This window comes from Streptococcus penaeicida (assembly GCF_002887775.1).
Lineage (GTDB): Bacteria > Bacillota > Bacilli > Lactobacillales > Streptococcaceae > Streptococcus > Streptococcus penaeicida.
This window is the reverse complement of record NZ_LOCM01000015.1, coordinates 1-57,671: the sequence shown is the minus strand read 5'-3', so window position 1 is coordinate 57,671 and position 57,671 is coordinate 1. Positions and strand designations below refer to the sequence as shown.

Sequence of the window (57,671 nt, the reverse complement as noted above, 5' to 3'; positions counted from 1 at the left end):
TCATGGCTACCTCTTTCAAAAATAAAAAAAGCCTGCTGCAAAATAAGAAGACACTACCCCTCCTATTTTGCAAGGTATAAATACCAAGCAAGCTTTCGCTTACTTATTGTTAGACATTACGGTGTCTTGTAGAAACACTGCGCCAATTCACAGTATAAATAAGTAGTTTATTAAATTTTTTATAAAAACTAGTTTATCACTAATTTTTTATATTTCAAGACTCTTTTAGATGGAATCACCATTCCAAATAGAATTTTTAACAATAACATAGTCAACACGACGTAATCCATCTAAATCTTTGCCACCTGCATAAGAAATTGACGATTGTAAGTCTTGTCTCATCTCTGTTAGTGTATCAGCCAAATGTCCTTTTGTCGGTAAAAGAATTTTCTTACCTTCAACATTTTTGTGCTCACCTTTTTGGTATTCAGAGGCAGAACCATAATACTCTTTGAAAGTTTTGCCATCGATTTCGACCAATTTACCAGGACTTTCCAAGTGACCTGCAAATAAAGAACCAATCATAACCATGCTTGCACCAAATCGAATGGATTTAGCAATGTCACCGTGGGTACGAATACCACCATCAGCAATTATTGGTTTACGAGCTGCTTTAGCACACCAGCGTAAGGCAGCTAATTGCCATCCACCTGTACCAAAACCAGTTTTTACTTTTGTAATACATACTTTACCTGGACCAATGCCAACTTTCGTAGCATCTGCACCAGCGTTTTCTAATTCACGAACAGCTTCTGGTGTCCCAACATTACCAGCAATAACAAATGTTTCTGGTAATTCTTTTTTGATGTGCTTAATCATATCAATAACACTATTAGCATGGCCATGAGCGATATCTATAGTGATAAATTCTGGCGCATCTTCTTTTAAAGATGTGACAAAATCATATTCATAATCTTTAACACCAACAGAAATCGAAGCTATTAAGTTTTGCTCATGCATCCGTTTGATAAATGGCTTACGGCTTGCTTCATCAAAACGATGCATGATGTAGAAATAACCATCTTTTGCTAATTGCTCAGCAATATCTTCATCAATAATAGTTTGCATATTAGCAGGGATAACTGGTAATTTAAAGCTATAGTTACCAAGTTTGACACTAGTATCTGCTTCTGACCGGCTATTAATAATACACTTATTAGGAATTAATTGAATATCTTCGTAATCAAAAACAGGCATGTCATTAAACATAGGGATTCTCCTTTTAAAAGACCATGGAATATGCTTCCATTCTTTAGTTAAAATGACCTTCCTATAATCTCTAGATAGAGACATCGCTAGGTAAAAAACTTACCCTTCCTTATAATATTCTAAAACAATGTCTTTTTTTTGTCAAATATATCTAAATCATATAAGAAAATGTTCGGAATTAACAAAAAAACATCCTTCCCTTATAGCAGAAAGGATGTTTTTTGATGAGCTTAGTCTGTTAAATCTTGACCATTGCTAGCAATGACTTTTTTATACCAATGGAAGGAATCCTTGCGATAGCGTTTTAAGGTTTTTAAATCAAATTCATCGCGATCAACATAAATGAAACCATAACGTTTCTTAATACCTTCATGCGTTGAAATTAAATCGATAGCTGACCAAGGATTGTAACCTAACATTTCAACACCATCGCTGATAGCTAATTGAATTTGTTCAATATGAGCCCGTAAGTAATTGATACGGTATTGGTCATGTACTTTACCATCTTCGGTTAAGGTATCGTAAGCACCAAGTCCATTTTCAGTAACTAACATTGGTAAACGGTAACGGCTGTACATTTCACGCATTGTTGCTCGGAAGCCCATTGGGTCAATTTCCCAACCAAATTCTGTTTTAGGAAGGTTTGGATTATCGACACCACGGTAGAAACCAGCCTCTCCACGTTGTGTTTGTTGATCAGCACCTGGATCCATTGTTTCAGTGCCATCAGAAGCAGCTACTGTAGCGGTATTGTAGTAATTAAAACCAATAAAGTCAGGCTTACCAGCACGCATTGTTGCCACATCATCTGCTGTTACTTCTGGAACAGCATCTTGTTCTTCTAAGTATGCCCAAACCAATGAATTGTAAACGCCATATACTGCAGCATCTAAATACAGCCAGTTACGGATAGCGTTTAAATTTTGTGAAGCAAGAACATCTTCAGGTTTTGATGAAGCTGGATAAACTAGAGAAATATTTGGAGCCGGACCAATTTTAGCATCTGGCAAGAGTTCATGACAGATTTGCATGGCTTTGGCTTGAGCCACTAATTGGTGATGATTTTGTTGATAAATTTCTCTAGTAAGATTTGTTGTTCCTTCTGGAACATGAAGTGTTCCGATGACTGGCCCAACTAAAGTCAGCATATTTTGTTCATTAATGGTTAACCAATACTTAACGCGGTCACCAAACTCTTTGAAAAGGATTGTCGCAAATTCAGCAAACCAGTCAATTGATTCACGTTTTGACCATGAACCCCGCGCATCAAGTGCAGCTGGCATGTCAAAATGGAACATGGTTACGATTGGTTCGATGTCATATTTTAAGCATTCGTCAATCAATTGATTATAAAAGTCAATTCCTTGTTGGTTAACTTTTCCAGTTCCCTCAGGTAAAATACGTGTCCATGAAATAGAGAAACGGTAAGATTTAAAGCCCATTTCTGCCATTAATGCAATATCTTCTTTAAAGTGATGATAATGGTCAACTGAAACAGATAAATCTGAAGTTCCTTCAGGAATTTCCTTAATATCCTGACAAGATGGTCCTTTTCCATCCTCTAAAGCTGCCCCTTCTACTTGATAAGCAGATGTTGAAGCACCCCAGAAAAAGTTTTCTGGAAAGTCTTTTAAAGTCTTATGCAACATGGAATAAATCTCCTTTTATTTTGATACTTCTAGTATAACGATTAACAAGAAAAATAGCCAATGATATAAAAGGCTTTCATAATACTATCCTATGGTGTCTTAAGTTTTAATATCTGCTTGAAGTTGGACAAAAAATAACTAGGACAACATGTCCTAGCTATAATGTTAACTCTTTACTTTTTAAGCAAGCCTGCTTTAATCAGATAAGCTTTGGCCACTTTATTAGCATCTTTACCCTCAACTGAAACTTGGTAATTCATGTCTTGCATTTCTTTTTCAGTAATTTTACCCGCCAATTGATTTAGAATTTTCTTCAATTCAGGGTGTTTCTTAGCTAATTTCTGAGTCATAAGAGGAGCTCCTTGATAAGGAGGGAAGAGAGCTTTATCGTCTTTCAAAACAACCAGATTGTACTTCTTCAATTCAGCATCGGTTGAATAGGCATCTGTCACTTGGATATCGTTAGCTTTGATTGCCTGATAGCGAAGAGCTGGTTCCATCGTAGATACTGCCAAGTCCAAACCATACTTGCTTTGTAAACCTTTATAGCCATCGGCACGATCCTTAAATTCTAAAGTGAAGCCTGCTTTTAATTGTGACTGATAATTTTTCAAATCTGATATAGATCTGATATTTTTTTCCTTAGCTAATTTTTCCGGCACAGCTACAGCGTATGTATTTTGATAAGCAAAAGGCTGCAATAAAAGCAAATCATCCTGAGCTGCTATGCCATTTTTTGCATCCTGATAAACCTGAAAGGGATCATTGCTCAATGCTGGTTTTTTAGTCAATAGACTTGAGGTAATGGTTCCGGTAAATTCAGGATAAATATCAATATCACCAGATTTAAGAGCTTGATAGAGGAAGGTCGTTTTACCAAAATTAGGTTTCAAGTCAACTTTAAGATTTGATTGGTCCTCGATCATTTCCTTATAGATATTGATTAAGATTTCAGGCTCTGCCCCTAATTTCCCTGCAATAACAATGGTTTCCGACTTCTTGGTCATTTGCGTTGCTAGGTTTGGCCCGTAGGATCCTAGAAGACCGAAGACAATGACGGCAAGGGCAATAAGAATTCTGCGCAAGGAAGCTTTCTCCAAGTACTGCAAAATGCTATTAAACAAGATGGCTAAGAGGGCTGACGAGATGGCACCAATCAAAATTAAATCGGTATTATTGCGGTCAATCCCTAATAGGATAAAGGAACCTAGCCCACCAGCACCAATTAAGGAAGCCAAAGTGGCAGTTCCGATAATCATGACTGCAGAAGTTCTAACACCCGACATAATAACTGGCATGGCTAAGGGGATTTCAAACTTCTTCAAACGTTCCCACTTGGTCATCCCAAAGGCTTTTGCGGCCTCTTGTAAACTAGGTTCAATACCGTTTAGTCCGGTTATGGTATTTTGAATAATGGGAAAGATAGCATAGATGACTAATGCTGTAACTGCCGGTACGGTACCAATCCCCATAAAAGGAATAAATAAACCAAGTAAAGCTAGTGATGGTATAGTTTGGAAGATCCCCGTAATTTGAAGGACAATATCTGACCAGCGCTTGCTTTTGCTTAGTAGACTTGCTAGAGGAATAGCAATAATAATCGCTATCAACAAGGCTAAAAGAGAAATTTGCAAGTGCTCGACTAATGCCTTGAGCCAGTCTGAATAACGGTCTTGAAAAGTCGTCAATATACTAGTCATTTAATTCACCTCCAAAAAGACTGGCAACAAAGTCGTTTGCGGGATTTTCCATGATTGCTTGAGGGCTATCCAACTGAATAATCTGTCCTTGGTCAAGGATGGCAACGCGGTCACCTAATTTAATGGCTTCCTTGATATCATGTGTGACAAAAACAATAGTCATGTCAAACTCACGATGCAAGTCTAGCATTAAATCTTGAAGTTGATTACGAGATATTGGATCTAAGGCCGAGAAGGGCTCATCCATCAGTAATATCTTTGGATGGGAAATAATAGCTCTAACAATACCAACCCTTTGTTGTTCACCACCTGATAAGTCTTTTGGATAGCGATTTAAATAGTCTTCTGCTGGAAGGCCTACCTTATTTAACAACTCAATTGTCTTCTCTCGTGTTTCTTCTTTGGTCCATTTTTTCATTTCTGGAATAATGGCAATATTTTCAGCCACAGTCAAATTGGGAAACAAGGCAATTTGTTGCAGGACATATCCAATAGATAAGCGCATTTCTCTTAATGGTAGGTCCTTTTGCGCTTTTTTATTTAAATAAATTTGACCAGAAGTTGGTTGGACCAAACAATTGATCATTTTTAAGAGAGTGGTTTTCCCTGAACCACTGGAACCAACTAAGACAAAGAATTCTCGGTCTTGAATATGAAAACTTTCTTCCTTCAAAACTTGATTGTCACCAAAACTTTTTGATACTTTTTCAAATCGAATCATAATTTCTCCATTTCCTTCTGTAAGGCACTGGTATATCTACTAAAAAGATCTAAAAGTTGATCTCTTTCAGCTGAGTCCAAGGATTCTAAGGCCCTTATTTCAAGTGTTTCTAATGGATCTAATAGTGCAGAGGCATAAGCCCTTCCACTTTCTGTTAATTGAACCATTTTCTGTCTTTTATCGCAAGGATTTTCTTTCAAAAGCAAGTATCCTTGATTCAACCAAGTCTTAATTGTGGCATTAACAACTTGTTTTGTGGACAAGGTTTTGTCACCTAAAAAACGCTGTGTGACCCCTTGAGGATTATAATAAATCCATAATAAAAGTTGCAAACTTTTTCCGGTTAAACCATTTTTCCGAGCATATCGCTCATAGAGACTTTTTTCCTGATCTAAATATCTGACTAATTTTTTAGACTTCTGCTTTAATGCTGTCATAAGCTTCTCCTATTAGAACAACTGCTTTCCCGATAGCTGAGCCTGCTTCAATCTTAGCATGTGCTTTTGCAATATCTTCTAACTTGAATAGTTGTGGTTTTAAGATTTCAGTCTTCATAGCAGACATAAAATCGAGCATGGCTTGTATTTTTTCGACAGTAATGTTACCTGAATAAAAGGTCGTCAGATAGATATTATTTTTTAAGGCCATAATGGGATCAAATTCCTCTAAATACCATTGACCACCCAATTGACCACAAGAACAGATAATGCCCGCTTCATCCATCAATCCAATACTATCCATTATGGTCTTCGGGCCAACTAACTCCAATACTTTGCTGAAAGTTAAATCTGTTTGAACATGACCTTTTTCTTCTCGAAATACCGCCTCATAACCAAGTGCTAACAAGTCATCCTTTTTACGCATTTGTCTTACAGAAGTATAGACGGCTACTTTAGGAAAAGCCGATTTTAGAAGTTTTAGAAAGGCAAGCGCTAAGGCTGAAGAACCAGCTCTAACAAAGACTTTATCCCTATCATTAATTTGTAATTGTTGCAGTGCGCCAAAGGCAGTATAGTAAGATTCCGGCAAGGCAGCCAGTAAATCCCAGGGTAATACCGTTTCAATTGGGTAAATGTTATCATTAGGAATTAAGACGTATTCGGCATAGGAACCATCATAGGCTCTCCCCATCTCCCCCATCAAGGACATGACTTTCTGGCCAACTGTATAAGGACTATTTTCTTCCGTTTCAGAAATAAGGCCAACACATTCAATTCCTAGGACACGAGGAAAGGTAACAGAAGGTGAGTGGCCTTGGCGAGTGAAAATTTCTGAGCGATTGATACCAAATCCCAAGACTTTGACCACTGACCAGCCCTTCTTTAACTGAGGTTTTGCCAATTCAACCAATTCCAATACTTCTGGTCCACCAGGTTTTCTAACTTGAATTGCTTTCATCCATTCGCCCTCCATACTTTTTGATAATTATAATATCTCAATTGTTATTAGTCAAATAATTTGACTAATTTAAGCAGATAAAAAAACAAGTCAAAGGATGACCATTTAGGTCCCAAAGACTTGGTTGTGCTTGTTTAGATTAAGTCTAATTTTTTGAAGGCATTATAGAGTCCGTCTTCTTCGACGTCATCTGTCACCATATCTGCCATAGCTAGGATTTCGGGGCCACCATTCCCCATAGAAACACCAACTTCACAGTATTCTAACATTGGAATATCAATTTTAGCATCTCCAAAAGCAATCGTATCCTTTTTATTTGCTTTCAAGTAATCTAATAAAACGTCGATTGCATGTGCTTTATTGATATCTTTAACACCTAGGTCGCCAAAGAGTGCTGTTTCACCGCGTCCACCCCAAGTGTGTGCTTCTAATTCAGGAAACTCCTCAATGGAATCCAAGTGATCTTGATAATCACTTAGAATGAAAGAGACTTTGTTGAGGTCATCACGGTAAAGCTCACCACCATAGACGAGTCCATGGAGCAGATCTTCTGCTTCTTGGTCCTTAACTTCTTCTTCAGTTTTCCCTTTACGGAGTGCGTAGGTTTTCATAACTGGACGAGCAGCCTCACGGAAGTTTTCACTGGCAAAAAGGCCATTATTAGACTCAAGATAGAATTCCAAGCCACGTTCATGTAGCCAGTCAACAATATGTTTAGCCTCTTCTAGTGGAATCAACTGATGCATTATAACGTCTTCGTGGTGTTCTACATAAGAACCATTCCCACCAATCATCCCATCAATTCCAATTTCCCAGATTTCCTTTTGCATTTCTGCACGACTACGGCCAGTACATACATACACCAAATGACCATTTGCACGAGCTTTTTGAATAGCTTCAATGGCTGATTGAGGAATATTATTATGGTAATCAACTAAAGTTCCGTCAACATCTAAAAATACAATTTTCTGTGTCATATCTTGCTCCTTTAATCTGTTAATTAGATTATACTATGGCGAGTCATCCAATTGCTAGGCATTTAGTCTGAAATACTAATACTATCCTCTGCTCTTTTCCTAAAGCGCATTAATTGCATTTTTTGAGAGAATCGCTACTATGGTCTTATGAAAAAGAGACCAAAATTATTAGCCTTGTACCAAGTTGATTCAAATTTTCAAAAATCATTTTATCAAATCTTAAGTGACACTTATTCTGAACTGTTCGAAATCACCATCGCCGAATATGAATCTCATGAACCAGAATCACTAAACTATCAAGCCCTATTTTCTTTTATGCCAATAGAAAGCACACTTCCAGTCTTCTATTTTTCGGAAATTGTGACCAGCCAAGGCTTTTACATCACTGATAGCAAACTAAAAGAAGGTCAAACAGTCCTAGCCCTAAGCTCCGCTTTAAACCAATTTTATCAAAGCCTAAACTCATCACTACTGGATGCATTCCCTTTCCAAATCCGTCAATCTGATCATACCGGCCAAATTATTTATCACAACCACCAATTTAATGGCTCCTTCTTTCCAGAAGATGACCAGGAACTTGAAGGATGGATTTACCGCCAATTTAAAGCCAATCCTCAGGATGCAACCAAACATTTTTTATTACCGACCGCTTCATCCGACCATATTTATTTCCAATCTTATTATGGCCTTCAAGATGAGAATGGCCAGTACCTTGGTACTCTTGATTTTGTTCAAGATTTAAAACCAATATTAGCGCAATACTTGGAAGAAACGGCACAAGCAATTGTCGGCTGGTCAGATGTCACCTCTGGACCTTCTATTTCTGACGATATATAAATCTGTTTGAAAACTGCTCAATATCTAAACAAAGTCTTGATTTAACAATTAGTACTTTAGAAAATACGAGTACCAAAAAACACTAAAAACCATACTATCCTATGATAGTATGGTTTTTAGTGCATTAATCTCTATGAACAGGTTGTGGTCCATATGATTGGGAAACTGGCATAATCTCGATACGATTAATATTAACATGTTCTGGTTGAGCCATAATCCATGATACTGTTTTGGCAATATCAATGGGTTGGATAGCATGTGCCCCTTGGTAAACAGCATTTACACGGTCTTGGTCTCCATTAAAGCGAACAGAAGAAAATTCTGTGCCTTCACATAGTCCTGGTTCAATGTTTGATACCCGGATTTTAGTGCCGGCTAAATCAGCCTTAAATTAAGGGAGAACTGTTTAACGAAAGCTTTTGTCGCTCCATAGATGTTGCCACCTGGATAGGGAATAGTCCCGGCTGTTGAGCCTAAGTTAATAATCATTCCGGCATTTCGTTCAACCATCTGCGGTAAGAGTTGGTGGGTTAAATAAGTTAGACCAACAATATTAGTGTTAATCATGGTCATCCACTTACTAAAGTCAGCTTCTTGAGCCTTATCTAATCCAAGAGCTAAACCTGCATTATTGATAAGCACATCAATGGTTTTCCAATTCTCAGGAAGATTTTTTAAGGCTGTGTCAACAGATTTTGTATCAGAAACATCCATTTGTAAGGCTAGGAATTTTTCAGCCCCTAAGTGGGATTCCATCATTCGTAATTTATCAATGCGTCTAGCCGCACCGATAACACGATAACCATCCGCAATTAATTGGTAGACGATTTCCTTACCAAAACCAGCTGAGGCGCCGGTTACTAAAACAGTTTGCTTTTTCATCATATGAAACCTTTCAAAAAAAGAAAGTAAAACCCTGTTTTGAAAACAAAATTTTACCATCTTTCATTATGTTATAAGTTCTTATTCAGCTTCTAATTTGCCAAGAGCTTGAGCTGCAGTAATGATACCAAGTTTGTAGATATCTTCAGCACTTGAACCACGAGACAAGTCATTAACTGGTTTATTTAAACCTTGAAGAATTGGCCAATGGCATCAAACATCCCTAAACGTTGTGCAATTTTGTATCCAATGTTTCCTGATTGTAAATCAGGGAAAATGAAGGTGTTAGCTTTACCGGATACATCTGAATCTGGAGCTTTAATAGCAGCAGTTTCAGGAACAAAGGCAGCATCAAATTGTAATTCACCATCCAAAGAAAGATTTGGAGCCATTTCTTTAGCAATACGAGTTGCTTCTGCTACTTTATCAACTTGTGGTGCTTTACCAGAACCTTTAGTTGAGAAACTTAACATAGCAATTTTTGGATCGATGTCAAAGATTTCAGCTGTTTCTGCTGTATTAACTGCAATTTCAGCTAATTCTTGAGCATTTGGATCAATATTGATAGCACAGTCAGCGAAGATATAACGTTCATTTGTATTTTCACGGTTCATTAAGAAAACACCTGAAGTACGTGAAATACCTGGTTTTGTTTTAATAATTTGAAGTGCAGGACGTACAGTGTCAGCTGTTGAATGAGCCGCACCTGAAACCATACCGTCAGCAAGACCCATTTTAACTAACATAACACCAAAGTAGTTAACATCTTTGAGCATTTTATCAGCATCTTCCATGGTTGCTTTCCCTTTACGGATTTCAACAAATGCTTCTTTCATTTGTTCAAATTCAGGATAATCAACTGGATTAATGATAGTATAATCTTGATCAGCGAAACCAAGTTTCGTTAATAAAGCTCTGATTTCATCAGCTTCACCTAAGATGATTGGTTCTACTAAACCTTCAAACTTAAGACGAGCTGCTGCACGAACAACGCGTTCATCATTTCCTTCTGGGAAAACGATTTTCACATGTTTACCAACAACTTTTTCACGTAAACTACCAAATAAGCTTCTAATACTCATTTTTTAAACACCTCATTATATTTTTTTCTGTAAATCTATGATAACGTTCTCAAAGTCATCTGTCAAATTTATTGTATGTTGGCTTTCATTTTCTGTAAATGGATTATAAAAACGCAAAAAATGACAATGTAAAGCTTGTCTGGTAATTCCTAAATCCACGCGACCTCCATAAAGGTCATCTCCTAGTAATGGAAAGCCAATATGTGAAAAATGGACTCTGATTTGGTGAGTTCTTCCAGTATGAAGCTTGATATCAACCAAATGGACATTTTCAGCGTAGCGAGCTACAACTTGGTAAGTTGTTTTGGCATATTTTCCCATAGGGTCAACTGCTCTGGTGATGATGCTGTCTTTTGAACGCCCGATAGGTGCAATGATTTCCCCCTGATCTGGCAATTGCCCATTCCCCGAAACCAAAGCAAAGTAACGTTTTTCGATGGCACGAACTTGCAATTGCTTATCTAAGCGTGCATGGGCGTAGCCGTGTTTAGCAAAAAGCATGAGTCCGCTTGTGTCGCGATCCAAACGGGTTACAATATGAACCTGTTTGTTGGGGTAATTTTGTTCGATATAATAGGATTTTATGAAGTTTGCAATGGTATTTGAGTGAATGGCACTTGGAATACTGGCAAATCCGACTGGCTTATTAAGGACTAAAAAGTGTTCATCTTCATAAACAATATCCAAAGGATGAGAGACGGCTTCGAGTTTCTCAAATGGTTTTTCATCAGGTATGATAATGGTGACCACATCGCCAACATCGAGAAGGTAGATGGCATTTTCTTCTTTGCCATTGACGGCAATATGACCGCCCTTGTATTTGACTTTGGCCAAAAGTCCCTTAGAAATATCATGACCTTTTAATAACGTTTTGACCTTGGTTCTGCGGTCAGCAGTAAATTCAAATTTCATGATTCCAGTTCACCAATAAAGGCATCTTGAACCCTTTCCCAGAAGCTGGTATGACTTGGCGTTGAAACAAAATGAATTTTTTTACAGTCAATATAATATTGCGCCTTAACCACATTTTTTAAGTTGTAAGTTTTGTTATCAACCGAAATGGTATAGATGCCAGTCCGTTGAGGAACAATTTCAATCACTTCTTCCTTAGGAATAATCAATGAGGATCCTACCGTACGAAAGACAAGATTGTTTAAGCTTGAGATTTCCGTTAATTGAAGGGCCTCTATGGTTGGATGGAGAATAGCTCCGCCTAAAGACTTGTTGTATGCCGTCGATCCCGTTGGTGTCGAAATCGACATGCCGTCACCGCGGAAACTTTCAAAACGAACATTATTGATAAAAACATCCGCAACCATGGTTTTTTCTATCCGTTTGATAGTTGCTTCGTTCAAGGCACGAGCCTTTATAACACGCCCGTTATCCAATGTTAAGACCACCTTAAGAATGGGATAGGAAATACTCTCCCCCTTGTCAGTTCTTAAATTTTCAATCAATTTATCAATTTCAAAATCACGATAATCAGTATAAAAACCTAAATGACCCGTGTGAATGCCGACAAAACGCACCTTATCTAACTCATTTTCATACATGTGAAAAGCTGATAGAAGCATGCCATCCCCACCAATTGAAATGACGATATCAGGATTCTTTTTAGAAAGGTAAAAATCTGGATCATCTTTAAAGACAGAAAATAATTTTGAAGCAACCCGCTTGCTTTGATATTTTCCATTAGCTATTATGGCGACGCGAGTCACCTTATCTGTATAATTCATCTGTGTCATCACTATTTCCTACGCCATCACTAAAATTGCGACTTCCTGGATCAAAGAGCAATTGCGCCTCTCTAATATCGTCACGAATTTTACGCATCTCTTCATCTAGTTCTAAAGCAATCTTTGCTGTTCTAGATAATCGTTTCTTTATTTCTTCAGGGTATTCGCCTTTATATTTGTAATTAAGTGAATGTTCAATAGTTGCCCAAAAGTTCATTCCTAAAGTCCTAATCTGGATTTCAGCTAAGACTTTCTTTTGACCTTCTATGGTATCGACAGGATATTCTACGACAACATGGTAAGACCTGTAGCCACTTGATTTCATGTTGCGAATATAGTCGCGTTCATAAACAATTGTCATATCTTGTCTTTGTCTTAAAAGATTTAGGACTTCATCAATATCGTCAACAAATTGAACCATAATCCGGAGCCCAGCTATGTCTTGAATATCTTGAGCGATATTTTCTTCAAGCACACCACGTAAAGCCATTTTCTGCTTAATACTGTCAACAGATTTAACACGTCCAGTTACGAATTCTATAGGTGAATAGCGATTTTGCTTACGAAACTGTTTACGAATCCCACGTAATTTAATTTTTAACTCTCCAACTGTTTGGATATATGGATCTAAAAAATCTTCCCAATCGATTGCCACTATTCTACTCCTTTCTTGTCAAAGTTCTAACTTTAATATAAAATTGAAATAACAATTTATTATAGCATAAAATAGCTTAAAAGGAAGGTATCATGTCTAACCTGGAAATCGAATACAAGACCTTATTAACCAAAGATGAGTACCAAAGATTACTCAATCAAATGACCCATGTTCCTGCTGTTACACAAACCAATTACTATATCGATACGGCTGATTTTGACTTGAAAGCCCACCGCATGTCCTTGCGTATCCGTACTCTTGCTGACACAGCTGAATTAACCCTTAAAGTGCCAGAAACAGTTGGCAATCGGGAATATAATCTGGACTTAGCTTTAGACCAGGCTAAAGATATTATCAAAAACTGTCAATTACCAGATGGGACCATTAAAGAAATCATTGAGAATGAAGGTATTGACCTTACTAAATTAAACAACTTTGGCTATTTAACAACGACACGTCGTGAAAGTCAAACAGACATTGGAAAAATGGCTCTTGATTATAATCAATACGCTTCAATCATCGATTATGAATTAGAACTTGAAGTTGATGATGCCGAAAAAGGTCAAGCTGATTTTAATCAGTTCCTAGAAAACAATGCCATAAATTTTAAATATGCTAAAAGCAAAGTTGCTCGCTTTAGCAAAACCCTGAACCATTAAAAATATTCTCAACAGAAAAATGCAATTTTTCTGTTTTTTTGTTAAAATAGAACTGTTAAAAATAAGAAATGGATGGAATTTCACGAAAATTCACATTCACGCGAAGAGATAGGAGCTAACATTATCATGACTGAACGATATGCTGATAAGCAAATCAAATTGTTTTCACTCACCTCAAACTTACCAATCGCTGAAAAAATTTCAGAAGCATCTGGTATCCCGTTAGGAAAAATCTCCTCACGCCAGTTTTCAGATGGTGAAATTATGATCAACATCGAAGAAACTGTTCGTGGAGATGATATCTATATTGTTCAATCGACAAATTTCCCAGTTAATGATAACCTTTGGGAACTTCTTATCATGATTGATGCTTGTAAACGTGCGAGTGCTAACTCAGTAAACGTTGTTTTACCTTACTTTGGTTATTCTCGTCAAGACCGTGTTTCAAAATCACGTGAACCAATTACTGCAAAATTAGTCGCTAATATGCTGACTAAAGCTGGAATTGACCGTGTCTTAACACTTGACTTACATGCTGTTCAAGTTCAAGGTTTCTTCGATATTCCTGTAGACAACCTTTTCACAACACAACTCTTTGCAAGCCATTATGAAGATAAAGGTTTGTGTGGCGAAAATGTAGTCATTGTTAGTCCTAAAAACTCTGGGATTAAACGTGCCCGTAGTTTAGCTGAATTATTAAATTCCCCTATTGCAATCATTGATTATTCAGAAGATGAAACTGAACGTGAAGAAGGTTATATCATTGGTGATGTTGCTGGCAAGAATGCTATCATCATTGACGATATCTTAAATACAGGTATCACTTTTGCTGAGGCCGCTAAGATTCTTGAGCGTGACGGTGCAAATGATATCTACGCGGTAGCTAGTCATGGATTATTTGCAGGTGCTGCTGCTGACGTTTTGGAAGTTGCTCCGATTAAAGAAATCCTTATCACAGACTCTGTCCTTACTGAAAATCGTAAACCAGCAAATGTTAACTATATTTCTGCTAGCGGTTTAATTGCGGAAGCGATTATCCGCATCCATGAAAGAAAACCACTTAGCCCACTATTTGAATTCCATCCACATGACAAATAATTTAATCTATTTTGATAATGCAGCAACGACGCCATTAAGTGAGTCAGTCATCAAAGCAATGACTGACCACATGGCGACTACTTTTGGGAATCCCTCAAGTATCCACTCTTTTGGTCGATCAGCTAATAAGGTTCTCCGTGACTGTCGTCAAAGTATTGCTTCACTTTTAGAAGTTCCTGAGCGTTCTATCATTTTTACTTCTGGTGGTACTGAAAGTAACAATACGGCCATCAAAGGTTATGCTTTAGCTAATCAAGCTAAGGGTAAACATTTAATTACCACTGCTATTGAACATCATTCTGTTCTCCATACAATGGCCTATTTAGAAGAACGCTTTGGTTTTGAAGTGACTTACTTAAAACCAATTGATGGCAAATTTTCTGTCCAACAAGTTCAAGCGGCTCTTCGTCCTGACACTATTATGGTGTCAATGATGGCGGCTAATAATGAAACTGGCGACCTCTTACCAATTGAAGAGGTTGCTCGTCTTTTGAATGACCATCAAGCCGTTTTTCATGTTGATGCTGTTCAAGCAATTGGAAAGATTGCTTTGAGGCCTTCTGATCTAGGTATTGACTTTCTTACTGCGTCGGCTCATAAATTTCATGGACCTAAAGGGGTTGGCTTTTTATACAGCAATTCACTGCATTTTGATCAGCTACTACATGGTGGGGATCAAGAAGAAAAACGACGTGCTTCAACAGAAAACCTTATTAGTATAATCGGAATGACTAAAGCTTTAGAAGATGCTTATTTACATATGTCAGAAAACTTTGAAAAAATTGAGCTTTTACAACAAAGCTTTTTAGAAAAGTTATCTGTTTGCAATTACTATCTTTCTAAATCAGATAATTCACTCCCACATGTTATTAATATCGGCTTTCCAAATCAAGATAATGCATTACTTTTAACGCGTTAGATATGGAAGGTATTGCCGTTTCAACAGGTTCTGCTTGTACGGCTGGGACCGTAGAACCTAGTCATGTACTTGAAGCCTATTACGGAACTGATTCTAACCGTTTAAGAGAATCTATTCGGGTTTCAATCTCAGACCAAAACACTTTAGAAGAAATTGACAGTTTAAGTCAACATATTATAGCTATTTTAGGAGTTTCACATGGCATTTGAAAAAGAAATTAGTCTCCCAAATTGCAAATTCAAATATGCAATTTCTCCAAAAATTAAAAAATACACTTTAAGAGACACAACCTTTATGGTCACTAAAGTTGGATTTTATGAATTAACCCGCTTATTAGAAGAAGTTCCCAATTCAGGCGATGGTTTCCCATTAAAAATTACCATTAACAAGGAACTTGATGCTTTCAAATTGGCGATTACCGATAAGTCAGGTCTTCGCATGGTTAATATCTTTAAATCAGAAGATCATAAAATCCTCCAAGATAAGTTCTACTTCTTAATGGATAGTTTAGTTGAAAGAGATATTTTCACTAAAGAGGCAGTCTAAATCAATCACTTGTCCTTTTAAAAAGAGAGTTCTATAATATAACAAAAGGAGGACAAATCCATGATTGAAATAACCTACTTGAATGAGAGTAAACAAGAAAAAACCATTAGCTTCCCTGATTTCTCAGAATTAGAAAGAGCACAACATTCTTGTGACATTTCGACACCAGATTACCTAAAAATTGTAAGAGTTCTGATTGATGGTCAAGCTATTGACTATACTGGTACCTATGGTGACCTTTACTTCTATTTACTCAAACAAAAATCTTAAAGATATTGTGAAGAATCTGGAACATGATGTTCCAGGTTCTTTTTTTATCATCTGTCATATTGTCCTTCCAATTTTTAATTTCATTATTAGTGATTGTCCTACTTTCCTTTTAGAAGTTAAATCAATCAAAATGTGAAATATTTATAGGACTATCACAATTCAATAGAAAGACACTACTATAAATGAAATGAATAGCATTATAAATTAATAAATTTAGTGTAAAAGTTGCAATTTTCACAAACTATTTGTTACAATAGTAACATGAAAGATACTGATATTAAAATGATAAACAGGAGTGAGAAAAATGGTAATTGATAAATCTATCCCAAAGGCAACAGCAAAACGTCTGTCTTTGTATTATCGTATATTTAAACGCTTTTACGCAGATAATATTGAAAAAGCGAGTTCTAAACAAATTGCTGATGCAATGGGGATTGATTCTGCAACTGTCCGTCGTGACTTTTCCTATTTTGGAGAGTTAGGCCGACGTGGTTTTGGTTATGATGTGGCAAAATTAATGAATTTCTTCGCTGATCTCTTAAACGACCACTCAACTACGAATGTTTTACTTGTCGGAACAGGGAATATTGGGCGAGCACTTTTACACTACCGCTTCCATGATCGTAATAAAATGCAAATTTCAATGGGCTTTGACATGGATTCTCATCCCTTAGTAGGAACAAGTACAGCTGATGGAATTCCAATTTATGGCATGTCTTCCTTAAAAGAACATGTTGAAAAATCTGATATTGAAACAGCCATTTTAACTGTCCCAAGTACAGTGGCACAAGAAGTTGCTAATCAGTTAATTGAGGCTGGCATTAAAGGTATTTTGAGTTTCTCACCAGTTCATTTACAAGTACCAAATGATGTTATCGTCCAGTATGTTGATTTGACCAGTGAATTGCAAACATTGCTGTATTTCATGAATCAATCTCAGAATTAAGGTAGCGAATCATGTCAAAACCAATTATTGGAATTACCGCCAATCAGAGATTGAACACTGCTTTAGATGACCTACCTTGGACATATGCACCTGCTGGCTTTTCTAATGCTGTTATTAAATCTGGGGCCTTACCACTTCTCCTACCTATTGGTGATGAAGAAGCCGCTGCTACCTATGTTTCCATGGTTGATAAAATCATTATGATTGGTGGTCAAAATGTAGACCCAAAATTTTATCATGCTGAAAATCAAGCCATCAACGATGATTTCTTTCTTGCTAGAGACTATTATGAATTAGCTATCATTAAAGAGGCAATCAAACAAAGGAAACCAATCCTAGGCATTTGTCGAGGACTTCAATTAATGAATGTCCATCTTGGTGGGACCCTACTCCAAAATATTCCTAATCATTGGCAAGAGCTTCCTTCGGACAGTCTCCATCATGATATTGTTATTGATTCTACTAGCCCACTTGCTAGAATTTACGGTCAGAAACCCTTTATCAATTCTTTCCATCACCAAGCCATCGATCAACTGGCTGATGGACTGACTATAATCGCTAGAGACCCAAGAGATGGTATTATTGAAGCAGTTGTCGGCACCGATGAAATAGCCTTCCTTGGAGTTCAATGGCATCCTGAGTTATTGCAAGACGTTCGTCAAGATGATTTAAATCTCTTCTCTTACTTTATCAATGAATTTACTCACAAAAAATAGTGGATTTTTCCCGAAAACTATAATAATCATTTTTTCCAACGATGATGTGGTCTAGACAGGCAATGCTATGTAATCACATGATCGTTTTATTTGTCTTGTAAACTGGTAATCATTGTCACTTGGTTGTACTTGTCCGGAGGATGATTGTGAACAACGATCATACTGGTTGCCATATTGCGACAAGCATAATGCAAGATTTCTCTTGGTTCAGCGATTGATCGGCGCACACTTCCAATAAAAATTGTTTTCTCTTCAATGACTTTATTTTGAGTGTCTAAATAGATAGCAACTAAGTGCTCTTGCTTCTTGTCACCTAACTCCTGCATCATCTTTTGAGCAACCTGATAGCTTGATAGAATCTGATACTGATTGATTTGTTCTGAAGCTTGAATTCTCAAGGCAAACTCCAGCATGGCTTTGAGTTCGATAGACTTAACCTTACCAATGCCAGATAATTGTTGCAATTCCTGTAAAGACATTTTTTTAAAAGCAGATAAGGATGAAATGGTATTTAAGAGATTGGCCGATAACTCCATGACATGTTTATCCTTGTTACCAGTTCTTAAAAGAATAGCTAATAATTCTTGATCACTTAGTTGTTCTGCGCCTTGTAGGATTAGTTTTTCTCTGGGTAATAGACTTTCCTTATCTCGTTTGATTGAATACATAATATACCTCCACTTATTTATCCGAGAAAAATTGGATATTTTTTCACTTTTTCCTATAAGTGGCTACCATGGAAAATCTTATGAAAAAAGAACCAAGCTTTTTAAGCTTGGTTCTTTTTGATGGCTTGTCTTTTTTCAATATTATCTTTAACCATTTGATAGACCGTTGCAGCTAGTGGTACAGCCATAATCATTCCAACAATTCCATAGAGGGAAGCACCGATGGTAATGGCCATTAAGACCCACATGCCAGGAAGTTTGATAGAACCTCCGACCACTCTTGGATAAATCAAGTTACCTTCAAATTGTTGGAGGATAACAATGAATATCAAGAAAAAGACGGCATCTGAAAATGATTGAGTCATAATGAGGATAAAACCAATGGTAACCCCGATGTAAGCTCCTACTACTGGAATTAAGGCAGTAAATGCAACTAATACTCCAATCGTGGCAGCAAAAGGAAGTTTAAAGAGGAACATGCCCAGGGCAGTTAAAGAGCCTAAAATCATGGCTTCAATGGTTTGTCCTACAAAAAATCCGTGAAAGCGATCATGTAGTAATCCAACAATGTAATGGATCCTTTGGGCATGGATGCCTGTATAAGTGTCGACTAAAAGATTTCCTTGACGGCAGAGTTGTTCTTTATTTCCTAAGACATAGAGTGAGAAGACAAAAGCTACAAAAACATTAATAATGGCTGATGCTATCAAGGTGACTGATGTCAAAATATTGGTTAGGAAAGTTAAGAATTGTTTTAATAATTGTTGACTATAATTACTAATTGTTTTCGTGATTTGGGCATCACCACCAACATATTGAATCAGTCTTGCAATCACTTTGTTGTGACTTAAATCGTGAATAACTTGTTTGACCGAACTCGTATCAAAGGAAAGCATGGTATTAATACTAGCAATTAAATCTGGAATGACGATGGATATTATCCAAAATAAGAGGGCCACAAATGTGGTGTAAGCCAAAACCATGGAAATGCCACGTCGTAATGCAAAATACTTTTCACCTTTAAAAAAGCGTGCTATTAAATTTTCATAGGCACTCATGACAATGTTTACAATATATGCCAAAGCAGCTCCATAAAGAAAAGGTAAGCTAGTTTTAACAACGGTTTGTATAATATCACTGCCTTTTTCCCAATTAGCCTGAATAGCAAAGCAGAGAACAAAGGTCAAAACAAGGTAAAAGACATGTTTCTTTTCAAATCGCATAAAATCTCCTTTCAACCATTATACACTAATTTCTCTTAATCAACATGCTCTTCAGATTAAAAAAGAATGACAGCTAAAAGCTTTGTTGGGCCTTTTTAGCTGCCATTTTATTTCTCTTAACCAAACTGTTTAATTTTTTAGCAAAGCCAGAACCAATGAAGTAAAGATTTCACTCTTACTCTTTTTTTGTTTCAAGCTTTTTAGTTCAACTATTCTCGAAAGACTAATCTAAGTCAGCACCTTTTGACGCGATAACTTTTTTGTACCAATCAAATGATTTTTTCTTAGAACGTTTAAGAGTTCCTTTTCCGTAGTTGTCGCGGTCTACGTAAATGAAGCCATAACGTTTTTTCATTTCACCTGTTCCAGCAGAAACGAGGTCAATTGGGCCCCAAGTTGTGTAACCAAGGAGGTTTACACCGTCTTCAGTGATGGCATCACGCATTGCTTCGATATGTTGGCGAAGGTAATCGATACGGTAATCATCAGCCACGTAGCCATTTTCATCTGGTTCATCTACTGCTCCTAAGCCATTTTCAACAACAAAGAGTGGTTTGCGGTAGCGATCGTAAAGGTCGTTAAGAGTGATACGGAAACCTAGTGGGTCAATCGCCCAGCCCCATTCAGTTTTTTCTAAGTATGGGTTCTCAGATGAGGCAAGGAGGTTAGCTTCAGATTGATCAGCTTTATTTGCTTCAGCAGCTCGACTTGCGTAATATGAGAAGGATACAAAGTCAACTGTATTTTCTTTAAGGAGTTCTTTATCACCCTCTTCAAAAACAATGTCAATGCCTTCACGTTCAAAGAATTTCAAAGCATATTCTGGGTATTCACCTCGTGATTGAACATCAATGAAGAAATAGTTTTCCCGGTCTTTTTCCATTGCTGCCCATACATCTTCAGGTTTTGGTGATAATGGGTAGAATTTACCAGCTGCTAACATACAACCAATTTTGTTTTCAGGATCAACTTCATGACCAATCTTAGTTGCTAATGCTGAGGCAAGCAACTCATGGTGCGCTGCAGTATAGAGGACTTGGTTACGGTCATCGCCTTCTTCAAAGATAACTCCTGCTCCCATAAATGGTGCATGAAGAAGAACATTGATTTCGTTGAATGTTAACCAATATTTTACAAGGCCTTTGTAACGGTTAAAGAGAACAGTCACAAGATTTCCATAAAATTCAACCAATTTACGGTTTTTCCAACCACCGTATTCAGTAACCAAGTACATTGGAATATCAAAGTGAGTGATGGTTACAAGTGGTTCAATACCATATTTACGACATTCTTTGAAAACATCTTCATAGAAAGCTAAACCAGCTTCATTTGGTTGGCTCTCATCACCTTTAGGGAAGATACGAGACCAAGCAATAGACATACGGAAAGTTTTAAAGCCCATTTCTGCAAATAAAGCAATATCTTCTTTATAACGGTGGTAAAAGTCGATTGATTCTTTTGCTGGGTAGAAATAACCATCTTCAAAATCCAACATCTTACGTTTACCCGTAATAACATCAAGACGCGCTTCTCCTACTGGTGAAAGATCAACGTTTGCCAAACCACGGCCATCAGCATCATAGGCACCCTCTAATTGGTTAGCGGCTGTAGCACCACCCCATAAGAAACCATCTGGAAATTGTTTTGTAGACATAAATTTTCTCCTTTTTTATTTTGGTTAATGAACCATAAAGATAACGATAAGTGTGTAAACAATTAATGTAACCATTAACGAAAGTGAAATAAAGGTGGCCGAAAATAATTCATCTTCTTCTGTTTTAAAAACAGGTGAGATAATGGCAGGCATAGCAAAACCTGTCGGACACATGAAGTAAACAAGAACAGCTAATTTAAATTTTTCATTAGCCATCATACTAGGAAATAGTAGGAAAAATCCTAAAATAACCAGTGCATAAAATGAAAATCGTACCAAAGCTAATTTAGCCAAAGGTTTAATCGTTTCCAAATCAATTTTCAAATCATAACCCAGAATAAAAAGTATCATCCCGCCAATTGGACCAGTTGCTTTTGCCATAATTCCTTCATAAGCAGGGGCAATAGGACTAGAAGCAATCACATTTGCTACTTGGAAAATATTACCCAAAAGACCTAAAAATATAGCAATAACAAAGGGGTGTTTGATAATCGAAATAAGCAAGTCTTTATTACTTGTATCATTTGCTGCCGCTTTAGAAACCATAATTGGAATAATTAAAAAGGCAGCGATGGAACCAGCAATATCAAAGATAACAGTGTTACTCGATACTCCCACAATTGATAAGTATAATGGCAGAGCAACACTACCACCCTCAACTGTCGGCAAAAGAAAGCGAGCAAAATGCGAACGGGATTCCCCAATGAAGTTTCGTAAGAGTTTACCTACAAAAATAGCGAGCACGAAGGCTAATAAAGTGTATAGGATAATCGGTACTGTTGCCAATTTCAGTTCTGCATGCAACATTAAATGGAAAATCAAAATTGGGAAAAGTACTGTAAAGATAATGGCATTTGCCCCATTTTTATCTTGGGGTTTTATCCATTCAAAGTGGCGAGCTAGATAGCCAAAATCAACATAAAGAAGACTGGGGCAAGCGTATTAAAAGCGTTCATTTGTTTTTTGGTTATTCCATCCTTTTCCGATCAAATACATATTCTTTGTCCATGGGATTATAGACGGATATAACTTGCATTTTTTCGCCATCATAAGCGATTTTTAAAACCCCACAATTGGACATGCGTTTTTTTAATATTGGTGCTTCTTCAGTCATATGACGGTAAAATTGCGTAATCGAAGCGCCATGACTGACAAAAAGGGACACTTCTTCTTCTTTTTCACTGTCTAAAACTTCCTTTATGGTTTTATACATGCGCTCATAGACTTGCGTATTGGATTCACCACCATAAGCTACAAAGTAGTCACGATAGCCAGAACCATCTTCTTTATGTAATTCTGGATTAAGATACTCTTGATGAGCTTCAAAAGCACCAAAATTCCATTCTTTCAAGCCCTTTAAACGAATTAAATCCGTACGTCCACTAGCTATTTCAGCAGTATCGCAAGCCCGTTCTTGGTAGAGGAATAAATGTGATCAAAAGTGATCTTTTCTTCTTCAAAATGAGCACGCGCAGCTTTAGCTTGCTCAATTCCAAGCTCAGTTAATGGGGAATCACAAGCCCCTTGAATACGACCTTGAACATTGAATAAGGTTTGTCCATGACGCATTAAATAAAATATTTTATTCATATTAGTCAACCTTTTCATTAAAAAATTAACCCTCAGAAAGAATATTTGCCCCTTGGTTTTCGATGACTTCTTTAAACCAATAGAAGGAATCTTTCTTATAACGATCAAAACTTCCATTTCCTTGGTCATCCGCATCAACATAAACAAATCCGTAACGTTTAGACATTTCTGAAGTTGAAGCTGAAACTAAATCAATACAGCCCCACATAGTATATCCCATCAGTTCAACCCCATCTTCAATGGCTTCATACATTTGTTGGATATGTTTTTCTAAATAATCAATACGATATGAATCATGAACGCTGCCGTCTTCTTCCAATTTGTCTAAGGCACCTAATCCATTTTCAACAATAAACAATGGAACTTGGTAGCGATCATAAAGTTTATTTAAGGTTACACGAAGTCCAACAGGGTCAATTTGCCAACCCCAATCAGATGCTTCCAGGTAAGGATTAGCTTCACCTAAAATAAGATTTCCACCTGTTTTTTGTTCATTTGTTTGATTTTTTGGATGACGTGTCACCGATGACATGTAGTAAGAGAAACTCATGAATTCTACTGGATAGTCACGTAAAATAGCTTCGTCGCCTTCCTCCATAACTATCTCAATATTATTTTCTTTAAAGAAACGCTTAATATATGATGGGTATTTTCCACGGATTTGAACATCTGAGAAAAATAGATTTTCATGGTCTTTATGAATAGATTGCATGATATCATCTGGGTGGCAAGTTGCAGGATATGCTTCCATTCTAGCCAACATCATTCCCACTTTATTGTCTGAATCGATTTCATGCGCAGCTTTAGTAGCTAAACTTGATGCCAGGAACTGGTGATGGACGGCTTGATACATTTCTTGTAAGTTTAGCTTGCCATCTTCAAACAAAAGACCACCTGAAAGATAACCAGTCATTCCAAGGATATTGATTTCATTGAAAGTCAACCAATATTTAACTTTGCCCTTATAACGTTTGAAAACAGTTTCTGCATAGTGAACAAAGAAATCAATGACTTTACGGTTTTTCCAACCACCATATTCAGTCACTAAATGAATCGGAAACTCATAGTGAGATAGGGTAACAAGAGGTTCGATCCCATATTTATTTAGTTCATCAAAAACTGCATCATAGAAAGCAAGACCTTCTTCATTTGGTTCTACTTCATCACCTTTAGGGAAAATGCGAGACCAAGCGATAGACATACGGAAAGTTTTGAAGCCCATTTCAGCCATCAATGCAATATCTTCTTTATAACGATGGTAAAAATCTGACCCCCAACGTTTTGGGTAAAGACCTTCTTTATCATTGAGAGCAAAATCTAACTTTTCACGAGTCATTGGACTAGTGAATTCACCACCCATTGATTTACGATCCTCTGGTGCAACTGCACGCGCTGTATCAGAAGTTGCTGGACCCCGTCCACCTTCATTCCAACCACCCTCATATTGGTTAGCAGCTGTAGCGCCACCCCAGAGAAAATCTTTAGGAAATTGTTTTGTCATTTCTAAACTCCTTAAATTAGTCTTATGATAAGATTATCACATTTTGTAATCGATTTCTTGTCCCATACTCTTAATTTCTAATACTATCCTCTGATTTCCATACAGAAAAAGACTGAGCCATAAACTCAGTCTTGACCATCCATTTCCGGACTTGCTTTCGCTAAAAAGGCTTCTAATACTTGAAGGACACCTTCTTCTTTATGATGAGGGGCAATGAATTTCGCGGCTTCTTTGACAATTGCTGGCGCATTCTCCATAGCATATGAATAATGTGCTAATTGGAGCATCTCAATATCATTTCCACCATCGCCAAAGGCCATCAATTGATCGTCTGTAACATCATACGTGTCCATTAATAATTGAAGACCCCAGCCTTATGGATACCAGTTTGAATAATATCAACAGAACCAAAACCACTGGTAATGGCCGTTAAATTTCCTTTAAAGCTTTGATTAAAATCAATCATCACCTGGTCGCACTCATCCATTGGCACCATCATTGAAATTTTAAAAATATCTTGATTACTAATATTAGAAAAATCTTCTATTCTTTCAATATTGGCAAAAAATTGCTCTAGTTGATCAGGTTCAATCGCAAAACCCTCTGGCAACTTAGCATCTTTATGCATGTAAGAGCAATATTGACCAGACAAAACAATACCATAAGGAATCATTTTATCAGCAAAATATTCTAAAAATAAGGCAACATCATTTTTATTGAGAATATGGCGTTTCAAGGTTCTACCCTCTTCAACAATATGGGCTCCATTTTCCGCTACAAAAGACATACGATCTGTAAGTCCTTTAAAAATTAAATTGAGCCTCTCCATATTATTACCGCTAGCTACAACGAAATGAATATCTTCTTGGTCCAAACGGTCCAAAATCGTCAGAAATTTCTCCCGATCATAAGACCCTTTGTCATTTAAAAATGTACCATCCATGTCACTAGCAATCATTTTAATCGTCACATAATCACCCCATTTCACAACTATCAAAAACTATTATAAATATGTAGCAATAATCGTAGCTATTTTTTCATAGCCACTTAAATTTAAATGGAGACCATCCTTTGTCAAAGATGGGTTCAAGGCGTTTTCAGAATTTTTTAAAGGAGAAACCAAATCAATGTAAGTCACATCAGGAATTTCTTGAATGGCTTTATTTAACGCATCAATTAGCTGATTATTTCTTACTTTGACGGTTTGTTTATATTGGTCTAAATTGGATACCGGCAAAACAGACATGAGATGGATGCTCGTAATAGGACTACTCCTCTTTAATCGAGTCACAATCTCTAATAAATTGCTCTTTATCTCTTCGATAGATGCTCCCAAACCAATATCGTTGGTACCAACTAATATAAAAACTTTTCCAGCTTTTAAATCACTTATTTGATGATCAAGATGTTCTAACAACCATTTGCTATCAGTTCCGGCAATCCCACGATTATGGATGGGATGCTCTCGCCCCAAATATTTCTTTAAAGGAAAAAATTCAATAATAGAATCCCCAACAAAAACAAATCCACCTGGCTCAACAGATTTATTTAGAGTTATATAAGAATCTAAACGATCCATCTGATAAGCTAATAATTCTTCTGAAACAGTTTCCAGCATATAAACCCCCTTAATCTATAATTCTAGTATATCAAAAAGAAATACTAAGCTACAGAAATAAGAGAGTCTTATGACATGTAAACGTTTTACACCAATAAACTTTAGGATCTAGTGATTTATCTCTTAATCTAAATCTTTGCCATTTGATGAAATGACTTTTTTATACCAATAGAAGGAATCTTTTGGAGTACGATCAAAACTTCCATTGCCTTGGTCATCTTTATCAACATAAATGAAACCATAACGTTTACGCATTTCACCTGTACCCGCTGAAACAATATCAATACAACCCCAAGTTGTATAAGCAATTAAGTCAACACCATTAGCGATAGCATCTGACATAGCTTTAATATGTGAACGGTGATAGTCAATACGGTAGCCATCGTGAATAGAGCCATCTTCTTCAACAGTATCAAAAGCACCCAAACCATTTTCAACAACCATGAGTGGAATCTCATAACGGTCATAGATTTTTTCAAGATAGTATTGCAATCCTGTTGGATCTTGTGCCCATCCCCAATCTGAATATTCCAAGTAAGGATTACGAGCTCCAGCAGAGAAATTTCCTGAAACCTTATCAGTAACTTCATGAGTAGTCACATTGTTTGACATATAGTAAGAGAAAGTATAGAAATCAACTTTACCTTTTGCTAAGATGTCTAAATCATCTTCTGCCATTTCAACAGTAACTCCATGTTCCTGCCATAGACGTTTAGCATAAGGTCCATAAGCTCCTTTGGCTTGCACATCACCACAGTAATAGATGCCTTGTTGCCATTTGTGTTCTGTCGCAATAATATCTGCTGGATCACAAGTTGCTGGATAGAAAGTAATCCCACAGATCATATTACCGATTTTATAATCAGGGTTGATTTTATGTCCGATTTCAACAGCTTTTGCAGAAGCTACAAACTGATGATGTAAATGTTGGTATGCATCTTGATAATCAGCATCTGTTGCTGAAGCACCAAACATATCGAGGAACATAACAGTATTGTTGATTTCGTTAAAGGTCAACCAGTATTTAACCAGACCATTATATTCATTAAAGATTGTTTCCGCATATTTAACATAGAAATCAATCAATTGACGATTTGTCCAACCACCAAATTTTTCTTCTAAAGCTAGTGGTGTATCAAAGTGCCAAATTGAAACCAATGGTTCAATATTGTATTTAAGACATTCTTCAAAGACGGAACGGTAAAAATCTAAACCTTCTTGGTTAGGTTCTGTCTCTGTACCAGTTGGAAAAATACGAGCCCAAGAAATTGATAGGCGGAAGATAGAATAACCCATTTCAGCGAACAGTTTAATATCTTCTTTATACCGGTGATAAAAATCAACAGCCTCATGGTTTGGGTAATATTCATCTTCTAAAACAGCAAAATTTGCACCATCTGGTAATTTTGCTGTATGACCCATTGAGGCTAATTTTCCTGCTTTACCATCTTTATCAATGTATGTTGCAAAGCGAGGTGTATTAACAGAACCACCAGTTGTCACGTCTGTTTGAACTAGACCTCTACCACCCTCATTATAAGCTCCTTCTGCTTGGTTTGCTGCAATTGCACCACCCCAAAGGAAGTTTTCTGGAAATTGAATTTTTGTCATTATTGAAACCTCTTTCATTATTCTTCTTATAGTATAATCTTTCTATTTATTAAAATCTTGCATTATTGTCCTAAATAATGATACTATCCTCTCTAAAAATAAAGACAAAGAAAAAACACGCAGAAGGAGATTTTATCCACGTGTTTTCGAAAAATATTTTTCATTTCCAATAAATTTAGTATAAGTGATAATGAAGGCTAAAAGCTAACACTATTATTTGAATTACTAATACTATACTATGACATATGTATTTCTTTTAATATTATTGTTTTTTGACAATTTAACTTCGTTAAAGATATATTTCTTCACTTAAAATTGGTATAGTCCAAAAAACGCATTATTAAGACCTTTAATAAATATTAATTTAGTTGAAAAAATTTATAGTTCTATAATATTTTTTTAAAGGATTTATATTGTCTTATTTGATATAATACTATTATATGAATTGGAAGATAGGAGAAAAAAGTGGTCATCACTAGATTACAAGATCGTCATCAAAACGAACAACAAAGACATTTATTACCCTACCGCTTTTTCCACAATGAAGTGAAAAACGGACGACCTGATATTTTGTTTCACTGGCATCCAGAGTTAGAAGTCACTTATGTTTATGAAGGAACAGCTCGCTACCACATTGACTATGATTTTTTCAATAGTCAATCTGGCGATATTATTTTAGTTAGACCAAATGGCATGCACTCCATTCATCCTATTGGACAAAATAAACACGTCACGGATACTTTTCAGTTCCATTTGGATATGATTGGTTCTTCTGTTGTCGATCAAGTTAGTCTCCGTTACCTGCAACCTTTACAAAATAGCATTAATAAATTTGTTTATTGTATCAAGCCCCATATGCCAGGTTATGACGAAATTAAAAGTTGCTTGTTTGCCATATTTTCGATTGCCAAAAACGAAGATCGGCATTTTGAAATGCTTTTAAAATCTAAGTTACATGAATTCATGTACTTGCTTTACTACTATCGTTATGTTGTTCGAAAAAATACAGATGATACCTACCGCAAAAACGAGAAGATTCGTCAGTTAATTGATTATATCAATAATAACTATCAACAGAATCTGAGCATTGACTTTTTAGCAAATTATATTGGTTATAGTAAAACTCACTTCATGACCGTCTTCAAGCAACATACAGGTACTTCATGTACAGAATTTGTCATCCAAGTACGCTTAAGTAAAGCCTGTGAACTCTTAATCAATTCCAACCGACCAGTCCTAGAGATTGCCAACGAAATTGGATTTAATAATCTTTCAAATTTCAATCGTCAATTTAAGCGCTACTACGTCCTAACACCTAGTCAATATCGCAAAAAATATACCAAACCTAAAGAAAGTCGAACACTTATCAATCCACCAAAAATTCACTAAAAAAGACCTCATTCAAATGAGGTCTTCATTTTTTATGCTTTAACTGTTGTTAAAAGATAATCACCTTGAGTAATTTTTTCTTCTTGACTGACTAAAATATCTTCATAAGCGCCAGTATTCGTTACGATAATTGGTGTGATGACAGGTAGACCTGCTACTTTAATGGCATCCATGTCAAATTCAAGTAATTTTTGACCTGCGACAACATTATCACCGACACTAACTAAGGCATTGAAACCTTTACCTTCAAGTGAAACAGTATCCATACCAACGTGGATCAAAAGTTCAGCGCCATTTTCAGTTTGGAGACCAATCGCATGTTTAGTTGCAAAAACTAAGGTAACTGTTGCATTTGTTGGTGCATAAACAGCCCCCTCACTTGGGTTAATAGCAATTCCTTTACCCATAGCACCTGAAGCAAATACTTCATCAGGTACTTGATTTAAGGGAACAACTTCTCCACTTAGTGGACTAGCAATAATTTCTTGGTTAATTTCTTTTAAAGGTGCAACTTCTTTGACTTCTTCTTCAGCAACTTCTGCTTGTGGACCACCGTAAAGGTAAGGAACTGGAACCATCATTTGAATAACAAATGAAATAACAATTGCTGCGATCATAAGTGCAACACCAATCCACATTGGTTTCAAACCGTCAGTTGGAGAAACCCAAGCTGGGAATTGGAAGATACCCATTGCTCCAAAAGCATACATTTTAATTTTGAATAGTGATAGAACAGCTCCGATTAAACCAGAAACAGCACAAGAAATGTAAAATGGTGTTTTCATTGGTAATGTAACACCGTAGATAGCTGGTTCTGTTACCCCAAAGATAGATGAAATAAAGGCTGGCATAGCAACTGATTTAACTTTTTGTTCTTTGGTTTTAAGTATGATAGCTAAGAGGACACCAGTTTGCGTAAAGTTAGGTAGAGCTGCTCCCATAAGGATATCTGTCCAATGGTTTTGCGTAAACTGAAGAATAGCTAATGGAACAAGCGCCCAGTGAAGTCCGAACATAACCAATACTTGCCATAAAGCACCAAGTAAGAGGCCATATAAAACTGGACTAAAGTTCATTAAGCTAGTGAAGGCATTTGAAAGTAAATCAGATGCAAAGTTTGCAAGAGGACCAACTAACAAGAAGGTTACTGGTACAGTAATTAAAATAGTTACAAAAGGAACAACGAAAACCTTAACCACATCAGGTGTGATTTTTTTCATGATTTTTTCAATGTGTGATGCCATCCATATTGCAAGAATAACTGGCATTACAGTAGATAAATAAGATCCTGAACTTGGCAATTGGAATGGAATTCCCATAACATTAGCAAGATGTGCCTTTGTTAAAACACCAACAGTTGTTGGTAGGGTTGGGTAAACGAGAGCTGTCGCAATCGCTGCCGCAGTAAACTCATTCATTCTGAATTTACGTGCTGATGTGAAGGCAATTAAAATTGGTAGGAACTGGAAGAATCCATCCCCAGCTGCTTCTAAAATAGCATAAAGGGCATTTGTTTGAGAAGACCAACCAAGAGTTGCTGCTAAGATAGCAACTACACCTTTAACGATACCGGCCGCAGCCAAAGGACCTAAGAAAGGTTGGAAAATACCTGAAATTAAATCAACGAAACGGTCGAATAAATTGCCTTTCGGTGCGTCACCTTCGTCGATGTCTAATGAACCGCTACCAGCAATACCCGCAACTTTTTGAACATCTTCGTAAACATCAGGAACATGATTGCCAATAACAACTTGATATTGACCGCCTGCTTTAATAACAGTAACAACACCATCTCTTTGTTTTAAATAGTTGTCATCTGCTTTTGATTCATCTTTCAAATTAAAACGAAGACGTGTCACACAGTGTTTTAAACCAGCGATGTTTTCTTTTCCACCAACGTGAGCAACAATATCTTTTGCTAGCTCAGTGTAATCTTTTTTAGCCATTTTTGGCTCCTTTCTGATTTCTGATTAAGTTTGACTTAGATTAACAAATAAGTATCCTGTTTATATAAGCCAAAATATAATCATTTGGTTTTCTAGAAAATAGAAAAAACCCAAACAAATACCAAATAAGAGTACAGCTAGAGCTGTGACTACTATCTCGTATCTATTTAGGTTTTGCCTGCTTCCCAGTAACAATCCATTAATAATGATATAAATAATAATATCAGAAAGCACTTACAATTGCAAGCGCTTTTTTTAAGAAAAATAAAAAAGGTAAATTCCCAAAGTAAGTTCTAGCTAACTGGGAAAACTAGAAGTTAGTCTAAAACGTAAAAATAAGGTAGAACTTAATATGGGACAAGTTTGGTACTTTACCATAAAAAACAAACATCTTACTCTCTCAGATCGCAACGATATTCAAATGGGAATTGAGCAAAAGAAGACTTTTCGTGAGATTGCATCTGCTAGTGGGAAGGACCCCTCTACCATTTTTAAAGAAGTCCGTAAGCATCTCTTTAGCCGTGAAACAACCGTCACAAACAATTGTGACTCCTGCCCATTACTTAAAAAAGCACCTTACGTTTGTAATAATTGCCCTAAAAAACGAGTTAATTGTGGTTTTAAAAAGCAATTCTATTACGCTAAAAGAGCCCATCAAGATTACGAACAGCTCTTGTCTGAAAGTCGTCAAGGGGTCGCTCTTAATAAGCAAACCTTCTATGATATGGATAAGGTCGTTTCTAAGGCCATTAAGAAGGGGCAACATCTCAATCACATCATTGCTTCCAACGATCTATCTGTCTCTCGAAGCAGTATCTACCGTTACGTCGAAAAGGGATATATGTCCGTCTCTCCCATCGACTTTCCTCGTATGGTCAAGTTCAGAAAACGTCGCACTAGAGAACTGCCACCCATTCCAAAAGGAATCAAGAAAGGACGTTCCTACCAAGATTTTCAAACCTATATGCAAAAGCAAAGCTTGACATCATGGCTAGAAATGGACACTGTCATCGGGAAGATTGGAGGAAAAATTCTCCTGACCTTCAATGTCTCTTTCTGTAACTTCGTCTTTGCACGACTTTTGGATGATAAAACAGCCACAGAAGTCGCTAAACATATTCAAACCATCAAACAGGACTGTTACGAGGCAAATAAGGACTTCTTTGAGGTTTTCCCTGTCATCCTCACAGATAACGGTGGTGAGTTCGCTAGAGTCGACGACATTGAGATTGATGTCAGGGGCCAATCTAAGCTCTTTTTCTGTGATCCTAATCGCTCGGATCAGAAAGGAAGGATTGAGAAGAATCACACGCTGATTCGTGATATTCTACCCAAAGGAAGCTCTTTTAATCATCTCACTCAGGAAGACATCAATCTCGTCTGTTCGCACGTTAACAGCGTTAAGAAAGCTGCTCTGAACGGGAAATCTGCCTACGAAACTTTCACCTTCATGTACGACGAGGAATTCGCTCAGTTGTTCGGCATTTCCAAAATATCAAAAGAGGACGTCTGTCAATCGACGAAACTCATCAAACACAAACATTAAACACTCACATTAACAGAGTTTAACCCACCAAAATAGAAAGGACTTGTCCCATCCGAAATTCCAGACAACTAGAACTTACTTTGGGACATTCTGAAGTCGGTGGTTTCAGTGTGCCCTCATTTTGAAAAATCTACTGTCAGAAAGCCTTTGGTTAGCGATATTGACAAAAAACAGAACTTAGTTCGGGACCAAATTCTGTTGATTTTAAGCGTTTTTCCCAAACTAAGTGCCAGTTTGATGAGACTGGAACTTACTTTGGGAATTTACCGAAAAATAAAAAAAGCTGAAATTAATTTTCAGCTGCAGATTCTAAACGTTGAATATGGATAGTCAAATATACTTGTTCATCTTTACTCATAGGGAAGTCATAAGTGGCTTCAATATAGGATTTAATCTTTTCTGTACAAGCAAAAGCATCCGGATAATTAAGACTAACTTGATCATACAGAAAACTATCATTAGTGCCTTGAACAAGCCCATTAACCACGCGCTGAGCAAAGTACTGAATGTGTGTGACAAACCGATTATATGATAAGGCATCTTGATCAGAGATACTACCATAATGAAAACGAACAATATCAATAATACTGGTCACAATCTTTGCCATCTTCTGTCCATCTTTAATGGCACCCGAATCTTTTTGAGCATTGATAAAGTGCAAAGCAATAGAAGCAACTTCGTCTTCAGATAGTTGAACCTTAAGTTTCTCTTGGATAATCAGCAAAGCATCCCTTCCCACCTGAAATTCCTTGGGGAAGAACTTGCGAATTTCCCAGGTCAGTGGATTGGAAATGACCAAACCATCTGCTACTCTTTCCAGAGTATAATGAATATGATCAGCCAAGGAGACATAAAGCGATAAATCATAGACAGTATCTAAGACATCTTGTCCATGTTCAATTATAGCTGAAATCGTTTCAATTTCAGCAAGTGATAACTCCTGATATATACTGGATAATTCACTGGCAAGATTGGAATCTTTTAAAACAAAGCGCTTCTCAATCTTTGCTTCATCAATGACATCACCGACCTTTTTCTGAAAACCGATACCACGGCCCATGACAATTTCTTCTTCAAGATTGTCATTAATGATTTGAACAACATTATTATTATAGACTTTATCTATTTTCATGCCTGTTTTAACCCTTCATTAATCTCCAGGAAACCCAATGACCATCTTATCAAATCTTTGGCAACAATTCAACGGAAGAATTTTAGACCGTCATTAATAATTGCCGGACATAGCCTAAATCAGACTCATTGACAACTAAAAATAGTGTTGCTCCAGCATGCAATAAGGTATTCCCTGAAACAACTTCAGACTGTTGGTGATGAATTTGAGTGGTAATTAAGACGTTGGCTGGCAATTTCAAATCACGAACGTAGCGTCCAGCTAAACGATCACTCACAGTTAATTCTAATAAAGTCGGTTGCAAAACTTCCTTTGCCGGAATGATTGGCATTTTTTCTAACATGGCTTCATAGATAGGAGCTCCTTTTAGGAGATCCATCAAGAGATAGGCTACAAAGGTCACCACTGCGATGGCCATCAGTGGTTTCAAATCCCCTACCATTTCCGTAACCAAAATCATAGCTGTCAGCGGAGCTTTTGAAATAGCCGAAAAATAACCCGCCATACCTAAAACGATAAATAAAGGCATAAAACTCTTATCCAATAGGCCAATACTTTGGAAAAATAAGCCAAAAAGCAAGCCTGCTAGGGCACCCAAGGTCAAAATAGGAAGAAAGATACCGCCTGGAAGCCCACTGCCATAGGAAGCCATACTGCCAATAAAGCGTAAGATAAAATAAAGTAAAACGACTAGTAAACTCGTATGGTTCAAAGAAAGACCAATGATTAAGGCGTTACCGCCACCCAAGAGTTGTGGGAAGAAATAACCAATCGGAAGTATCAAAACTAAAGCAAGTAAAGCATAGTATTTTGGACTGAGATGACATATTCGTCCAATTTTCGCCAAATAACGAGGGAAAGCAAGTATAGTCACTTCATACCAATAACCTAAAATCCCTAAGAAGGCACCGAGTATGAGTAATAACCAATACTGATTCAAACTAAGAAATGGCATAGCTTTAGGCATTGCCAAAACTGGTCTAAGACCAAAGATATTGAGAGAAATAAAATTAGCTACTAAACTAGCCACTAAAGCTGTAATCCAAACTAAACGCGAAAAATGATGGTAAATCTCTTCAACAACAAAAAGTAAACCAGCAATTGGAGCATTAAAAGCAGCTGAAAGACCAGCTGCTGCACCACTTGCAATTAAGACCCGTTTTTCCAAACGACTCGATTTTAAGAATGAGGCAATACCTTTAGCTGACATAGCCCCTAATTGAATCGAAGGACCTTCACGTCCTAACATAAAGCCCATGGAAATAGCTAAAACACCCGCCAGGAACTTTTTCCACAAAACAGGCCACCACTGTGGTGCTAACAAGCCCTTTAATTCCCCCTCAACCAGAGGAATCCCTGAGCCTTTAATATCAGGTTCTGATTCCGTTAAAGATCCAATTAAGATAAGAAGGCAGACACTAACAAGAAAAATTGCTAACACTAGACTTGGTTTATCATGAGCCGCTTGATAAGTAGACATCACAACATGCGATAACTTCTCAATCAAAAGCCTAAATAAACTAACTATAACACCAGCAATAATCCCAACTAGAACACCCCGCCAAACATAGGAGATGATTGATTCATTACTAAAAGTATATTCGTTTCTATGATTTTCCATAAGTCCTCACTTTCTTCTTTTTACAAAACTACTTATATTGTATCAAAGGAAAAATAAAGATGCTAGTGCAATAAAAAAATGACCCATGCATATTTTGGGTCATAAAATTAGGAAGTCTGATTTCATATCATTCAGATACTGCATCGCTAACGCTTTTAGCAACAATTTCTGCTACCCCTTTTTGGAAAGCATCTGGAATAATATTTGTGGTTGTTAATTCATTTTCAGGAATTAGACTGGCAATCCCTTTTGCTGCAGCAATTTGCATATCAACTGTGATTTTCTTAGCACGCGCATCTAATGCTCCACGGAAAATACCTGGAAAAGCAAGAACATTATTGATTTGGTTTGGAAAATCACTACGGCCAGTACCAACAATATAAGCTCCTGCTTCTAAAGCTTCATCTGGGAAAATTTCTGGAACAGGATTTGCCATGGCAAAAATGATAGGTTTTTCAGCCATATTTTTAATCCATTCTGCTTTTAAGGCACCTGGTGCTGATACGCCTACAAAAATATCTGCTTCTTCAAGGGCATTTTCAAGTGTACCAGAAAGAAACTCACGATTGGTTAATTTTGCAATTTCTAAATGATGCGCTTCTAATTTGTTCCCGTCTTTTTCATTAATGATGCCAAATTTGTCAACGACAGTGACATGTTTGGCACCGGCAGCTAATAATTTTCTAGTGATTGAAAGTCCCGCAGAGCCTCCCCCATTCACAACAACTTTAACTTGATCAATTGATTTGTTAATTAATTTTAGAGCATTAAAAATTGCTGCTAGTACTACTATTGCAGTACCGTGTTGATCATCATGAAATACAGGAATATCACATTCCTCGATAAGTCGTTGTTCGATTTCAAAACAGCGAGGTGCTGAAATATCTTCTAAATTGATCCCTCCAAAAGTTGGTGAAATAGCTTTAACAATTGAAATAATTTCTTCTGTGTCATTAGTATCAAGAACGATAGGTACTGCATCAACATTAGCAAATTTTTTAAATAATGCTGCTTTACCTTCCATAACTGGCATAGCGCCTTTCGCACCGATATTTCCTAACCCTAATACTGCCGATCCATCGCTAACTACTGCGACTGTATTTTTCTTAGTAGTTAGTTCATAAGCAAGTTCTTCATTTTCAGCCACTGTTTTTGATACTGTTGCGACGCCTGGTGTGTAAGCAATACTTAAATCATGTTTATCATTGATTTCAACTTTTGAGTTTACTTCCAATTTTCCACCAAATCTCTTCGCTTGGTCTAATGCTAATTGTCCTAAATCTACTGTCATAATAATATCCTCTTTTCATATATTTTTAGATTAGCTATTTAAAAATGATTCGTAAAATTGCTGTCATTGTAATAACTGTAATTGCTCCCCCTAAACGAGTCGCTACTTGTGCAAAAGGCATTAAGTTCATGCGATCAGCAGTACTTAAGATGGCAACGTCTCCGGTACCTCCCATACCACTTTGACAAGCTGAAATGATACCCGCTTCAACAGGGTTCATATTAAGGAAACGTGAAACAAAGAATCCAACTGAGATGACGGTGAAAACTACTGAAATAACCACCACAAAGTATTGCCAGCTAAGTGTGGCTACTACATCCTTCAAAGGAATATATAAAAGTCCTAAACCTGCCATTAATGGGAAGGTGAAATTTCCAGAAATGAATTTATAAAGTTGTTTTGCACCATTCTGAGTTTCTTGAGGAATGACGTTTAAATATTTTAAACATGCTGCTAAAATAATCATTAATACCGGACCAGGAAATCCTGTTAAACTTTGTAAGAGGCCACCAGCGATGAAAAGTGAGCAAGCTGTTAAAACACCTCCACCCATTAATTTAATGTCTAATGCACCAGAGGTATCTTTAAGTGCATCAGCCATATCTTCATGATTACCTACTTTTACTAATTGTCCTTTGCCAGAATACTCAGGGTGTTTTTCCCCAAAACGATTAAGTAAGGCTGTACACATGATTGCAAAGAAATTTCCAATAATGGTAGCAGGAATAAGTTGAGCTACTAACTGCTCACTACCAACTCCTGTAATAGAACTATATCCTAATGACAATGGTAATATACCCTCACCAATACCGCCAGCTAATACAGGTGTGACAACAAAGAATAGAGCATGTTTCCATTCCATTCCTAGAATCACTCCAACTAAAGTCCCTACTGCCATTGCACAAATCATCCCAAGTAGCATTGGAATTATCATTCGAAACAGACCCTGAATAAGCATTTTACGGTTCATTCCTAAAATACTACCACAAACCAAACAAGCTATATAGAAATAAAGAAAGTTAGCTTGTTTCATTAAAATATTTGTTGCCTCTAAAACATTTGGATTCAAGAGATTAAAGAATACCAAAATTGAAGGAACTAATAATGATAATATGGCTGGACCACCAAAATTTTTCAATCCTGGAATATTGGCTCCCACTGTTCCTAATAACCATCCCATAGATAGAATAACAGCGAAACCACCTAACATATTAACAGGTAATTGTTGTAGATAACCTGTTATGAAAATTAAAGTCGCTAAAGTCAGATAAACTGGCAAAGGTACAGAGCCAACTTTAAAAGACATCCAGGATCTTTTTTCCTCAGTTACAACTTGTGTTTGACCATGGTTATTTTTCTTTGTTTCCATGATACAACCTCCCTTTTTGAATTACCTAAAGTATAGGTGATTCAAAAAGAAAAATATAGATTATTTAATTTGTTTAATTATTTTAAAGAAAATCAACTTATTTAATTAATTTAAACTAGTCCTCTCTTTTTGGCTGTGTTATACTCAAATAATAGGAGAAATTATGAAGAAAAAATTGTCATTATGGGCAAGTTTATCATTAGTTTTAGTAACAATGATAGCATTAACAACAAGTGTTTTTTACGCTATTATGATTCATGAAACACACAATTCAATAAAAGTTCAAGAAACCCATTTATTAACATCAACTGGTCAAATGTTGGCTAAAAATATTGAAATAAAAAAAGCACTTATTAACAACAAAACTAATAAGTCAATTATTTCTATTAGTAAGGAGACTGCAAAAAGTTATAATTTAGATTTTGTAGTCGTCATGAATATGAAAGGAATCAGATTAACTCATCCTAATCCTGAAAAAATTGGTCACCCTTTCCAAGGTGGTGATGAAAAAAATGTCTTACATGGTAAAGAAGTCATATCAACAGCTAACGGAAGCCTTGGAAAATCAATTCGATATTTAGTACCAGTATATGATACAAAACAGAAACAAATTGGGGCTATCGCTGTTGGATTAAAACTAAAAACTTTGAACGATGTTATTAATGATAGCAAACAAAAATACACTTCTGCTTTACTCATTTGTATTCTAATTAGTCTTTTAGTAACTAGTTTTATTGCCTTACGTCTTAAGAAACAATTACATAATTTGGAACCTAGCGAAATCTACCAACTTTTAGAAGAACGCAATGCTATGCTAGATCAGATTAATAATGCTGTTTTTATTATTAATAAAACACATCATGTTACTCTTGCCAATCAGTCAGCTAAAAATCTTATCGAAAGCACCTTGTCCTTAAAAAATGTTCAGGGACAAAAATTTGAAAACCTATTTCCTTATTTTTCTAAAATCGACTTGGCAAAGGGACACGAGCAACTTTTTAGATTTATTGACGAGGATTACCTCATTACCATTTCACCCATTTCCGTAAATAACGATTTAAGGGGGTATCTTATTTTTCTCAGAAAAGCTGCTGACGCTATCTATACAATGGATCAACTTGTTTATACAACAACATACGCCTCAGCTTTGCAAGCACAAACTCATAAATTTATGAATCATCTACATGTCCTTTATGGTCTAGTTGATATCCATTATTATGACCAATTAAAAATCTATTTAGATAGTATAATCGATGAAGAAACAGATAGTCTAACCCATCTTTCCGTTCTGATAAAAGAACCATTGCTAGCGAGTTTTCTAATTGGTGAGGAAAATAAATACAGAGAGCAAGGCATTAACTTAAGTGTCGAAGTAAGCAGTGACATTCCAGAATGCCATTCGCAAAATCAACTCAACAATTTCTTAATGATTTTCCGCTATTTGCATGAGAATCTCTTATCAAAATGGAAAATAAAAAAATTAATTATCACCCAGTTCTATGAAAAGGGTTATCTAAATAGTTATTATCAAATTATAGAACATGATCTCGAATGGAATGACTTAAATAATCTCCTTTCAACTAGTTACTTTAATCAACTTCTACAAGATACACATAGTCAAATCAAAAACGAATCCTTAAAAGAACAGTTAGCTTTTTCAATTAAAATTCCTTATGATGGAGAATAACATGAATGTACTTATTATTGAAGATGATCCAATGGTCGACTTCATCCACCGAAATTATTTAGAGAAAATTGGTCACTTTAATACTATTTTATCTAGCGATAGCATTCAGGACGCACAATTGAAATTAAAAGAATTTCCAATTCATCTGATTTTACTAGATATCCATATCAAGGATGGTAATGGGATTACTTTGTTAGAGTATATTCGCAATCATCGCGTCAATTGCGAAGTAATTATTATTTCAGCAGCAAATGATGGTAAAATCATAAAATCAGGTTTTCATTTAGGAATTATTGATTACCTTATTAAACCTTTTACCTATGATCGCTTTGAAGTAAGTATCAACCGTTTCTTAGATCACCAGAAACAGTTAAATCAATCAATAATTAATCAGGATGATATTGATGCTCTAAAAAAATTAAATTCATCAATCCATTTTGAAACAACAAACAAAGAAAAGCAATTTTTGGATAAAGGACTTTCACAAGCAACTTATCAGTTAATTATAGATTCAATTTCAAAACTCCCAAACCCATTCACGATACAAGATGTTACTGAGATTTCTTCACTTTCTCATGTATCTGTACGAAAATATATTGCCTATTTAGAAGAAAATAAGCAACTTGTAAGTGAACAAATCTATACAAAAGTTGGCCGCCCTTATAGAGTTTACCGTAATTTAGAAATCAAATAAATTATAAAAACTAAAAGAAATGTTTTAGTTTTTATAATAGTGATACTTTACGCCCTAGCATAATCTGGAATTCCAAAGTAATACGCGAGCATCCGAGATAGTTAAGTAAAGTATCAATATATCTATTTGATAATAAACAAAATAACATTTTAAAGTAAAAAATATAATCAAGTTAAATTTTGACATTTCAGTATACTTGGTAACAAGAAAAGGAGAAAAATACATAAAAAACTACTGTCAAACAGTAGTTTTTTGCTTATTTCCGGTACATCTTAAATTGCAAGTATAAATCGTTATAGACACCTAACCAATAATCACCTAAGTTATCGTAAACTTCTAATTTCTTAATGGTTTCATTAGTTGGGTAAAACGCTTCATCTTCCTTAATGTCTTTCGGTAACATGGCTTTTGCCTTGTTATTTGGGGTTGCATAGCCAATATATTCAGCATTTTGAGCTGCATTTTTTGGTTCATTGATGAAGTTTAGGAAGGCATAAGCTTCTTTTTCATGCTTCATGGTTTTTGGTAGAACTAAATTATCGAACCAAAGGTTTGAACCTTCTGATGGCACAACGTAATGCAAATGCTCATTACTATCTAGCATTTCACTGGCTTCACCTGAGAAAGTAACACCGATTCCGGCATCTCCCTGAATCATGTAGCCTTTCATCTCGTCAGCAACGATTGCTTTGACATTTGGCGTTAAAGCTTGAAGTCGGTTTTCAGCTTGGGTTAACTGACTCATATTTTTAGAATTGACGGAATTACCGTAAGTTGTTAAACCAACCCCTAACATTTCTCTGGCGCCGTCAATTAACATGATTTGATTTTTATATTCTGGTCGCCATAAATCAATCCAGTGTTTTGGTGGGTTTTTAATCAGTTGATCGTTATAAACGATACCAACTGTTCCCCAGAAATAAGGGATGGAATAATCATTTTTAGGATCAAAACTTTTTCCTAAGAATTCTTTACCGATGTTATCCATACCCTTTAATTTACTTTTATCCAGTTTGACTAAAAGACCTTCTTTAATCATTTTATCAATGGTGTAATCACTTGGAACAGCGATATCATAAGTGGTTCCACCTTGTTTGATTTTAGTATACATGGCTTCATTGGAATCAAAGGTTTCGTACTGAACTTGAATACCCGTTTCTTTAGTGAATTTTTTCAGCAAAGCTGGGTCAATATAATCTCCCCAGTTGTAAATCACTAATTTATCAGATTGACTACCCGACCCTGTCTTTTTTTCCAAAGCAAAGGAAAGGCCAGCTAAAACGACGATTATCGCAACTACTCCTGCTACGAATGAATAAAGTTTACGCATGTTTTTCCTCCTTTTCTTGGGAAATGTAATAATATCCCATTACCAACAAGATAGAGAAGAAAAAGACGATTGTGGAAAGGGCATTGATATCAAGCGAGATCCCTTGGCGGGCGCGTGAATAAATTTCGACGGAAAGGGTTGTGAAGCCATTACCTGTAAGGAAAAAAGTAACCGCAAAATCATCTAAGGAATAAGTGAAGGCCATAAAATAACCGGCAATGATTCCTGGCGTCAGATAAGGCAACATGACTTCTTTCATCATTTGGAACTGACTTGCTCCTAAGTCATAAGCAGCATTAATCATATCTTGATTCATTTCAGTTAATCTTGGGAGAACCATTAAAACAACAATAGGAATTGAAAAGGCAATGTGACTCAAGAGAACTGAAGTCATGCCTAATTGGAATTTCAAGGTTGTAAATAAGATCAAGAATGAAGCACCAATCATAACGTCCGGTGATACCATTAAAACGTTATTTGTTGATAAGAGTGAATTTTGATATTTTTTCTTTGTATGATGGATAAAGATAGCTCCAAAGGTACCAATGAAGGTCGCAATTAAAGCACTTAGAAAGGCAAGGACAAAGGTTTGTAATAGAATCGACATGAGTCTGCTATCAGCAAAAAGGGTCTGATAGTTTTCCAGAGTAAAACCTGTAAAACAATTCATATCACCACCTTTATTAAATGAATAGAAAATTAAATAAAGGATTGGTACATAGAGAAGGACAAAAGTGAAAGTTAAATAAATTGGTGCGAATTTTTTCATTTACTTCTCTCCTTTGTTACCCACATAATAGCAAGCATGGTCAAAATCAAAATGACTCCGATAGTTGAACCCATACCCCAGTTTTGCGTTGTTAAGAAATGTTGTTCAATGGCAGTACCAAGCGTAATAACTCGGTTTCCTCCAATTAAACGCGTTAACATAAAGAGACTTAAACTTGGGATAAAGACGGCTTGTACACCTGCTCGAACACCACTCATTGACAAGGGGAAAGTAACTCTTGAAAATGTTTGGAATTCATTGGCACCTAAATCACGACTGGCATTAATGACATTATCATCAATATCATCTAAGGCATTAAAAATGGGTAGAATCATGAAAGGTAACTCAATGTATGAGGCTACAAAGATAAATGAAAAATCGGTAAATAGGATTTGTTGGGGACCCACACCAATGAAATCTAAGAAGGCATTTACCCCACCTTGCTGACCAAAAATCCCCATAAAAGCGTATGCTTTTAACAAAAGATTAACCCAAGTCGGTAAGATGATTAACATGAGCCAGAGTTGTTTGTGTTTTAAACGCGTCAAACAATAGGCTGCTGGGTACGAAAGCAAAAGCGTTACTAAGGTGATAAGACCAGCATAGATAATGGAGTTTAAACTCATTCGAATATAAGTCCACGAGCTAAAAAAGGTTTGATAATTAGCTAATGTCAGGTGACCTTCAATATCAAAAAAGGACTTGTAAAAGAGTAAAGCAACTGGCGCTAAGACAAAGAGGAAAATCCATAAAAAATATGGCACTGCATAAAGCTTAGAGGTTTTCATCATTTCTTTCCTCCTCGATAGCGTTGATTAAGCCTTCTTCTTGCTCTTCAACTTCCACATACTCCTCAATCCGGGCATCAAATTCTTCTTCCGTTTCATTGAGACGCATAATATGGATATCTTCTGGGGTAAAATCTAAACCTATAACTTCGCCTTCGATGGCTTTGCGGGTAGAATGAATCATCCACTCGTTATCAAGTTCATCATAAGCAATAATTTCGTAATGGACACCACGGAATAATTGTGTGTCGACCTTAACTTTTAACTTTCCTTCTTCAGGAAGGGTAATTTGTAAATCTTCTGGACGGATTACCACTTCAACTGGTTCATTAGGACGCATCCCACCATCGACTGATTCGAAGGTTTTACCATTAAAGGAAACCAGATAGTCTTCAATCATGGTACCGTTGATGATATTTGATTCTCCAATAAAGTTAGCAACAAAATGGTTAATGGGTTCATCGTAGATATCAACCGGAGTTCCTGATTGAACAATTTGACCATCATTCATGACAAAAATCCAGTCACTCATGGCGAGAGCTTCTTCTTGATCGTGGGTAACAAAAACAAAGGTAATACCAAGTCTTTGTTGCAATTCACGCAATTCGTACTGCATTTCCGTACGAAGTTTCAAGTCAAGAGCTGACAAAGGCTCATCAAGTAAAACAACACGAGGTTGGTTGATGATGGCGCGTGCTATGGCAACACGTTGTCTTTGGCCACCTGATAATTTTTGGATTGGACGATTTTCAAAGCCTTCAAGTTGAACCATTTTAAGGGTTTCCTTAACACGGCTACTGATTTCTGCTTTAGGGATATTTTTTAACTTCAAGGCAAAAGCCACGTTATCAAATACATTCATGTGCGGGAAGAGGGCATAATTTTGGAAAACCGTATGAACATCCCTTTTACTAATAGGGAGGTCGTTGATACGGTTACCATCTAGGTAAATATCACCACTAGTGGCATCAATGAGACCAGCAATAATATTCAAGATGGTTGATTTCCCAGAACCTGAGGCTCCTAATAAAGTGTAAAACTTACCTTCTTCGAGTTCAAAATTAATGTTTTTAAGTACTTGCGTACCATTGTCTTCAAATGTTTTAGAAACATTTTCGAAAGTGATAATTGGCTTAGTCAATTGTCATAAATCCTCCATAATATAGTTGAGTTCCCTTTAAGTGATGTCTTCACCAATAATACGAACTTCTCTCTCAAGTGTAACGCCAGAGTTGGCTTTTACACGGTCAATAACATGAGCAATTAATTGCTCATAATCTCGGGCTGTCCCTTGATTAACATTAATCATAAAACCAGCGTGTTTTTCAGAAACTTCCACTCCACCAACACGGTAGCCTTTAAGATCAGCTTCCATAATCAGCTGGCCAGCAAAATAACCAACTGGTCTCTTGAATACAGAACCACAAGATGGGTATTCTAAAGGTTGTTTCATGCGGCGAAGATGATTTAACCGCTCCATCTCTTGCGAGATTTGATCAAAATCACCTGGTTTTAAAGCAAATTTTGCTGAAATGACAATATCGCCACTGGCTTGAATTGCTGACATCCGATAACCAAAGGCCATTTCCCGCGCAGTAATCGTTTTAATCTCACCTTCTTTAGTCAATACTTTTGCTGAGAGGAAAATATTAGCGATCTCCCCACCATAAGCACCCGCATTCATAAAGATGGCACCACCGACACTTCCAGGGATACCACAGGCAAATTCAAATCCAGTTAGGCTATTATATTTAGCAACTTTCGTCGTCTCAATTAAATTGGCACCAGCTTCTGCTTCAATGGTATAACCATTGACAGTCACCAAGTTGAGTTTATCAAACATGATCACAAAACCACGAATACCGCCATCACGGACAATTAAATTACTGGCATTCCCTAAAACTAACCAAGGAAGATTCTCACGGTTAGCGTACTTAACAAGACGCTCTAATTCAATTTGATTACGTGGAAAGGCCAAATAATCCGCAGGGCCTCCAACCTTGGTATAAGTGTATTTCTTTAAAGGTTCATTTTCTCGGATATCAATTCCGGATAATTCTTCAATCATTTTTAATCTTCTTTCCGAATCATTTCTTTTAACACTAAAAAATCGGCACAGAGCCGATTCCATTATATCAAATTTTGTCTAAAATAAGAATCATTTTCAATAAGAATTTTATGACAATTTCCCTGAAAATACTATATCACTAGCGTCCAGAAGCGACAAAAAATCCTTGTTAGAGCCAGTTTTTCCTGGAATGATTACATTAGGTGCAATTTCTAATAAAGGGACTAAAACGAAGGCTCTTTCTGTCATAAAGGGATGGGGAATGGTTAGCACTTCAGAGTCCATTTCCTTCTGACCAAACAAAAGAATATCGATGTCGATGGTCCGTGGTCCCCACTTTTCATGACGAACCCGACCCAAGTCAGCCTCGATCTGATGAATCCATTCCAGCAAAGCCAAAGGCTCCAAATCTGTTTCCAATTGACAAACCATATTAAGAAAAGAGGCTTGATTGGTATTACCCCAGGCAGGTGTTTCATAAAGCGAGGATACAGCTTTCGTTTCAGTATCAGGTAGTTGAGACAATGCTTCAATGGCTTGAGCAAGATAATTCTGACGATCACCCATGTTAGAACCCAAACTTAAATAAACATTAGTCATCGGCGACGCTCCAAAACAATGCCTACAGAATCATAGTGACCTGCGATCGGCGGATTCTCTTTTTTAATGCTGATGGTGATGGCCTGAATCGGTTCAAAGGCCTCAAAAAGATCCTGGCAAATAGCACCGGCTAAGCGCTCAATTAAGGCGAAACGTTGCTTTTCCACCAAGTCCTTAACCCGATCAAAGACATGACCATAATGAACTGTTTCTTCTAAGTTATCGGTCAATGAAGCTGCGCTTAAATCCACTGCTAATTCTAAATCAAGAACGAAAATTTGACCCAGCACTTGTTCTTCTGCTAAAGCCCCATGATAACCATAAAAACGGCAACCATTTAAACGTATTTTATCCATCTTTCCTCACATTAATTTTTCTAAAACACTAACGATGTCTTTATTTTCAGCCACATGATGCACACGCACGATTTGACAACCTTTAGAAAGGGCATAAGCCGAAAGAGCAGCTGTTCCTTGGTCGCGCTCTAATGCCTTAGTGTTACCTCCAAGCAAGGCATCGACCACACGTTTACGAGAAATACCAAAAAGGACAGGGTAGCCTAGCTGACAAACTTGGTCTAAACCTTTTAATAAATCAATATTTTGCTCAACTGATTTGGCAAAACCAAAGCCTGGATCAATCCAAATATTTTCTTTAGCTAATCCAGCATCCAAGGCAGCTTGACTGCGTTCCCTTAGGAATGAGCAAACATCAGTAACCACATCTGAATAGGTCTCGTCTTCCTGATTGTGCATTAAAATAATCGGAACCTGCCACTTAGCAGCTAAGTCTAACATCTTGCCATCATAAAGTCCTGACCAAACATCATTTAGAATATCAGCCCCTGCTTCAAGTGCAGCTTGAGCCGTCTCTGTCTTGTAAGTGTCAATACTAATAAGTACATCAAACTTTTCTTTTATAGCCTTGATAACAGGTACCACACGGGCAATTTCCTCTTGAGCTGGAACAAAATCATAACCTGGACGCGTGGATTCGCCACCAACATCGATGATTTTGGCCCCGTCAGCAATCATTTTTTCCACTTGTGCTAATGCCTGATCAAGCATGGTATAAGAACCACCATCAGAAAAGGAATCTGGCGTCACATTAAGAATTCCCATTATGGCTGCATTGGCATCCAAGCTGTGTTTCCCAATTTTCATAGCTACTCCTACTTGTCTTTAATTAATTCTAAAATATAACGTTGGCTATCACGGTCACCCACTAGTGAGCCTTTGGCCATTTTTGTGACTGTTTTACTGCCAGGTTTTTTGATACCACGCATCGTCATGCACATATGCTCAGCTTCTACCACAACAAAGACACCATGAGGATGTAAGGCTTCATCAAGTGCTGTCGCAATCTGACTGGTTAAACGCTCTTGCAACTGCGGACGCTTACTAGCCACTTCCACAGCTCGAGCCAACTTGCTAAGACCTGTCACGCGCCCGTCTGCTGGATAATAAGCCACATGGGCCTTGCCATAAAAAGGAACTAAATGGTGCTCGCACATAGAATAAAAAGGAATATCCTTAACCAAAACGATATCATCATAAGTCTCTTCAGCAAAAACAGCTGTGAACTCCTCTTTTGGATCTTGCTCCAAGCCAGCAAACATTTCAGCATACATTTTAGCCACCCGTTTCGGTGTATCTAAAAGACCTTCACGCTGAGGATCTTCACCCAAGGCCTCCAACAATTGATAAATGGCTTCTTCGGCCTTTTGACTATTCATTCGGAATCTTCCCTCTCTCTTTTTCTAGCTTACGCTCATTGATAAAATGCTGTCTAACCTCGGAAATAAAATACAAGGAACCGGTAATCACGTAGAAATCCTCAGACTGTTCAACTTCCATCTTTTCTAACCAGGTTTTGAAATTCTGATTTTTTGGAAATTCTTGCGGATAATCAGCTAATGCAAATGCTCTTGGGTAATTAAAAGTGGTCACTTCCAAATTGCCACACTCCTTGAGCAAGTCTAACATTTGATCAATAGGTTTGGTATTAATGGCAGCTACTAACAGGTGAATCTTGCGGTCCGCATAATCTGATTTGAGCACATTCACTAGGGCCTGCACACTCTCCTTGTTATGAGCACCGTCAATCATCAGATTCGGTAGCATTAATTCTGTCCGACCCAACCAGGTACTCTGACTTAAGCCTGTACGAATAGCGTCAGCCGAGATTTTCTCTAGTTTTTCTTGGAGTAATAGACAAGCCTGGATAGCATGGGCGGCATTGGCAACCTGATGTTGACCAGGCATAACTAGCTTGATATCCGAAAGGGTGCCCTTTGCAGACGAGAATCGGTAAGAATCACCAGACTTGGTCATGTGATAATCCACCCCGTACTCATAGGCCCTGCTATTAGTTTCCTGACACTGTTCCAAAAAGACCTCTCTGGCTTGATCCTGGTCAATGGCAAAGAGAACATGCTCGCCGCCCTTGATAACACCTGCTTTTTGGCTTGAGATTTCCACATAAGACTGACCTAAAATATCCTGATGATCCAAGCCGATTGATGGGCAAATGACAGCAAAGGCCTTAAAAACATTGGTTGAATCATATAAGCCACCTAGGCCTGCTTCAATAATGGCAATGTCTACAGGATTCATGTGACCAAAATAGTAAAACATGATGATGGTAATAATTTCAAATTCAGTGATGGGTCCAAGGTCGGTTTCCACGGCAATGCGATCAGCTAGTGGTTTAATCAATTGACAACAGGTCACCAAATCCTCTTTGGACATCATGTCACCGTCAAGACTAATTCTTTCTCGAAAATCCATGATAAAGGGTGAGGTAAAGGTCGCAACCTTGTAGCCTGAAGCAGTCAGAATGTGTTGCAGATTATTAACGGTTGACCCTTTACCATTAGTTCCAACCACATGAATGCCAAAAATCTTTTCTTGGGGATTCCCCAATTTATCCAGGACCCAAAGCATCCGTTTGAGTCCTGGTCTGATGCCAAATTTCGTTTGCCCGTGAATCCAAGCTAGGGCTTCTTCATATAACATAATTTCCTCGCTTAATAAAAGAGTATCCACTCTTGCCATAAGTATTATTATAGCACAGTGGATACCATTTTTTATCTGAAAATATCTTAAGAAATGACTTGCAGACCTTGATCATCAATGGTCAAGGATACTATTTGACCATTGAGGTCTAAGCCTTCTAAATGCTTGATTAAGTTAGCCACTTTTTCCTTTGGACAAAGGGTCATGACAGTTGGTCCTGCACCTGAGAGGTAGGTTGCATAGGAGCCTTCTGACTTGGCAGTTGCTTTTACGATGTGGAACTCTTTCACTAATTTTTGCCGGTATACCTCATGGAAATGGTCGTTTTCAATGGCCCGACCTGCTTTTTCCAAGTCTCCCCTAAGCAGCGCAGCGATTGCCAAATTGGCTACAGATGACGCTGAGACAGCTTGTTTATAGGACAATTGTTTAGGTAAGACATTGCGAGAGTCTGAGGTTTTTAATTCGTAATTTGGGATAAAGGCCACGAGACCACAATCTGGAAAAGGGGCTTGCACATAATCCAATTGGTTATCCAATTGAGAAGCAATGACAAACTGACCAAAGAGGGCTGGGGCAACATTATCAGGATGGCCTTCAAACTGATTGGCCAATTCAAATTTTCGTTCAATACTGAGGTCTAAATGCGCTAATTGATTAGCTAATTCAATCCCAGCAATAATAACTGAAGATGATGAGCCTAAGCCACGCGCCAAAGGTATTTCTGAACGCATTTTTAAGTGGTGCGGTTGAATGTTTGGTGCTACCCGAAGAGCTGTTTCAACAAGGAGATTGCGCTGGTCTGTTGGTACTCCTTCTAAATCATGCTCGACATACCAATGACTGCTTGCTTCTAAAATGTCTACCTCTAAATAAAGGGAAAGAGCAATCCCAATGGAATCAAAACCTGGCCCAATATTGGCTGAAGTTGCTGGTACTTTTATTAACATCTTATTCCCCCAAAACTTTAAAGGCGTTCAAGAGCTTAAAGTCACTTTCTTGACTAATCTGGCTTTGAACAGCTTCTAATTGCAGTTGATTCATCATGTGGGTGATGATGACTAAACGAGCCCGTCCTTCCTGCGCCTTTTCTTGTAGCACTTGTTGGAAGGAAATCTGTTGTTCATTAAAAATTGTTGCTAGTCTTAATAACTGACCAGTTTTGTCTGGTGTTTCAATGGCAAAATAATAGTGACTACACTTATCTTCTTTATTAGCCAGTCTAGTTGGACGACTGAATTCATTAAAGGCTTTACCAACCGTCTGATCTTCTAAGCGACGAGCAATTCGAATGACATCAGCCATAACTGATGTAGCTGTTGGTTTTTGACCTGCACCAGGTCCATAAAACATGGATTGACCAATACCAATTGACTCAACGAAGACAGCATTCATGACATCATTAACACTAGCAAGAGGATGGTTTTTAGGAATGAAGGTTGGTGAGACGTCAGCCAAAATACCGCTAGCTGTTTCTTCCACACGACCTACCAATTTAATGACATAGCCCAATTCCTGAGCGACAGCCACATCCTCAGCTGTTATGGTTGAAATCCCTTGATGAGAGACATCGTCAAATGCGATAGTCATTCCAAAAGCGAAATGACTCAAAATAGCCACTTTGTATGCTGCGTCAATCCCTTCAACATCGTTGGTTGGGTCACTTTCGGCATAGCCAAGCACTTGGGCTTTTGCTAAAGCTTCTTCATAAGTCCAGCCTTGATCAACCATTTTGGTCATCATGTAATTGGAAGTTCCGTTTAAAACGCCCAAAACACGCTTAATCTTATCTGACGTGAAAGAATTAGCTAGGGTTCTTAAAATCGGAATTCCACCAGCAACAGCGGCTTCATAGTAAAAGGCTAAACCTTTTGATTTGGCACTTTCTTGGATTTCAGGACCATGTAAAGCAATCAAATCTTTATTAGCTGTCACAACATGTTTACCAGCATCGAGAGCTGCTAAAATATACGTTTTTGCGGGTTCAATTCGCCCCATCAATTCAACAACGATGGCAATTTCAGGGTCCTTGAGAATGTCATCAATTGAAGTCACAAATTGATAGCTATGACCTTTTTCTTTTAAACGATAACCTTCATTGTCATCACGTACTAAAATTTTGGTAATTTCTAAATCACCACCGAAGGCAGCTCTTATTTTATCACCATTTTTTTCTAATAAAAATGGTAGACCACTTGCGACAGTACCGAAACCTAATAAAGCTATTTTCAATGCCATGGACATCCTCCTCATGCATTTTGTTCGTTTTTTTACAAAAATATATCTCAATATCTGAATTATTATACCAAACTTTGCCTATTTTTGATAGAAAATTAACAAAAGTCTTGTAAAAATTCTGAATTGACTTAATATCTGCTCCTTAAAATGTTATAATACCATTACAATTATCAGAGGAGCTCCCATGAGACAAAAACATAAAAGAAAAATAAGATTAGTGACTAGTCTCCTTCTACTATTATTAGTAACTAGCCTTAGCCTAGTAGTTTTGCTATTTAAAGTTCAATTGACGGAAAACCTTCAGGACTTTTTTCCAAAAAGTCATCACGTAAGTAGAGAAGAAACAAAGACCGTAAAGGTTAGTCAGAAAAAAGCAAAACAAAAAAACGGTAAATTGGACTAAAAAAGAAGACATTGTGAAAATCCCAATTCTCATGTACCACGCCATTCATGTCATGGCACCAGAAGAAGCCGCAAATGCTAATCTCATCGTCGACCCACAAACCTTTGAAGCCCACATCAAAGCACTTAAAGAAGATGGCTACTACTTTCTGACTCCAGAAGAGGCTTACCGGGTTCTGACCAAAAATGAAGTTCCTGCTGAAAAAGTGGTTTGGCTAACCTTTGATGACAGCATGAAAGATTTTTACACCACTGCTTATCCTATCCTCAAAAAATACCAGGCAAAAGCTACCAACAATGTCATCACAGGCTTTACTCAAGAAATGCGTCCTGGCAATTTGACAGTGGATGAGATGAAAGAAATGAAGACAAAAGGCATGTCCTTCCAAGACCATACCGTAAACCATCCCGACTTAGAAATGTCTGATCCAGCTAGTCAAGAATCTGAAATGAAAGATTCTATGGACTACCTGAATCAAAACCTAGAGCAAGAAACCATTGCCATTGCTTATCCGGCAGGCCGGTATAGTGATACCACTCTGGAGCTTGCTAAAAATCTAAACTACAAATTAGGCGTCACAACCAATGAGGCTTAGCTAGCGCCACAGATGGGTTGCTCAGTTTAAATCGCGTTCGAATCATGCCGAATACACAGGCCCAAGACCTGCTAAGCTATATTCAAACAAACTAAGACAAAAGCATTTGAAGTAACTTCAAATGCTTTTTTAAATGATTCAAATGTTATTTTTAATGAGAAAAAAATAATTCGTTTTTAACCCCATGAAGAATATGTTGCTTAAGCAAACTTAAATAAATAATTGCATATTAGCCTGTTCACTGTCCCCAATAAAGGTTGCGACACCACCATATTCAACAAAGTCAAAGAGTTCTTCTTTTTCAATGCCCATTAAATCCATTGACATAGTGCAAGCTACAAATTTAACGCCTAGTTGATGGGCCTGTTCAATCATAGCTGGGAGTGGATCAACATTTTTCTCTTTCATAATGGACTTAATCATTTTTTGCCCCATGCCAGCCATATTCATTTTTGAAAGAGGCAGTTTATCTGCACTTGACGGTAACATCATGTCAAAGAGTTTAGCCATTCCTTTTTTCTGAACCTCTTTCTTTTTGAGAATTGATAGGCCCCAGAAAGTAAAGAAGATAGTTACTGGCTTACCAAAAGAAGCTGCTCCTGTTGCAATAATCATTGAGGCAATGGCTTTATCAAAGTCACCACTAAAGACAACCATAGTTGCGCCATTTTTACCTTCTTGAAGAACACCTTCTTGTGCTACGAGTGGACTTTGTGACAGAACTGGTCCTTGTCCTTTTTGTAAAGTTGCAATGACCTTATTGTTTTCAATCTTGTTATCAATAACTTGATGACCAGTATTTTTAGCCCAGTTTTCAACATCAGCTGAGAAACCAAAATCACTGGCTTCTACTTTCAATAATTGACCATCTTGCATCTTATCCATAGTTTGTTTGACTTTTAAGATTGGACCAGGACATTGCAAACCGCAGGCATCTAAAGTAACCATTTCTAAATCAGTACTAGGACGAGATTTTGGTTGAATCTCTTCCAAAACATCTGCAAAATCTTCTTTTTTAATATAGAATTCTTTTAATTTGTATTTGCTATTTTTGTAGGTTTTGTAGCCACCATCAAGGTTTTTGACCACAAAACCAGCTTGTATGAGGATTCTAGCAGCATTATATCCCCTTTGTCCAACCTGACAGTAGACATAAATGGTCTGGTCTTTTGGTAATTCCGCTAGTCTTTCCCGAAGTTGATTTAATGGTATCTGATGACTATTAGCAATTGTGCCTGTTGCCAATTCAAAATCTTCACGAACATCTAAGAAATAAGCACCCTTTTCGGCTAAATCATCGACTTCTGACCATTGGAAAGACTGATAGTTGCCAACCTTAAGGTTATCCGCAACATAACCAAGCATATTGACTGGGTCTTTTGCTGATGAGTAAGGTGGAGCGTAAGCTAATTCGACTGCTGCTAATTGACTTGCTGTCGCTCCGAATTTTAGAGCGGTAGCAATGACATCAATCCGTTTTTCTACCCCTTCTGTTCCTACTGCTTGGGCGCCAAGAATCTCATCTTCCATTCCTACCAAAAGCTTAAGAGCAATTGGAGCCGCACCAGGGTAATAGCCAGCATGTGAGTTGGGATGGATATGAATGGCATTATAAGGAATTCCCAGATTTTGCAATTGGCGTTCATTGTTACCGGTACTAGCAGCAGTTAATTCGAAAATTTTAGCAACCGAAGTTCCTTGTGTTCCAGGATAGTCGGCGTTAATACCATTGATAACATCTGCTACAAGACGGCCTTGACGGTTAGCCGGCCAAGCCAAGGGAATATTGGTGGCTGTTCCAGATACGAGATCTTGAACTTCAATAACATCACCAATAGCATAAATATCCTTGGCCGAGGTTTCCATTTGCGGACTGACCTTAATAGCACCTTTGAAACCAAGCTCTAATCCCGCCTCTTTAGCTAAACTACTTTCTGGTAGAACACCGATTGAGAGGATGGTCATATCAGTCGCGAGCGTTTTACCACTATTAAGATGTAAGAGATGCCCTTTATCCGAAAATTTTGCTAAACCGTCATTGAGAATGAGATTAACACCATGCATATTGATTTGAGCATGTAATTGTTGAGCCAGTTCAAAGTCGAGATTAGGCATGACTTGAGGTGCCATTTCAACCAGGTTAACTTGAAGTCCAAGTTCAACTAGGTTTTCCATCATTTCTAGACCGATAAAGCCACCACCGATTACAGTTGCACTAGCAACCTTGTGTTCTGAGATGTAGGCTTTAATGAGATCCATATCTGGAATATTACGAAGGGTAAAGACATTTTGGCTTTCTTCTAAACCTGGAATAGCTGGTTTAATGGCTTTAGCCCCAGTGGAAATAATCAATTGATCAAAAGTTTCTTCATAAGTTTCTTGAGTCTGAAGTTTTTTTACAGTTATGGATTTTTCTTCTGGATTAATACTTAAGACCTCTGAAAAATTACGAATATCAATACCATACTGGGTACTCATACCTTTAACTGTTTGAAGCAAGAGATTGTCCCGTTCTTTAATGCTTCCACCGACATGATAAGGGAGGCCACAGTTTGCGAAGGAGATATATTCCCCTTTTTCAAAAAGAATAATTTCGTCTTCTTCGCTTAGGCGCCGTAGTCGTGTTGCTGCTGTTGCACCTCCAGCAACTCCTCCAATAATTAGTATTTTTTTAGCCATTTATATTCTCCTAGTTTGTGATTTATATCATTATTATATACCCCTTAAGGTATATTGTAAAGAAAAAAATGACTAAATAAAAGGACTAATCTTCTTCCATCAATAAGGTTGCTGAATTGCGCAAATCAATTTTTTGTCCTGTTACCTTGATATGTTGTAAGTTCTGATCATAGGAACTCGCAAAGACCAAAGAATAAAGGATGTCGAGGAGAACATGGATGGCAATATTACTGCTAAAATTACCGATTTTAGAATAGAGTTTTTCACGTGTTGTTATGGGTAAGAAGAGATCTACTTGTTTTGACAAGCGGTTATTACCGATGGAGGTGATACCAATGGTTTTTACTTTTTTGATACGGGCAATTTTAGCTACATCGAGAATAGGTTGTGTTTCTCCGGAAGTTGATAACAATAATGCAATAGCACCCGGAGACATATTATGTGCTTCGTATCTTTCTTCACCTAAAGTTGAAACAACATGGACAAGGCGCCCTAAGCGACGTAATTTTAAGGCAAAATCCTCAGCAATCAGTAAATTGGCACTTTGACCGAAAATGTAGATGACTTGAGCCGCAACCAAGAGATTTTGCGCTTCTTGCAAATAGTCCTGTTGCAAGAGACTTAATAAATCTTCAATAGTCGATTGCTCTAAATGACCAATTTTCGAGGCAATTAACAAGGGTGAATCACCAGCTTCAAAAGGAATATTAGAGTCCACTTTGGTAAAATGGCGACTTAAATAGGCATGCTCTGATAAATAGGCTTTTTTAAAATCTACCCAACCCTTAAATCCAAGTTTCTTGGCAATTCTAACAATGCTAGATGCTTGCGTATAAGTCGCTTTAGCTACGGCTTGAATACTCATATTTTCCAATTGACCAGCATTTTCCAATAAATAAGCTACTGTCACTGATTCCGCAGGTGAGAAAGACAAACTTTCCATTTCTTCTTTAATCAGCATTGATGACTCCTCTCAATTTTTAACTAATGTCAGTTTAACAAAATTATTTACAAAATTCACTTAATATTTGAAAATATTTGTAAAATATCTTACAGAATCCCTCACATACCTTGCATATATTTTTCTTTGGCTTATACTCGAAGTATATAGAAAACACTTACAAAGGAGCAAGCTCATGGTTAAAATTGCAACAATTGGCGGAGGCAGTAGCTATACACCAGAATTGATGGAGGGATTTATCAAACGCTATGATGAATTACCGATTACAGAAATCTGGCTAGTCGATGTAGAAGAAGGTAAAGAAAAACAAGAAATTGTAGGAGCAATGGCACAGCGCATGTGGGATGCAAGTCCATATGATGTTAAAGTGCACCTGACCTTAGATCGCGAAGAAGCCCTAAAAGATGCCGACTTCGTCACTACTCAATTTCGGGTAGGCCAACTCAATGCCCGTATCAAAGATGAACGGATTCCCTTCTCCTATGGGATTTTAGGACAAGAGACTAATGGCCCTGGAGGAATCTTTAAAGCCTTTAGAACGATCCCAATCATTTTAGAAATCGTAGAAGATATGAAACGCTTATGTCCAAACGCCTGGCTAATCAACTTTGCTAACCCAGCTGGAATGGTAACTGAAGCTGTCTTGCGCTATGGTAAATGGGAAAAGGTCATTGGTCTATGTAATTTACCAGTAATGCTTAGAATGGGCGAAGCTGCCTTACTTGAGACTCCTGAAGATGAGCTGATTTATAAATTTGCCGGCATTAACCACTTCCACTGGCATAAAGTTGCTGACAAAAAAGGCAATGACTTAACAATGGAAGTCATCAATCGCCTGTATGATGAGAACACCACACTTCCAAAAAACATCTTCGATATTCCCTTCTTCAAAGAACAATTGGAAGCAATGAAAATGCTCCCTTGCGGTTACCATAACTACTACTACCGTTTTGATGAAATGCTAGCGCATGGACTTGAAGAGTACAAGACAATTGGAACAAGGGCCGAGCAAGTTTACGCACTTGAAAAGAGTCTTTTTGATCTTTATCGAAACCCTGAACTCAATTACAAACCCAAAGAATTAGAAGAACGTGGCGGAGCCCACTATTCTGATGCTGCTTGTGAAACCATTGCTTCTATTTATAGCAATAAAAATACAGAATTAGTTGTCTCAACGCGGAACAATGGAGCTGTCCCAGATTTACCAGCAGATTGTGCCGTTGAAGTAACTGCTAATGTTGGCGCTGCAGGTGCTCGTGCAGTAGCCTTCGGTCATTTACCAACAGCTGAACGTGGCTGGCTTCAGGTCATGAAAGCCATGGAACTCTTAACCATTGAAGCTGCTGTAACAGGCAACTATGGTACAGCCTTACAAGCCTTCATCATTAATCCATTAATTCCAAGTGGTGAGCGAGCAAAAAATGTTCTCAATGAACTCCTACTTGCTCACAAAAAGCATCTCCCTCAATTTACAGATAGCATTGCTCGCTTAGAAAAGGAAGGTATCCAAATTAAGGACGAAAAAGTTCGCCAACTCTGCCAATAAGAAAATAAAGGAGGCTGGGACAAAAGTCTTCATAACTAATAAAAACAGAGACTCACGTTTGATGTGATTCTCTGTTTTTAATTTCTTATCATTCTCTTATTGTATTTCAGTAGATTATTGGCCATGAGGACCAAACC

48 protein-coding genes, 7 pseudogenes and 1 riboswitch (1 of these 56 running past the window's edge) are annotated in these 57,671 nt (G+C 37.2%); of the genes and pseudogenes, 14 read left to right on the top strand and 41 right to left on the bottom strand.

The window, feature by feature from the left end:
* The 8 genes from AT575_RS03230 to AT575_RS03195 form a co-directional block, all read right to left on the bottom strand.
* A protein-coding gene (locus AT575_RS03230; RefSeq protein ID WP_102777131.1) for a xanthine phosphoribosyltransferase crosses the window boundary here: on the bottom strand, window positions 1-4 show its beginning. 578 nt of this gene lie to the left of the window's left edge; the window shows 4 of its 582 coding nt (coding positions 1-4); the start codon lies at window positions 2-4; its stop codon lies off the left edge, out of view.
* Window positions 5-86: 82 nt separating this feature from the next.
* Window positions 87-182: riboswitch (purine riboswitch) on the bottom strand.
* A 43-nt stretch (window positions 183-225) separates the two neighbouring features.
* The gene (guaC, locus tag AT575_RS03225; RefSeq protein ID WP_102777130.1) at window positions 226-1,209 is read right to left on the bottom strand and encodes a GMP reductase; all 984 of its coding nucleotides are present in this window, start codon (window positions 1,207-1,209) and stop codon (window positions 226-228) included.
* Window positions 1,210-1,439: 230 nt separating this feature from the next.
* Window positions 1,440-2,858, bottom strand: a complete 1,419-nt coding sequence (locus AT575_RS03220) for a glycoside hydrolase family 1 protein (protein ID WP_102777129.1) — start codon at window positions 2,856-2,858, stop codon at window positions 1,440-1,442.
* 173 nt (window positions 2,859-3,031) lie between these two features.
* Window positions 3,032-4,558 carry an ABC transporter permease/substrate-binding protein gene (locus tag AT575_RS03215; protein WP_102777128.1) on the bottom strand — a complete coding sequence of 509 codons (1,527 nt, stop codon included), beginning with the start codon at window positions 4,556-4,558 and terminating at the stop codon, window positions 3,032-3,034.
* A complete protein-coding gene (locus AT575_RS03210; protein ID WP_102777127.1) occupies window positions 4,551-5,279 on the bottom strand; it encodes an ABC transporter ATP-binding protein in 729 nt (242 codons plus the stop codon). Before AT575_RS03210 ends, AT575_RS03215 begins: the two co-directional genes overlap by 8 nt.
* On the bottom strand, window positions 5,276-5,716 hold the full coding sequence (locus AT575_RS03205) for a MarR family winged helix-turn-helix transcriptional regulator (protein WP_102777126.1): 441 nt from the start codon (window positions 5,714-5,716) through the stop codon (window positions 5,276-5,278). Before AT575_RS03205 ends, AT575_RS03210 begins: the two co-directional genes overlap by 4 nt.
* Window positions 5,691-6,677, bottom strand: coding sequence for an alcohol dehydrogenase catalytic domain-containing protein (locus tag AT575_RS03200; protein ID WP_102777125.1), 987 nt, complete (start codon window positions 6,675-6,677; stop codon window positions 5,691-5,693). Before AT575_RS03200 ends, AT575_RS03205 begins: the two co-directional genes overlap by 26 nt.
* A 134-nt stretch (window positions 6,678-6,811) precedes the next feature.
* Complete coding sequence (locus tag AT575_RS03195) at window positions 6,812-7,654, bottom strand: Cof-type HAD-IIB family hydrolase (protein WP_102777124.1); 843 nt, start codon at window positions 7,652-7,654, stop codon at window positions 6,812-6,814.
* 147 nt (window positions 7,655-7,801) lie between these two features.
* Here AT575_RS03195 and AT575_RS03190 point away from each other — a divergent pair, with 147 nt between their 5' ends.
* Entirely contained in the window at window positions 7,802-8,491 is a 690-nt protein-coding gene (locus AT575_RS03190; protein ID WP_102777123.1) for a hypothetical protein, read from the top strand.
* A gap of 124 nt (window positions 8,492-8,615) precedes the next feature.
* Here the strand turns inward: AT575_RS03190 and AT575_RS03185 are convergent.
* The 5 genes and pseudogenes from AT575_RS03185 to yjbM form a co-directional block, all read right to left on the bottom strand.
* Window positions 8,616-9,373 (bottom strand): annotated as a pseudogene (locus tag AT575_RS03185) (SDR family NAD(P)-dependent oxidoreductase).
* A gap of 81 nt (window positions 9,374-9,454) precedes the next feature.
* Window positions 9,455-10,455, bottom strand: a pseudogene (pta, locus tag AT575_RS03180) (phosphate acetyltransferase).
* Window positions 10,456-10,470: 15 nt separating this feature from the next.
* Window positions 10,471-11,367 carry an RluA family pseudouridine synthase gene (locus AT575_RS03175; RefSeq protein WP_102777122.1) on the bottom strand — a complete coding sequence of 299 codons (897 nt, stop codon included), beginning with the start codon at window positions 11,365-11,367 and terminating at the stop codon, window positions 10,471-10,473.
* Complete coding sequence (locus AT575_RS03170) at window positions 11,364-12,200, bottom strand: NAD kinase (RefSeq protein ID WP_102777121.1); 837 nt, start codon at window positions 12,198-12,200, stop codon at window positions 11,364-11,366. Before AT575_RS03170 ends, AT575_RS03175 begins: the two co-directional genes overlap by 4 nt.
* On the bottom strand, window positions 12,175-12,846 hold the full coding sequence (gene yjbM / locus AT575_RS03165; protein WP_102777120.1) for a GTP diphosphokinase: 672 nt from the start codon (window positions 12,844-12,846) through the stop codon (window positions 12,175-12,177). Before yjbM ends, AT575_RS03170 begins: the two co-directional genes overlap by 26 nt.
* Before the next feature lie 92 nt (window positions 12,847-12,938).
* On the opposite strand from yjbM, the gene AT575_RS03160 reads away from it, so the two are divergent.
* From AT575_RS03160 to AT575_RS03130, 7 genes and pseudogenes are all read left to right on the top strand, one after another.
* Complete coding sequence (locus tag AT575_RS03160; RefSeq protein ID WP_102777119.1) at window positions 12,939-13,505, top strand: CYTH domain-containing protein; 567 nt, start codon at window positions 12,939-12,941, stop codon at window positions 13,503-13,505.
* A gap of 126 nt (window positions 13,506-13,631) precedes the next feature.
* Window positions 13,632-14,603: a ribose-phosphate diphosphokinase gene (locus AT575_RS03155; RefSeq protein WP_102777118.1), complete on the top strand. Its 972-nt coding sequence runs from the start codon at window positions 13,632-13,634 to the stop codon at window positions 14,601-14,603.
* Window positions 14,593-15,731 (top strand): annotated as a pseudogene (locus tag AT575_RS03150) (cysteine desulfurase family protein). Before AT575_RS03155 ends, AT575_RS03150 begins: the two are co-directional and overlap by 11 nt.
* Window positions 15,721-16,068, top strand: coding sequence for a DUF1831 domain-containing protein (locus tag AT575_RS03145; RefSeq protein ID WP_102777117.1), 348 nt, complete (start codon window positions 15,721-15,723; stop codon window positions 16,066-16,068). Before AT575_RS03150 ends, AT575_RS03145 begins: the two are co-directional and overlap by 11 nt.
* A 60-nt stretch (window positions 16,069-16,128) precedes the next feature.
* Window positions 16,129-16,338: a DUF4649 family protein gene (locus AT575_RS03140; protein WP_102777116.1), complete on the top strand. Its 210-nt coding sequence runs from the start codon at window positions 16,129-16,131 to the stop codon at window positions 16,336-16,338.
* A 304-nt stretch (window positions 16,339-16,642) separates the two neighbouring features.
* Window positions 16,643-17,284, top strand: coding sequence for a redox-sensing transcriptional repressor Rex (locus AT575_RS03135; protein WP_102777115.1), 642 nt, complete (start codon window positions 16,643-16,645; stop codon window positions 17,282-17,284).
* Between the two features lie 11 nt (window positions 17,285-17,295).
* Window positions 17,296-18,000 (top strand): gamma-glutamyl-gamma-aminobutyrate hydrolase family protein, encoded by a 705-nt coding sequence (locus tag AT575_RS03130; protein WP_102777114.1) that lies wholly within the window; start codon window positions 17,296-17,298, stop codon window positions 17,998-18,000.
* Here AT575_RS03130 and radC read toward each other — a convergent pair.
* The 9 genes and pseudogenes from radC to AT575_RS03085 all read right to left on the bottom strand — a co-directional run bounded on the left by radC (window position 17,984) and on the right by AT575_RS03085 (window position 27,865).
* Window positions 17,984-18,668: pseudogene (gene radC / locus AT575_RS03125) on the bottom strand (RadC family protein). The gene AT575_RS03130 and the pseudogene radC overlap by 17 nt on opposite strands.
* Window positions 18,669-18,769: 101 nt before the next feature.
* Window positions 18,770-19,891: an AI-2E family transporter gene (locus AT575_RS03120; protein WP_102777113.1), complete on the bottom strand. Its 1,122-nt coding sequence runs from the start codon at window positions 19,889-19,891 to the stop codon at window positions 18,770-18,772.
* A gap of 223 nt (window positions 19,892-20,114) precedes the next feature.
* A complete protein-coding gene (locus AT575_RS03115; protein WP_102777112.1) occupies window positions 20,115-21,545 on the bottom strand; it encodes a 6-phospho-beta-glucosidase in 1,431 nt (476 codons plus the stop codon).
* 24 nt (window positions 21,546-21,569) lie between these two features.
* Window positions 21,570-22,331: an AEC family transporter gene (locus AT575_RS03110; RefSeq protein ID WP_245871432.1), complete on the bottom strand. Its 762-nt coding sequence runs from the start codon at window positions 22,329-22,331 to the stop codon at window positions 21,570-21,572.
* A 181-nt stretch (window positions 22,332-22,512) separates the two neighbouring features.
* Window positions 22,513-23,135, bottom strand: a pseudogene (locus AT575_RS03105) (histidine phosphatase family protein).
* A gap of 25 nt (window positions 23,136-23,160) precedes the next feature.
* Complete coding sequence (locus tag AT575_RS03100) at window positions 23,161-24,636, bottom strand: glycoside hydrolase family 1 protein (protein WP_102777111.1); 1,476 nt, start codon at window positions 24,634-24,636, stop codon at window positions 23,161-23,163.
* A 125-nt stretch (window positions 24,637-24,761) separates the two neighbouring features.
* Window positions 24,762-25,579, bottom strand: a pseudogene (locus AT575_RS03095) (Cof-type HAD-IIB family hydrolase).
* 60 nt (window positions 25,580-25,639) lie between these two features.
* Window positions 25,640-26,254, bottom strand: a complete 615-nt coding sequence (locus AT575_RS03090; RefSeq protein WP_102777110.1) for an SGNH/GDSL hydrolase family protein — start codon at window positions 26,252-26,254, stop codon at window positions 25,640-25,642.
* 123 nt (window positions 26,255-26,377) lie between these two features.
* Window positions 26,378-27,865, bottom strand: coding sequence for a family 1 glycosylhydrolase (locus tag AT575_RS03085; RefSeq protein WP_102777109.1), 1,488 nt, complete (start codon window positions 27,863-27,865; stop codon window positions 26,378-26,380).
* 465 nt (window positions 27,866-28,330) lie between these two features.
* Between AT575_RS03085 and AT575_RS03080 the strand changes: the two genes are divergently transcribed.
* Window positions 28,331-29,254: an AraC family transcriptional regulator gene (locus AT575_RS03080; protein WP_102777108.1), complete on the top strand. Its 924-nt coding sequence runs from the start codon at window positions 28,331-28,333 to the stop codon at window positions 29,252-29,254.
* A 32-nt stretch (window positions 29,255-29,286) separates the two neighbouring features.
* On the opposite strand, the gene AT575_RS03075 is transcribed toward AT575_RS03080, so the two are convergent.
* On the bottom strand, window positions 29,287-31,200 hold the full coding sequence (locus tag AT575_RS03075) for a beta-glucoside-specific PTS transporter subunit IIABC (RefSeq protein ID WP_102777107.1): 1,914 nt from the start codon (window positions 31,198-31,200) through the stop codon (window positions 29,287-29,289).
* Between the two features lie 352 nt (window positions 31,201-31,552).
* Here AT575_RS03075 and AT575_RS03070 point away from each other — a divergent pair, with 352 nt between their 5' ends.
* Window positions 31,553-32,746: an IS30 family transposase gene (locus tag AT575_RS03070; protein WP_165778637.1), complete on the top strand. Its 1,194-nt coding sequence runs from the start codon at window positions 31,553-31,555 to the stop codon at window positions 32,744-32,746.
* A 289-nt stretch (window positions 32,747-33,035) separates the two neighbouring features.
* Here the strand turns inward: AT575_RS03070 and licT are convergent, their stop codons facing one another.
* The 4 genes from licT to AT575_RS03050 form a co-directional block, all read right to left on the bottom strand.
* Window positions 33,036-33,878, bottom strand: a complete 843-nt coding sequence (gene licT, locus AT575_RS03065; RefSeq protein ID WP_102777106.1) for a BglG family transcription antiterminator LicT — start codon at window positions 33,876-33,878, stop codon at window positions 33,036-33,038.
* 82 nt (window positions 33,879-33,960) lie between these two features.
* Window positions 33,961-35,499, bottom strand: a complete 1,539-nt coding sequence (locus AT575_RS03060) for a ClC family H(+)/Cl(-) exchange transporter (RefSeq protein ID WP_102777105.1) — start codon at window positions 35,497-35,499, stop codon at window positions 33,961-33,963.
* A 127-nt stretch (window positions 35,500-35,626) separates the two neighbouring features.
* On the bottom strand, window positions 35,627-36,790 hold the full coding sequence (locus tag AT575_RS03055) for an NAD(P)-dependent malic enzyme (protein ID WP_102777104.1): 1,164 nt from the start codon (window positions 36,788-36,790) through the stop codon (window positions 35,627-35,629).
* Window positions 36,791-36,824: 34 nt separating this feature from the next.
* The gene (locus AT575_RS03050; RefSeq protein ID WP_415746921.1) at window positions 36,825-38,096 is read right to left on the bottom strand and encodes a 2-hydroxycarboxylate transporter family protein; all 1,272 of its coding nucleotides are present in this window, start codon (window positions 38,094-38,096) and stop codon (window positions 36,825-36,827) included.
* Between the two features lie 226 nt (window positions 38,097-38,322).
* Between AT575_RS03050 and AT575_RS03045 the strand changes: the two genes are divergently transcribed.
* Window positions 38,323-39,846: a Spo0B domain-containing protein gene (locus tag AT575_RS03045; protein WP_102777102.1), complete on the top strand. Its 1,524-nt coding sequence runs from the start codon at window positions 38,323-38,325 to the stop codon at window positions 39,844-39,846.
* Between the two features lies 1 nt (window position 39,847).
* Complete coding sequence (locus AT575_RS03040) at window positions 39,848-40,540, top strand: response regulator (RefSeq protein WP_102777101.1); 693 nt, start codon at window positions 39,848-39,850, stop codon at window positions 40,538-40,540.
* Window positions 40,541-40,796: 256 nt separating this feature from the next.
* On the opposite strand, the gene AT575_RS03035 is transcribed toward AT575_RS03040, so the two are convergent.
* The 12 genes from AT575_RS03035 to AT575_RS02980 form a co-directional block, all read right to left on the bottom strand.
* On the bottom strand, window positions 40,797-41,870 hold the full coding sequence (locus AT575_RS03035) for an ABC transporter substrate-binding protein (protein WP_102777100.1): 1,074 nt from the start codon (window positions 41,868-41,870) through the stop codon (window positions 40,797-40,799).
* Window positions 41,863-42,639: an ABC transporter permease gene (locus tag AT575_RS03030; RefSeq protein ID WP_102777099.1), complete on the bottom strand. Its 777-nt coding sequence runs from the start codon at window positions 42,637-42,639 to the stop codon at window positions 41,863-41,865. Before AT575_RS03030 ends, AT575_RS03035 begins: the two co-directional genes overlap by 8 nt.
* Complete coding sequence (locus tag AT575_RS03025) at window positions 42,636-43,430, bottom strand: ABC transporter permease (RefSeq protein WP_102777098.1); 795 nt, start codon at window positions 43,428-43,430, stop codon at window positions 42,636-42,638. Before AT575_RS03025 ends, AT575_RS03030 begins: the two co-directional genes overlap by 4 nt.
* A complete protein-coding gene (locus AT575_RS03020) occupies window positions 43,414-44,568 on the bottom strand; it encodes an ABC transporter ATP-binding protein (RefSeq protein WP_102777097.1) in 1,155 nt (384 codons plus the stop codon). Before AT575_RS03020 ends, AT575_RS03025 begins: the two co-directional genes overlap by 17 nt.
* 36 nt (window positions 44,569-44,604) lie before the next feature.
* Window positions 44,605-45,495, bottom strand: coding sequence for a UDP-N-acetylmuramate dehydrogenase (murB, locus tag AT575_RS03015; RefSeq protein WP_102777096.1), 891 nt, complete (start codon window positions 45,493-45,495; stop codon window positions 44,605-44,607).
* A 108-nt stretch (window positions 45,496-45,603) separates the two neighbouring features.
* Window positions 45,604-46,095, bottom strand: a complete 492-nt coding sequence (gene folK / locus AT575_RS03010) for a 2-amino-4-hydroxy-6-hydroxymethyldihydropteridine diphosphokinase (protein WP_102777095.1) — start codon at window positions 46,093-46,095, stop codon at window positions 45,604-45,606.
* The gene (gene folB, locus AT575_RS03005) at window positions 46,092-46,451 is read right to left on the bottom strand and encodes a dihydroneopterin aldolase (RefSeq protein ID WP_102777094.1); all 360 of its coding nucleotides are present in this window, start codon (window positions 46,449-46,451) and stop codon (window positions 46,092-46,094) included. Before folB ends, folK begins: the two co-directional genes overlap by 4 nt.
* A gap of 6 nt (window positions 46,452-46,457) precedes the next feature.
* Window positions 46,458-47,258 (bottom strand): dihydropteroate synthase, encoded by an 801-nt coding sequence (gene folP, locus AT575_RS03000; protein WP_102777093.1) that lies wholly within the window; start codon window positions 47,256-47,258, stop codon window positions 46,458-46,460.
* Between the two features lie 8 nt (window positions 47,259-47,266).
* Window positions 47,267-47,830 carry a GTP cyclohydrolase I FolE gene (gene folE / locus AT575_RS02995; protein ID WP_102777092.1) on the bottom strand — a complete coding sequence of 188 codons (564 nt, stop codon included), beginning with the start codon at window positions 47,828-47,830 and terminating at the stop codon, window positions 47,267-47,269.
* A complete protein-coding gene (locus tag AT575_RS02990; protein ID WP_102777091.1) occupies window positions 47,823-49,112 on the bottom strand; it encodes a bifunctional folylpolyglutamate synthase/dihydrofolate synthase in 1,290 nt (429 codons plus the stop codon). The genes folE and AT575_RS02990 overlap by 8 nt, the downstream gene beginning before the upstream one ends.
* An 86-nt stretch (window positions 49,113-49,198) precedes the next feature.
* Entirely contained in the window at window positions 49,199-50,062 is an 864-nt protein-coding gene (thrB, locus tag AT575_RS02985) for a homoserine kinase (protein WP_102777090.1), read from the bottom strand.
* A 1-nt stretch (window position 50,063) separates the two neighbouring features.
* Window positions 50,064-51,350, bottom strand: a complete 1,287-nt coding sequence (locus tag AT575_RS02980) for a homoserine dehydrogenase (RefSeq protein ID WP_102777089.1) — start codon at window positions 51,348-51,350, stop codon at window positions 50,064-50,066.
* A gap of 184 nt (window positions 51,351-51,534) precedes the next feature.
* Here AT575_RS02980 and AT575_RS02970 point away from each other — a divergent pair.
* Window positions 51,535-52,443 (top strand): annotated as a pseudogene (locus AT575_RS02970) (polysaccharide deacetylase family protein).
* A 115-nt stretch (window positions 52,444-52,558) separates the two neighbouring features.
* Here AT575_RS02970 and AT575_RS02965 read toward each other — a convergent pair.
* Window positions 52,559-55,027 carry an FAD-dependent oxidoreductase gene (locus tag AT575_RS02965; RefSeq protein WP_102777087.1) on the bottom strand — a complete coding sequence of 823 codons (2,469 nt, stop codon included), beginning with the start codon at window positions 55,025-55,027 and terminating at the stop codon, window positions 52,559-52,561.
* Between the two features lie 85 nt (window positions 55,028-55,112).
* Complete coding sequence (locus tag AT575_RS02960; protein ID WP_102777086.1) at window positions 55,113-55,988, bottom strand: MurR/RpiR family transcriptional regulator; 876 nt, start codon at window positions 55,986-55,988, stop codon at window positions 55,113-55,115.
* A 175-nt stretch (window positions 55,989-56,163) separates the two neighbouring features.
* Between AT575_RS02960 and AT575_RS02955 the strand changes: the two genes are divergently transcribed.
* Complete coding sequence (locus AT575_RS02955; RefSeq protein ID WP_102777085.1) at window positions 56,164-57,534, top strand: 6-phospho-beta-glucosidase; 1,371 nt, start codon at window positions 56,164-56,166, stop codon at window positions 57,532-57,534.
* The last annotated feature ends 137 nt before the right edge of the window (window positions 57,535-57,671 follow it).

Excerpts from the sequence above, each read along its gene's own strand:
- guaC (WP_102777130.1), bottom strand. The coding sequence starts at position 1,209 with ATGTTTAATGACATGCCTGTTTTTGATTACGAAGATATTCAATTAATT.
- AT575_RS03220 (WP_102777129.1), bottom strand. The coding sequence starts at position 2,858 with ATGTTGCATAAGACTTTAAAAGACTTTCCAGAAAACTTTTTCTGGGGT.
- AT575_RS03215 (WP_102777128.1), bottom strand. The coding sequence starts at position 4,558 with ATGACTAGTATATTGACGACTTTTCAAGACCGTTATTCAGACTGGCTC.
- AT575_RS03210 (WP_102777127.1), bottom strand. The coding sequence starts at position 5,279 with ATGATTCGATTTGAAAAAGTATCAAAAAGTTTTGGTGACAATCAAGTT.
- AT575_RS03205 (WP_102777126.1), bottom strand. The coding sequence starts at position 5,716 with ATGACAGCATTAAAGCAGAAGTCTAAAAAATTAGTCAGATATTTAGAT.
- AT575_RS03200 (WP_102777125.1), bottom strand. The coding sequence starts at position 6,677 with ATGAAAGCAATTCAAGTTAGAAAACCTGGTGGACCAGAAGTATTGGAA.
- AT575_RS03195 (WP_102777124.1), bottom strand. The coding sequence starts at position 7,654 with ATGACACAGAAAATTGTATTTTTAGATGTTGACGGAACTTTAGTTGAT.
- AT575_RS03190 (WP_102777123.1), top strand. The coding sequence starts at position 7,802 with ATGAAAAAGAGACCAAAATTATTAGCCTTGTACCAAGTTGATTCAAAT.
- AT575_RS03175 (WP_102777122.1), bottom strand. The coding sequence starts at position 11,367 with ATGAAATTTGAATTTACTGCTGACCGCAGAACCAAGGTCAAAACGTTA.
- AT575_RS03170 (WP_102777121.1), bottom strand. The coding sequence starts at position 12,200 with ATGACACAGATGAATTATACAGATAAGGTGACTCGCGTCGCCATAATA.
- AT575_RS03160 (WP_102777119.1), top strand. The coding sequence starts at position 12,939 with ATGTCTAACCTGGAAATCGAATACAAGACCTTATTAACCAAAGATGAG.
- AT575_RS03155 (WP_102777118.1), top strand. The coding sequence starts at position 13,632 with ATGACTGAACGATATGCTGATAAGCAAATCAAATTGTTTTCACTCACC.
- AT575_RS03145 (WP_102777117.1), top strand. The coding sequence starts at position 15,721 with ATGGCATTTGAAAAAGAAATTAGTCTCCCAAATTGCAAATTCAAATAT.
- AT575_RS03140 (WP_102777116.1), top strand. The coding sequence starts at position 16,129 with ATGATTGAAATAACCTACTTGAATGAGAGTAAACAAGAAAAAACCATT.
- AT575_RS03135 (WP_102777115.1), top strand. The coding sequence starts at position 16,643 with ATGGTAATTGATAAATCTATCCCAAAGGCAACAGCAAAACGTCTGTCT.
- AT575_RS03130 (WP_102777114.1), top strand. The coding sequence starts at position 17,296 with ATGTCAAAACCAATTATTGGAATTACCGCCAATCAGAGATTGAACACT.
- AT575_RS03120 (WP_102777113.1), bottom strand. The coding sequence starts at position 19,891 with ATGCGATTTGAAAAGAAACATGTCTTTTACCTTGTTTTGACCTTTGTT.
- AT575_RS03115 (WP_102777112.1), bottom strand. The coding sequence starts at position 21,545 with ATGTCTACAAAACAATTTCCAGATGGTTTCTTATGGGGTGGTGCTACA.
- AT575_RS03100 (WP_102777111.1), bottom strand. The coding sequence starts at position 24,636 with ATGACAAAACAATTTCCTAAAGATTTTCTCTGGGGTGGCGCTACAGCT.
- AT575_RS03090 (WP_102777110.1), bottom strand. The coding sequence starts at position 26,254 with ATGCTGGAAACTGTTTCAGAAGAATTATTAGCTTATCAGATGGATCGT.
- AT575_RS03085 (WP_102777109.1), bottom strand. The coding sequence starts at position 27,865 with ATGACAAAAATTCAATTTCCAGAAAACTTCCTTTGGGGTGGTGCAATT.
- AT575_RS03075 (WP_102777107.1), bottom strand. The coding sequence starts at position 31,200 with ATGGCTAAAAAAGATTACACTGAGCTAGCAAAAGATATTGTTGCTCAC.
- AT575_RS03070 (WP_165778637.1), top strand. The coding sequence starts at position 31,553 with ATGGGACAAGTTTGGTACTTTACCATAAAAAACAAACATCTTACTCTC.
- licT (WP_102777106.1), bottom strand. The coding sequence starts at position 33,878 with ATGAAAATAGATAAAGTCTATAATAATAATGTTGTTCAAATCATTAAT.
- AT575_RS03060 (WP_102777105.1), bottom strand. The coding sequence starts at position 35,499 with ATGGAAAATCATAGAAACGAATATACTTTTAGTAATGAATCAATCATC.
- AT575_RS03055 (WP_102777104.1), bottom strand. The coding sequence starts at position 36,790 with ATGACAGTAGATTTAGGACAATTAGCATTAGACCAAGCGAAGAGATTT.
- AT575_RS03050 (WP_415746921.1), bottom strand. The coding sequence starts at position 38,096 with ATGTCTTTTAAAGTTGGCTCTGTACCTTTGCCAGTTTATCTGACTTTA.
- AT575_RS03045 (WP_102777102.1), top strand. The coding sequence starts at position 38,323 with ATGAAGAAAAAATTGTCATTATGGGCAAGTTTATCATTAGTTTTAGTA.
- AT575_RS03040 (WP_102777101.1), top strand. The coding sequence starts at position 39,848 with ATGAATGTACTTATTATTGAAGATGATCCAATGGTCGACTTCATCCAC.
- AT575_RS03035 (WP_102777100.1), bottom strand. The coding sequence starts at position 41,870 with ATGCGTAAACTTTATTCATTCGTAGCAGGAGTAGTTGCGATAATCGTC.
- AT575_RS03030 (WP_102777099.1), bottom strand. The coding sequence starts at position 42,639 with ATGAAAAAATTCGCACCAATTTATTTAACTTTCACTTTTGTCCTTCTC.
- AT575_RS03025 (WP_102777098.1), bottom strand. The coding sequence starts at position 43,430 with ATGATGAAAACCTCTAAGCTTTATGCAGTGCCATATTTTTTATGGATT.
- murB (WP_102777096.1), bottom strand. The coding sequence starts at position 45,495 with ATGATTGAAGAATTATCCGGAATTGATATCCGAGAAAATGAACCTTTA.
- folK (WP_102777095.1), bottom strand. The coding sequence starts at position 46,095 with ATGACTAATGTTTATTTAAGTTTGGGTTCTAACATGGGTGATCGTCAG.
- folB (WP_102777094.1), bottom strand. The coding sequence starts at position 46,451 with ATGGATAAAATACGTTTAAATGGTTGCCGTTTTTATGGTTATCATGGG.
- folP (WP_102777093.1), bottom strand. The coding sequence starts at position 47,258 with ATGAAAATTGGGAAACACAGCTTGGATGCCAATGCAGCCATAATGGGA.
- folE (WP_102777092.1), bottom strand. The coding sequence starts at position 47,830 with ATGAATAGTCAAAAGGCCGAAGAAGCCATTTATCAATTGTTGGAGGCC.
- AT575_RS02990 (WP_102777091.1), bottom strand. The coding sequence starts at position 49,112 with ATGTTATATGAAGAAGCCCTAGCTTGGATTCACGGGCAAACGAAATTT.
- thrB (WP_102777090.1), bottom strand. The coding sequence starts at position 50,062 with ATGTTAATAAAAGTACCAGCAACTTCAGCCAATATTGGGCCAGGTTTT.
- AT575_RS02980 (WP_102777089.1), bottom strand. The coding sequence starts at position 51,350 with ATGGCATTGAAAATAGCTTTATTAGGTTTCGGTACTGTCGCAAGTGGT.
- AT575_RS02965 (WP_102777087.1), bottom strand. The coding sequence starts at position 55,027 with ATGGCTAAAAAAATACTAATTATTGGAGGAGTTGCTGGAGGTGCAACA.
- AT575_RS02960 (WP_102777086.1), bottom strand. The coding sequence starts at position 55,988 with ATGCTGATTAAAGAAGAAATGGAAAGTTTGTCTTTCTCACCTGCGGAA.
- AT575_RS02955 (WP_102777085.1), top strand. The coding sequence starts at position 56,164 with ATGGTTAAAATTGCAACAATTGGCGGAGGCAGTAGCTATACACCAGAA.